The 57,671-nt window shown below is 66.3% G+C and carries 41 protein-coding genes (1 of these 41 running past the window's edge); 25 read left to right on the top strand and 16 right to left on the bottom strand.

The features are described from left to right. Positions 1-1,042: the 5' portion of an L-serine ammonia-lyase gene (locus tag RT551_RS06345; protein WP_313456604.1), read on the bottom strand. The gene continues 341 nt to the left of window position 1, outside the view; only the first 1,042 of its 1,383 coding nucleotides appear in the window; its start codon is at positions 1,040-1,042; its stop codon lies beyond the left edge, outside the window. Positions 1,043-1,139: 97 nt separating this feature from the next. On the opposite strand from RT551_RS06345, the gene RT551_RS06340 reads away from it, so the two are divergent. Beyond that, on the top strand, positions 1,140-1,361 hold the full coding sequence (locus RT551_RS06340) for a glutaredoxin family protein (protein WP_313456602.1): 222 nt from the start codon (positions 1,140-1,142) through the stop codon (positions 1,359-1,361). A gap of 42 nt (positions 1,362-1,403) precedes the next feature. Here RT551_RS06340 and RT551_RS06335 read toward each other — a convergent pair whose 3' ends face one another. Genes RT551_RS06335 through RT551_RS06325 form a run of 3 tightly spaced genes read right to left on the bottom strand, consistent with a single transcriptional unit; the run spans position 1,404 to position 3,234 of the window. After that, complete coding sequence (locus RT551_RS06335; protein ID WP_313456600.1) at positions 1,404-1,976, bottom strand: YceI family protein; 573 nt, start codon at positions 1,974-1,976, stop codon at positions 1,404-1,406. A gap of 2 nt (positions 1,977-1,978) precedes the next feature. Continuing rightward, positions 1,979-2,551, bottom strand: a complete 573-nt coding sequence (locus RT551_RS06330) for a cytochrome b (RefSeq protein WP_313456597.1) — start codon at positions 2,549-2,551, stop codon at positions 1,979-1,981. Beyond that, positions 2,548-3,234, bottom strand: coding sequence for a YceI family protein (locus RT551_RS06325; protein ID WP_313456596.1), 687 nt, complete (start codon positions 3,232-3,234; stop codon positions 2,548-2,550). The genes RT551_RS06330 and RT551_RS06325 overlap by 4 nt, the downstream gene beginning before the upstream one ends. 167 nt (positions 3,235-3,401) lie before the next feature. Between RT551_RS06325 and RT551_RS06320 the strand changes: the two genes are divergently transcribed. The 4 genes from RT551_RS06320 to RT551_RS06305 all read left to right on the top strand — a co-directional run bounded on the left by RT551_RS06320 (position 3,402) and on the right by RT551_RS06305 (position 17,424). Then, positions 3,402-6,974, top strand: coding sequence for an ATP-binding protein (locus RT551_RS06320; RefSeq protein WP_313456593.1), 3,573 nt, complete (start codon positions 3,402-3,404; stop codon positions 6,972-6,974). 183 nt (positions 6,975-7,157) lie between these two features. Next, positions 7,158-10,613 (top strand): ATP-binding protein, encoded by a 3,456-nt coding sequence (locus RT551_RS06315; protein WP_313456590.1) that lies wholly within the window; start codon positions 7,158-7,160, stop codon positions 10,611-10,613. Continuing rightward, the gene (locus RT551_RS06310; RefSeq protein WP_313456588.1) at positions 10,610-13,804 is read left to right on the top strand and encodes a two-component regulator propeller domain-containing protein; all 3,195 of its coding nucleotides are present in this window, start codon (positions 10,610-10,612) and stop codon (positions 13,802-13,804) included. Before RT551_RS06315 ends, RT551_RS06310 begins: the two co-directional genes overlap by 4 nt. Positions 13,805-13,920: 116 nt before the next feature. After that, a complete protein-coding gene (locus RT551_RS06305; RefSeq protein WP_313456671.1) occupies positions 13,921-17,424 on the top strand; it encodes an ATP-binding protein in 3,504 nt (1,167 codons plus the stop codon). A 57-nt stretch (positions 17,425-17,481) separates the two neighbouring features. Here the strand turns inward: RT551_RS06305 and mdtD are convergent, their stop codons facing one another. The 6 genes from mdtD to RT551_RS06275 are packed head-to-tail and all read right to left on the bottom strand — an operon-like array spanning position 17,482 to position 22,814. Further along, complete coding sequence (gene mdtD / locus RT551_RS06300) at positions 17,482-18,885, bottom strand: multidrug transporter subunit MdtD (protein WP_313456586.1); 1,404 nt, start codon at positions 18,883-18,885, stop codon at positions 17,482-17,484. Between the two features lie 10 nt (positions 18,886-18,895). After that, positions 18,896-19,969: a uroporphyrinogen decarboxylase gene (gene hemE, locus RT551_RS06295; protein ID WP_313456585.1), complete on the bottom strand. Its 1,074-nt coding sequence runs from the start codon at positions 19,967-19,969 to the stop codon at positions 18,896-18,898. A 33-nt stretch (positions 19,970-20,002) separates the two neighbouring features. Further along, entirely contained in the window at positions 20,003-20,248 is a 246-nt protein-coding gene (locus RT551_RS06290) for a WGR domain-containing protein (protein WP_313456583.1), read from the bottom strand. A 36-nt stretch (positions 20,249-20,284) separates the two neighbouring features. Next, positions 20,285-21,400, bottom strand: coding sequence for a 3-dehydroquinate synthase (gene aroB, locus RT551_RS06285; RefSeq protein WP_313456581.1), 1,116 nt, complete (start codon positions 21,398-21,400; stop codon positions 20,285-20,287). Beyond that, positions 21,393-21,938, bottom strand: coding sequence for a shikimate kinase (locus RT551_RS06280; protein WP_313456579.1), 546 nt, complete (start codon positions 21,936-21,938; stop codon positions 21,393-21,395). The genes aroB and RT551_RS06280 overlap by 8 nt, the downstream gene beginning before the upstream one ends. Before the next feature lie 36 nt (positions 21,939-21,974). Next, a complete protein-coding gene (locus RT551_RS06275) occupies positions 21,975-22,814 on the bottom strand; it encodes a kinase (RefSeq protein ID WP_313456577.1) in 840 nt (279 codons plus the stop codon). A gap of 41 nt (positions 22,815-22,855) precedes the next feature. Here RT551_RS06275 and pdxH point away from each other — a divergent pair, with 41 nt between their 5' ends. Then, positions 22,856-23,455 carry a pyridoxamine 5'-phosphate oxidase gene (gene pdxH, locus RT551_RS06270; RefSeq protein WP_313456574.1) on the top strand — a complete coding sequence of 200 codons (600 nt, stop codon included), beginning with the start codon at positions 22,856-22,858 and terminating at the stop codon, positions 23,453-23,455. A gap of 16 nt (positions 23,456-23,471) precedes the next feature. On the opposite strand, the gene RT551_RS06265 is transcribed toward pdxH, so the two are convergent. Both RT551_RS06265 and prpR read right to left on the bottom strand, forming a co-directional pair. Beyond that, positions 23,472-25,832: a hypothetical protein gene (locus RT551_RS06265; protein ID WP_313456572.1), complete on the bottom strand. Its 2,361-nt coding sequence runs from the start codon at positions 25,830-25,832 to the stop codon at positions 23,472-23,474. Between the two features lie 759 nt (positions 25,833-26,591). Next, positions 26,592-28,199, bottom strand: a complete 1,608-nt coding sequence (gene prpR / locus RT551_RS06260; protein ID WP_313456569.1) for a propionate catabolism operon regulatory protein PrpR — start codon at positions 28,197-28,199, stop codon at positions 26,592-26,594. 155 nt (positions 28,200-28,354) lie between these two features. Between prpR and prpB the strand changes: the two genes are divergently transcribed. The 7 genes from prpB (at position 28,355) to pbpC (ending at position 42,176) form a co-directional block, all read left to right on the top strand. After that, the gene (gene prpB, locus RT551_RS06255) at positions 28,355-29,245 is read left to right on the top strand and encodes a methylisocitrate lyase (protein ID WP_313456566.1); all 891 of its coding nucleotides are present in this window, start codon (positions 28,355-28,357) and stop codon (positions 29,243-29,245) included. A 28-nt stretch (positions 29,246-29,273) separates the two neighbouring features. Then, positions 29,274-30,431, top strand: a complete 1,158-nt coding sequence (gene prpC / locus RT551_RS06250) for a 2-methylcitrate synthase (RefSeq protein ID WP_313456564.1) — start codon at positions 29,274-29,276, stop codon at positions 30,429-30,431. A gap of 101 nt (positions 30,432-30,532) precedes the next feature. Further along, the gene (gene acnD / locus RT551_RS06245; RefSeq protein WP_313456561.1) at positions 30,533-33,154 is read left to right on the top strand and encodes a Fe/S-dependent 2-methylisocitrate dehydratase AcnD; all 2,622 of its coding nucleotides are present in this window, start codon (positions 30,533-30,535) and stop codon (positions 33,152-33,154) included. 143 nt (positions 33,155-33,297) lie between these two features. Continuing rightward, positions 33,298-33,552 carry a type II toxin-antitoxin system ParD family antitoxin gene (locus RT551_RS06240; RefSeq protein WP_313456559.1) on the top strand — a complete coding sequence of 85 codons (255 nt, stop codon included), beginning with the start codon at positions 33,298-33,300 and terminating at the stop codon, positions 33,550-33,552. A gap of 22 nt (positions 33,553-33,574) precedes the next feature. Next, positions 33,575-34,756, top strand: coding sequence for a 2-methylaconitate cis-trans isomerase PrpF (gene prpF, locus RT551_RS06235; RefSeq protein WP_313456557.1), 1,182 nt, complete (start codon positions 33,575-33,577; stop codon positions 34,754-34,756). 154 nt (positions 34,757-34,910) lie between these two features. After that, a complete protein-coding gene (locus RT551_RS06230) occupies positions 34,911-39,830 on the top strand; it encodes an alpha-2-macroglobulin (protein ID WP_313456556.1) in 4,920 nt (1,639 codons plus the stop codon). Further along, positions 39,831-42,176 (top strand): penicillin-binding protein 1C, encoded by a 2,346-nt coding sequence (gene pbpC, locus RT551_RS06225; RefSeq protein WP_313456554.1) that lies wholly within the window; start codon positions 39,831-39,833, stop codon positions 42,174-42,176. Here the strand turns inward: pbpC and RT551_RS06220 are convergent, their stop codons facing one another. Beyond that, positions 42,177-42,659 (bottom strand): peroxiredoxin, encoded by a 483-nt coding sequence (locus RT551_RS06220; protein ID WP_313456552.1) that lies wholly within the window; start codon positions 42,657-42,659, stop codon positions 42,177-42,179. A 168-nt stretch (positions 42,660-42,827) separates the two neighbouring features. Between RT551_RS06220 and RT551_RS06215 the strand changes: the two genes are divergently transcribed. Beyond that, positions 42,828-43,721 (top strand): DnaJ C-terminal domain-containing protein, encoded by an 894-nt coding sequence (locus RT551_RS06215; RefSeq protein WP_313456550.1) that lies wholly within the window; start codon positions 42,828-42,830, stop codon positions 43,719-43,721. An 18-nt stretch (positions 43,722-43,739) separates the two neighbouring features. Here the strand turns inward: RT551_RS06215 and pilH are convergent, their stop codons facing one another. Together pilH and RT551_RS06205 are read right to left on the bottom strand one after the other, a co-directional pair. Beyond that, positions 43,740-44,123, bottom strand: a complete 384-nt coding sequence (pilH, locus tag RT551_RS06210) for a twitching motility response regulator PilH (RefSeq protein ID WP_311192229.1) — start codon at positions 44,121-44,123, stop codon at positions 43,740-43,742. An 89-nt stretch (positions 44,124-44,212) separates the two neighbouring features. Continuing rightward, positions 44,213-45,208, bottom strand: a complete 996-nt coding sequence (locus RT551_RS06205) for a YhdH/YhfP family quinone oxidoreductase (RefSeq protein WP_313456547.1) — start codon at positions 45,206-45,208, stop codon at positions 44,213-44,215. 219 nt (positions 45,209-45,427) lie between these two features. Here RT551_RS06205 and hflK point away from each other — a divergent pair, with 219 nt between their 5' ends. The 6 genes from hflK (at position 45,428) to RT551_RS06175 (ending at position 53,019) form a co-directional block, all read left to right on the top strand. Then, complete coding sequence (hflK, locus tag RT551_RS06200; RefSeq protein WP_313456545.1) at positions 45,428-46,561, top strand: FtsH protease activity modulator HflK; 1,134 nt, start codon at positions 45,428-45,430, stop codon at positions 46,559-46,561. After that, positions 46,558-47,421: a protease modulator HflC gene (locus RT551_RS06195; RefSeq protein ID WP_313456542.1), complete on the top strand. Its 864-nt coding sequence runs from the start codon at positions 46,558-46,560 to the stop codon at positions 47,419-47,421. Before hflK ends, RT551_RS06195 begins: the two co-directional genes overlap by 4 nt. A 216-nt stretch (positions 47,422-47,637) precedes the next feature. Continuing rightward, the gene (locus tag RT551_RS06190; RefSeq protein WP_282298342.1) at positions 47,638-48,930 is read left to right on the top strand and encodes an adenylosuccinate synthase; all 1,293 of its coding nucleotides are present in this window, start codon (positions 47,638-47,640) and stop codon (positions 48,928-48,930) included. Between the two features lie 305 nt (positions 48,931-49,235). Further along, positions 49,236-49,496, top strand: coding sequence for a transcriptional regulator (locus RT551_RS06185; RefSeq protein WP_313456540.1), 261 nt, complete (start codon positions 49,236-49,238; stop codon positions 49,494-49,496). Continuing rightward, positions 49,493-50,749 carry a HipA domain-containing protein gene (locus RT551_RS06180; RefSeq protein WP_313456537.1) on the top strand — a complete coding sequence of 419 codons (1,257 nt, stop codon included), beginning with the start codon at positions 49,493-49,495 and terminating at the stop codon, positions 50,747-50,749. Before RT551_RS06185 ends, RT551_RS06180 begins: the two co-directional genes overlap by 4 nt. 146 nt (positions 50,750-50,895) lie before the next feature. Next, the gene (locus tag RT551_RS06175) at positions 50,896-53,019 is read left to right on the top strand and encodes a methyl-accepting chemotaxis protein (RefSeq protein WP_313456536.1); all 2,124 of its coding nucleotides are present in this window, start codon (positions 50,896-50,898) and stop codon (positions 53,017-53,019) included. A gap of 82 nt (positions 53,020-53,101) precedes the next feature. Here the strand turns inward: RT551_RS06175 and RT551_RS06170 are convergent, their stop codons facing one another. Beyond that, positions 53,102-53,623 carry a hypothetical protein gene (locus RT551_RS06170; protein WP_313456534.1) on the bottom strand — a complete coding sequence of 174 codons (522 nt, stop codon included), beginning with the start codon at positions 53,621-53,623 and terminating at the stop codon, positions 53,102-53,104. A gap of 146 nt (positions 53,624-53,769) precedes the next feature. On the opposite strand from RT551_RS06170, the gene RT551_RS06165 reads away from it, so the two are divergent. From RT551_RS06165 to RT551_RS06145, 5 genes are all read left to right on the top strand, one after another. Further along, the gene (locus RT551_RS06165; protein ID WP_313456532.1) at positions 53,770-54,492 is read left to right on the top strand and encodes an alpha/beta hydrolase; all 723 of its coding nucleotides are present in this window, start codon (positions 53,770-53,772) and stop codon (positions 54,490-54,492) included. 70 nt (positions 54,493-54,562) lie between these two features. Continuing rightward, a complete protein-coding gene (locus tag RT551_RS06160) occupies positions 54,563-55,084 on the top strand; it encodes a hypothetical protein (RefSeq protein WP_313456531.1) in 522 nt (173 codons plus the stop codon). Between the two features lie 33 nt (positions 55,085-55,117). Beyond that, positions 55,118-55,648 (top strand): hypothetical protein, encoded by a 531-nt coding sequence (locus tag RT551_RS06155; RefSeq protein WP_313456529.1) that lies wholly within the window; start codon positions 55,118-55,120, stop codon positions 55,646-55,648. A 6-nt stretch (positions 55,649-55,654) separates the two neighbouring features. Then, positions 55,655-56,275, top strand: coding sequence for a hypothetical protein (locus RT551_RS06150; RefSeq protein WP_313456526.1), 621 nt, complete (start codon positions 55,655-55,657; stop codon positions 56,273-56,275). A gap of 966 nt (positions 56,276-57,241) precedes the next feature. Continuing rightward, positions 57,242-57,514, top strand: a complete 273-nt coding sequence (locus RT551_RS06145; protein ID WP_313456523.1) for a hypothetical protein — start codon at positions 57,242-57,244, stop codon at positions 57,512-57,514. Positions 57,515-57,671 lie beyond the last annotated feature (157 nt).

Raw genomic sequence — 57,671 nt, 5'->3', positions numbered from 1 at the left:
CGCCCTGGCAGCCGACCTCGGCACCCGAGATCGAGGCGTTTTCCTTGTACAGGATGCCGATGGCCGCCGAGGTCAGCAGGAAGTCGAACACGCGCTGCTCGTTCGCACCCGGGCAGAACCGGTCGAAGTAATGCAGCACGGCCGGCAGCACACCGGCCGCGCCATTGGTGGGGGCCGTGACCACGCGTCCACCGGCGGCGTTCTCTTCATTCACCGCCAGCGCGTACAGATTGACCCAGTCCAGCGTGGTCAGCGGGTCGCGCATTGCTGCTTCCGGCTTGGACGACAGTTCCCGGTACAGAGCCGGCGCGCGCCGCGACACATGCAGCCCGCCGGGCAGGGTGCCTTCCTGGCGGATGCCCCGGGTCACGCAGGCCTGCATGGCGTTCCAGATCTCGCGCAGCTGCTCGCGGATCTCGTCTTCGCTGCGCCAGCATTTCTCGTTTTCGAACATCAGCTGGGCGATGCTCAGGCCGCTGCGGGCGGTCTGGGCCAGCAGTTCATCGCCACTCCTGAAGGGATAGGGCAGGGGGGTTTCATCGGGCACGATGCGGTCGTCGGCCGCATCGTCCTGGTTGACCACGAAGCCACCGCCGACCGAGTAATAGTCGCGCGTGGCAATGACCTGGTCCTGCGCGTCATACGCCGTGAAGCGCATGCCATTGGTGTGGTAGGGCAGCTTCTGGCGCTTGTTCAGGCCCAGGTCGCGCTTCTCATCAAAGGCGATTTCATGGGTCCCCATCAGCCGGATCCGCTTGGTGGTGCGGATGCGTTCAAGCGTGTCAGGGATGATGTCCGGGTCGATCAGGTTGGGGCGCTGGCCTTCCAGGCCCAGCAGCACGGCCTTGTCAGTGCCGTGCCCGCGCCCGGTGAGCGCCAGCGAGCCGTAGACGTCGGCGCGGATGCGCACCACGTCCTGCAGGCAACCCGGGTCCAGCAGCCAGCGGTGCACGAAGCGCTCGGCGGCCTTCATCGGTCCTACGGTGTGCGAGGAACTCGGGCCAATGCCGATCTTGAAAACGTCGAACGTGCTGACAGCCATGATTGCCAAACTGCGGGTATCGGATGGAGCGCTATTCTATGCTGTCTCCGGCAGCGACCCTGGCTGCGGCGCAACAATTTCAATCACGGGTGGGCCGGTGTTTACCTTGTTCCAGCGCGACGACTGTCATCTGTGCGACCAGGCCCTGGCGGTGCTGGCGCAGGCCCGCGTGGCGGGCCTGGACAGTGTGTTCATCGACGACGATCCCGGCCTGGAGGCCCGTTATGGCAGCCGGGTGCCGGTGCTGCGGGACGGTCAGGGGAGAGAGCTGGACTGGCCGTTCGACGTGCCCGCCGTGACGGCTTGGCTGGCTCCGTAGAGCGGGGCTCTGCCCCGCTTGCCGGCCAGCGGCCGGCACTACCTATTTCGCCTTCAGCGTCACGACGGTGCTGATCGCGGTCTCATCCGGAATGGTCTTGGTATCGGCCCAGTCGCCGCCGCCCACGCCGAAGTCCAGGCGCTTCACGGTCGCCTTGCCCTTCAGTACCGGATTGGCACCGTCCTTCCATTCGAATGTGAAGGTGACCGGTTTTTTCACCCCGCGCAGTTCAAGGGTGCCCTTGGCCACATACGTGTCATCGCCGGTTTTGGTGAATCCCGAAGCGGTATAGCGGGCGGTCGCGAACTTGGCCACGTTGAAGAAATCCGCGCCCTGCAGGGTCGAATCGCGGTCACTGTTGCCGCTGACTGCCCCGGCCAGCGGAATGGTCACGTCAAGCTTGCCTGCGGCCGGGTTGGCCGGGTCGAAGCTGACCGTGGTGGCAAAGCCGGGGAAGCTGCCGGTGAACACTTCACCATCGTATTTGGTGGCAAAGACGAGATTCGAACCGCTGCCCGGCACCTGCACGTAATCGGCGGCCAGCACCGGGGTGGCGGCCATCAGGCCGGCCAGGGCAGCGGCAACCGCCGCGGGAGAGGAGAGCTTGATGGTCATGGTCAGTCCTTCTGGGGGGAGGTGAGCCAACCCTGCGGCAGCATGCGCGCCAGGGTGACATCACGTTGGAAAAAGTGGTGGAACAGCGCCGCACCGGCATGTGCCAGTACAACGGCGATCAGCAGCCAGAAGCCCCATTCGTGGATGGCATGCGAAATGTCGCGGGCCCCCGGGTCTGGCGCGACCAGCTTGGGCACATCGACCAGCCCGAACCAGCGGAACGGCCGCAGGCCGCTGGCCGAGTCATAGATCCAGCCCGACAAGGGCAGCGCGAACATCAGCACGTACAGCAGCCAGTGCGTGACCGAGGCGATGCGCTCCTGCCAGGTGGGCGTGCCCGGTACCGGGGCCGGCGCACCTGCATACAGGCGCCAGCCCAGCCGCAACGCCACCAGGGCCAGCACGGTAATGCCCAGCGATTTGTGCGCGGTGTACACCCAGAAATACTTCGGCGTCTTCGGCAGTTCGCCCATGGTCAGTCCGACGATACCGAGCGTCAGAATGAGCAGGGCGATCAGCCAGTGCAGGCCTTGGCTGACGCCGCCCCAACGGTGGGGTGTGTTCTTCAGGGTCATGGCGTGGGCTTCGTGGTCGGTGGGGTGGGAGACGCATCAGAGTCCTGCGCTGGCGGCGGAGTTCCAGCGTCGCTGTCGGACGGTGTGTCCTGCTCATCGCCCGCGTTGCGGTCGCGCACGGCCTCTGCTTCGATCCGTAGCTCAACGGTGTCGCCGATCATCGACGGCCAGGCGTCCACGCCAAAGGCCTTGCGGCTGAGCGTGGTGGTCGCGGAGAAACCTGCGGTGCGACGGAACGGCGGCATGGGATGGCGTTTGACCGCATTGACGGTAACGGCCAGTTCCACGTCCTGGGTCACCCCGCGCACGGTCAACTGGCCGAACACCCGGGCGTGGCTGGCATCGATGGCCTCCACCCGCGTGGACACAAACCGCGCATCGGGATGGCGGTCGGTATCCAGCAGATTGCCGGCCATCACCGCCTTGTTCCACTTTGCGTCGCCCAGGTCCAGGCGTTGCAACGGTACGCTGACGGTCAGGCGGGCTCCGGTCCAGTCGTCCGGATCAAACAGAAGATGGCCTTCACTGCCGGACACCGTTCCCAGCGCCTGGGAGAATCCTGCATGCTCAACGGCGAACAGCACCCGCGTATGCACCGGGTCCAGACGCCAGGTCTGTGGTGCGGCAAGGGCGGCGATCGGGGCCGCAGCGAGCAGCAGGGCAAGTGTCAGGCGCAAGGGCACGGCGACCTCCGGGATGAACGTGGCCGATCATACGCGCAGCGCCGTGATGGCTGGCAGCACCATGGCTGCAACAGTTCGTGGTGCCACTGCGGCCGCAGCACCGCGTGCCGGTGGCCGGACTAAACCGCTGCGGCTGTGTGACAATCTTCGGGTACAGGGAGGATTCGATGGCGGGGGTCACGCGCGGATTGCGGGCTGGCATCGTAGTGCTGGCATGGGCATTGCTGCTCCTGCCGGGCGTGCTGTGGGCCGCAGGGACATCGGCAGAAACACCGCGACTGCGCCGGCTGGGTGCCGCCGAAGGCATGCCGTCGCGCATGGTGCTGGCGCTGGCGCAGGACCGTCAGGGCTATATCTGGGCCGCCACCGATGATGGCCTGGCACGCATTGACGGGGTCGGGCTGCGGGTCTGGCGCAACGAGCCGGACAACCCCGACTCGCTGGCGGGCAATGAAGTAGAAAGCCTGCTGGTGGATCCGTTCGACCGGGTCTGGGTCGGCGTCAATGGGGGCGGGCTGAGTATGCTCGATCCGGCGCGCAAGCGATTCCGGCGCTTCCATGATGTTGACGCGACATGTGAGGGGCAGTTCTGGTCGCTGGCCTATACCGGCAAGGCCCTGTGGATCGGCACCAATGCCTACGGTCTGTGCCGGCGCGACGAGAACGGGCAGCTGGTTCGCTATCGCCACGATCCGGCTGATCCGGACAGTCTGCCCGACGACACCATCTATTCGATGGTGAGCGACCCGGACGGGCGGCTGTGGGTCGGAACCGGCAGTGGCGTGGCCCGCTGGGACGGCAAGCGCTGGAACCGCATCGCGCCCGAGCTGCTGACCGGGAAAAGCGTCATCCGCCTGACCCGCGACAGCAATGGTTCGGTATGGGCAGGAACGGAAGGCGGGCTGTTCCAGATCCTGCCCGATGGCACGGCGCGCCCGGCACCGTGGGGCCTGGGCCCGGATGTGCGGTCCGCCATCGTGCTGCACGACCGTCATGGCGGTTACTGGGTGGGCACCGCCGACGGGCTGTATCGCGGCGATGCGCAGCAGGCGCGGTTGCTGGCGGGGGACGCTGGCAGTGGTTTCCTGACCCAACGCAGCGGCGTGCTTGATCTGCTGCAGGACCATGAAGGCGGCCTGTGGGTGGCGACCCTGTCACAAGGCCTGGCCTATCTGCCGCCAGACTGGAAGCGCTTCTCGACGTGGTATCAGCTCGACGGCAAGCCGATGGACAGCCTGTACCTGCTCAATGCCGCGGCTGCAGGTGACACCTATTACGTCGTAGGCGCGCATGGCATCTACGAACTGGACCCCGGCGGTCGCCTGCGCCAGATCGCCTTTGAGAAGCAACTCGGCGTGGGTGCCATCTGGTCTGTGCTGCCTCGCGCTGATGGCGCGCTCTGGCTGGGACGTGCGGGTCGACTTGGGCTGTATCAGCCGCGCACCGGCGCGCTGCAGGAGTGGAAGCTGGGCGGCGGCGCGGATGTGCGCCAGCGCATCGACAACATCCGCCAGGCACCTGATGGCGACATCTGGATGTCCATCATCAACTACGGCATCCAGCGTCGCGATGCCAATGGCAACCTGCTGCAGACCATCCGCATCGACGAGAACCGTGGCCTCACCGAGACGCCCATCGAACAGATGGGCTTCGACGCCCGCGGTCAGCTGTGGATCATGGGGGACATGGGGCTGCTGCGTTGGCAGGAGGATCGTTTCGAGCCGGTCGCCGGCGTTTCCCACGGCCAGATATTCGACATGGTCTGGGTCAATGAAGCAGAAGTCTGGATGGCACGCAGCGGGGCGCTGGAGCGCTACCAGTGGGATGGTCTGAGCATGACGCTGCGTGAACGCGTGGGGGCTGCACAAGGCATGCCGCCGGTGTCCATCGGTGGTCTGGCCCTGGGCAAGGCGGGACAGGTCTGGGCGACCACGCCGCGGGGGCTGGTGAGCTGGCTCCCGCATGAGCGCCGTCTGCGCCTGTACAACGAACGCGATGGATTGCCGGATATCGAGTTCAGCGGGCGCCCGCCGGTGCAGGGAGGCCGGGGGCGCGTGCTGGCCCTGACCGCGACCGGTCTGACCGGGTTCGATCCGGATGCAACCGATCTGGTCCTGCCCACCTCGCAGCTGGTCATCGACAACATCCAGGTACGCCGCGACGATGCCGAAGGACAGCAATCATTGCCGGTCGATGCGCCGTTGCAGCTCGGGCCCGATGATCGCGACCTGATCATCACCGCACGCCTGCTGTCCTTCGCCAGTCCACTGGGCAACCGCTACCGCTACCGCGTGGATGGCTATGACCAGAACTGGGTGATGCAGAGCGCGGGGGGCGAACGCCTGCTGTCGCGCCTGCCAGCTGGCGATTACACCATCGAAGTGCAGGCCGCCACGGCGCAGGGCGAGTGGACGTCTTCGCGCGGCATCAGCGTGCACGTGCAGCCGCCCTGGTGGCGCAGCAACACCGCGCTGCTGGGGTATCTGGTGCTGGGGTTGCTGCTGTTGCTGGGCGCGGCCGCGATTGCCCGCGCCCGTCTGCGCCGCCGCCAGCAATGGCAGCTTACGGTGCACAAGCAGCAGATTGCCGAGCAGGCGTCGCAGGCCAAGAGCCGGTTCCTGGCAACGCTGGGCCATGAAGTCAGAACGCCCATGACCGGTGTGCTGGGCATGAGCGAGCTGCTGCTGGCGACACCGCTGGATGAACTGCAGCGCAGCTATGCCGCGTCCATCCAGCATGCAGGCACCCACCTGCTGCGCCTTGTCAACGATGCCCTTGATCTGGCCAGGATTGAAGCGGGGCGGCTGGAGCTCGACATCCGCCCGTTCGACCTGATGTCGATGCTGGTGCAGGTGGAAACGTTGATGGAACCCATGGCCCACCAGCGTGGGCTGGCCTTCGAGCGCAGCTTCAACCTTCCGGGTTCGATCCAGGTCAGCGGCGACGAAATGCGGGTGCGGCAGATCCTGATGAACCTGCTGGGCAACGCCATCAAGTTCACCGAGCACGGCCATGTCGGGCTGGGGACGGAACTGGCCGAGAACGGCCTGGGCGTCGCTTTCGAAGTGTCTGATACGGGGCCGGGCATCAGCCTGGACCAGCAGCAGCGTCTGTTCCACCGCTTCGAACAGGCGGATGGCCCGCGTACCGCCTCGCGTTATGGCGGCAGCGGCCTGGGGCTTGCCATCTGCCAGGAACTGGCGGTGGCGATGGGCGGGCGCATCGACATCGACAGTCAGCCTGGCCAGGGTGCCCGGTTCACCGTCAGCTTGCCGCTGCCGTGGAGCCCGTCGGCCGCCGGTGCCGCGGGTATGCGGCCAGCCGAAGGCCCGCAGTCGGCATTGCCGCCGCTGCACATTCTGCTGGTGGAGGATGACGCCACCGTCGCCGAGGTCATTCTGGGCCTGCTGCGCACGCGGGGGCACACGGTCGTGCATGTGATGCACGGGCTCGCCGCGCTGTCGGAAATATCTTCTGACGCCTTTGACGTGGGTCTGCTCGATCTGGACCTTCCCGCGCTGGACGGCGTCGCCATTGCCAGTCAACTGCGCGCAATGGGGTACACCCTGCCATTGGTCGCGGTGACCGCGCGCTCCGACGCCTACGCCGAGCAACAGGTGCTGGCTGCGGGTTTTGACGGATTTCTGCGTAAGCCGGTCACCGGCGACATGCTGGTGGAGGCGATCGCGCAGGCGCGCGCGGCGCGTCACGCGCGGCTGTCGGAGCCGCTTGATCGATAGATGCCATCAACCAGAATGGTTGAAATCGATAGATGGCCTCACTCACAGGAAGGCGCGGATCCTGCGCAGGTGGCGGTGCGGCTGCCAGCGCACCGCTTTATCTTCCCTGCGATGAAATCAATGTCGCTGCGGTAGGTGCGGGTGCGCCCGCGGGGAGCCCGCACCGGGCTTCTGGAAAATGCGTTGTGCCTGTTGCTGCTGTGGTGGCCGGCGCTGTTGTCGGCCAGCGTGCTGCAGGTGCCTTGGCCACGCGCACTGGGTGAAGCTGATGGTCTGCCCACGCCCGAGATCCGTGCGCTGGAAGAAGACGCCACGGGTTATCTGTGGATGGCCAGCAGTGATGGCCTGCTGCGCTTCGATGGCCAGCGCTTTCGCATCCTGCATCAGGCCGAGGGTCTGCCAGACGCGGATCTGCTGGATGTCCACATCGACGCCGCCGACCGCATCTGGCTGGCGACGGCGACCCAGGGGCTCGCCGCGCTGGGTGTGGACCGCACCTCGTTTGAGCGCCCCGACGCCGCTGCACCCGCAGCGGTGCGCAGTGGCCGCATCAAACAGGTCATCAGCGACACGCAGGGTCAGGTCTGGGTGATCGGCGATGATCAGGATCTGTATGTGCAGGAAACGACATCGCAGCTCTGGCAGCGGCGGCTGTTCGGTGATGGCGGTGTGCGCCAGGTCGAGGTGGATCGCGATGGCGTGGTGTGGGCGATCACCGAAACCCGGCTCTGGCGCAGTGAAGGTGGGGAATTTAACTCGCTGCCATTGGATCCGCGTGCGCGCGTGCCGATGCAGTCGATGTGGGTCGATCCTGCGGGGGGAATCGAGATCACCGCGGGCGGGCAAACCTGGGGGCTGAACCCCGACGGTCGGGTCGTCAGCGGGCCGCACCGCGCGCGAACCTTGTTGCGCGACACCGATGGTGTGCTCTGGCAACAGGCCGGCACCGCCCTGCAGTGGCAACGGCAGGGCAAGACACATCCGGTGGGCCTGCGGCCGGATATCCGCGATGCGCGCGATCCGGTGAAGATCCGCCAGCTGCTGCGGGACCGCCAGGGAAACCTGTGGTGGGTCAGCGAGCATCGCGGTCTATGGTGGCTGCCGGCGCACTGGGAACAGTTCACCCTGCTGCCCACCCCGGGCCGCTTCACCCAGCACTACGGCGTTCATCCCGTGCTGGCGCTCGCGGCCTCCGGTCGCGATCATGTGTGGGTTGCCGGTGCGGATGGTCTGCTGCAACGGCTGGATCTGCGCAACGGCGAAGTGTCCCATGCGGTGCACTTCGCGCAGGCGCAGGACCACACCACCTCTGTCGCTGTGGTCGAGGACCCGCAGGGACGGGTGTGGCTGGCCCGGCCCGGGCAGTTGCTGCGCTACGATCCCGCCTCACAGGCCACGCAGCACTGGACACTCCAGGATCTGCCACAGGCGGTGCCTTACAGCCTGCAGGTGTGCGAACGGAACCGGGTCTGGCTGGCGGCAGGCAGCGAGGTGCGACGGTGGACGGAGAACGGGGCGGAACTTCAGCGCGCAACAGTGCAACAACTGGGACTGAGCCGCACGGTCCAAGGGCGCCAGCTGCTCTGTACCGGCGATCGCGGCCTGTGGGTGACCGATCCGCGAGGCCCGATGCGCTGGAACCCGGCAAACGATCAGTTCCAACCGTTCGGCCCGGCCGACGGCGGTGCCGCGCTCGCCTTGGCTGAAGCCGACGATGGCAGCGTCTGGGTGACGCGTGACGCCGCGCTCGAACAGTACCGCCCATCCTCGCCGATGAGCCAGCCGTTGCTGCGGATCTCGATCGATCAGGGCTACCCGCCGCTGCGGGCGTCGTCGCTGGCACTGGATGCCGCCGGTGTGGTCTGGGCGGGCGCGATCCGTGGGCTGATCCGCGTTGATCCAGGCAGCGACGATGTCAGTCTGCTGGGCGTCGCGCACGGGTTGCCGGCGCAGGAAGTGCTGCCCCGACGGCTGGTGAGGCTGGGGTCTGGTGTCCTGGTGGCGGCGGTGCGCGAAGGTGGGCTGTTGGCTTTTGATCCCGCCGTGCTGCCGTTGCGTCCGACGGTGCCTGTGCTGGTGGTGGATGCCATGACCCGGCGCCGGCACGACCGGATGATGAGCGTGCCGATCGCTGACGGACCGGTTTCCCTGAGTACCGCAGATCGCAACATCCGGGTTGCGGTGACGCTGCTTGGGCGCGGCGACCCGGACCGCATCCGGCACCGCTTCCGTTTGCTGGGACAGGATCCCGCATGGGTCGACACCGGCCCGGTAGGGCAGCGCATTTTTGCGCGGTTACCTGCGGGAGACCATGTGCTGTTGATCCAGGCCCGACACGCGGCCGGTGCCTGGTCGGCGGTACGCGAACTGCATCTGCGGGTGGCACCACGTTGGTGGCAGACCCCCGCCGGGCGATTCGCGCTGGCGCTGCTGGGTGTCGCGCTGGTGATGGTGCTGGGGCGGCTGTTCCATGCCCATCAGGCAGGACGGCAGGCGCGTCACCAGGCAAAGCGGCGTCGCGACGCCGCCGAACTGGAATCGCTGGAGCGCACTCGCTTTCTGGCGCGCCTGGGGCGACAGATCCGCATGCCGATGACACCCGTGCTGGGTTGGAGCGAACTGCTGCTTCGGTCGCCACTTTCCCCTACCCAGCGCACCCAGGTCGGCAGCCTGTACCAGGCTGGCCATCATCTGCTGCAGTTGACCGACGACGCGCTGGATGTGGCGAGCATCGAAGCCAATCAGCTGCAGCGGGTGATGTCTCCGTTCAGCCTGGACGCGTTGCTCGATGAGCTGCACGCGCTGCTGATACCGGTCGCGCAGGCCAAGTGCGTCGCGCTGCACTGGAGCAGCGGATTGCTGCCTGGGCAGGTGCTGCTGGGCGACGCGCGACGACTGCGACAGATACTGCTCAACCTCCTCGGCAACGCGTTGAAGTTCACCACGCATGGGCAGGTCGCGTTGACGGCGGGTCCGGGCATGGACGGCGCGGGCCTGGTGATCTGCATTGCCGACACCGGACCGGGCATGTCCGCACCCCAGGTGGCCCGGCTGTTCCAGCGCTTCACCCAGGTCGAGGATGCCCGAACACTTGCGCAGCATGGCGGAAGCGGATTGGGGCTGTCGATCTGTCGCGACCTTGTGCAGGCCATGGGAGGGCACATCGACGTGGACAGCGAACCCGGCCGGGGCACCCGCATGACGGTGACCCTGCCATGGCAGCCGGTGCCCGGAGGGGGCTGCCCACGGGAACAACCGGTCGCGCCGGATATGCGACGGAGTCTGCGGATCATGGTGCTGCTGCCGTCTGCCAGCGTCGCCGACGTGGTGTGCGCGCTGTTGCGTTCAAACGGTCATCAAGTGGTGGGGGTGGACGACATCGACAGTTGGTTGATTCATCTGGATGCAGGGCCGTGGGACCTGATCGCGGCCGACCCCGACATGCTGGTCGGGGGTGAGCGACTCAGCGCACGTCTGCCATGGTTGTGGCCAGGCGTGACCCGGCTTGCACTGAGCGCGCGTGCTGATGCGTGCGCCGAGCGCGAAACCCTGGCGGCCGGGTTCGATCTGTTCCTGCGCCTGCCGCTGACGGCACAACGGCTGGAGGCGGCACTGCAACGCTGTGGGAGGCGGAAATGAGGCGCGTCTCGGCATTCCGGGCATGCCTGCTGTGGGCGCTGATGCAGCTTGTCGTCATCAGCCAGGCGCACGCGGTCCCGGCCAATGCGCAGCGCTTCACCACGGCCGATGGCCTTCCCTCCAACGTCATTCATGCCATTCTGGAGGACCACCATGGGTACCTCTGGTTTGCCAGCGACGATGGGCTGGCCCGGTACGATGGGCGGCGCTTCCGCACCTGGCGCCGCGAGCAGGGGCTGCCGGACAACCGGGTGCTGGCCATGGCGCAGGATGCCGAAGGCCAGCTCTGGCTGGGTACCGGCCAGGGCCAGCTGGTGCGGTTGTCAGCGGACAGGCAGCAGATCGAGAGCTTCGACGCACGTCGCTTTCCCAACATGGGCGACGCCCCGGTGCTGGTCGTGCTGCCCGGCGACAAAGGGGAGGTCTGGTTCGGGACGCAGGGACAGGGGCTGTTCCGGTTGGGCGCTGACCGGCGGCTGCGTCAGTTTCTGCCGACCCTCCGCGGCGACGGCGTCCCCGACCGCGTGATCGAGCATCTGGTGCGCACCGCAGACGGCAGCGTGTGGGTGGGCACCCCCGGGGGACTCGCGCGATGGAACGAAGGGCGATTCTCCATGCCATCGCCTGCCCTGTTGGCCAAGGCCCCGGTTGCGGCCCTGCTGGTCGATGGTGCAGGACGCTTGTGGGTAGGCGGAGCCGCGGGTCCGTGGCGGGCCGACCGTGCAGCACGCCTGGAACCGCTGGATCTTGCGGTCGGCACGCGGGCGCTGGGTGTGGCCCGGCACGGTGAAGCCTGGCTGGCCGACGGCGCGCTGGTCTGGCGACAGGGGGACGCGGTGCCGGACATCCCGTTGGCCGCGCTGACCCGGCCGCTGCCTCCCCGGTTCCGTAGCGTGTTCGAAGATCGTCACGGTGGGTTGTGGCTGCTGGGGCGTAACCTGGGGGTCTGGAGACTGCCGCCGCACTGGCAGGACTTCCGTCCGGTGTCGGTTCCGGATGCCAGCGTGGTCGCCTTGTCCAACGTGCGGCTTGAGGGAACGCAGTCGTTTGCACTGCATTGCCCGGGCGGCACCCGCTGGACCCTGGATGCGCGGTCAGTCCAGCAGCACCGATCCGTACCTTCCACGCGGCAGCGCTGGGCGTGGGATGACGCCGAGCATGCGCGACCGTCAGGGCAGCAAGCCGTGCATTGCGACGGCAGCGATGGTCTCTGGTGGGGGAGCGCGCAAGGCGTTCGGCGCTGGGTCGCGGGCCGATTCCTGTCAACCTCCGCCAGCGCCGAGGAAGCCAACGCGCTGCATGTGACCGACGACGGTGCGTTGTGGGTCGCGGGCCCCGGCGTGTTGCGGCGTTATCGGATCAGCGAGGGCGCGCTCCAGCACAGCGTGCGTATCGATGATCGCCACGGATTGCCACCGTTGCGGTTCCGGGCCCTCGCTGCAGACGCCCATGGCGCGCTGTGGGTCACCAGTGCACGGGGGTTGCTGCAGATAAAGCCGCGCGAAGGCGGGGTGCGCCTTTATACGCGAACCGATGGCGTGCCGGCGGAGCTGCTCTCTGCGCGGTTGTTGGCGCAGGGACGGCAAATGCTGGCGCTCGACGAAAAGGGCGATGGCATCCGTTTTGATCCGTTGGGACTTGCGAGCCCGACGATACCGCCTGCACTGGTGATGGAGCGGGTGCAGGTGCACCGCGATGGTCGCCTGCAGGTGGTGCCGTTGCGTCCCACCGTACACCTGAAGTCGGGTGATCGGGACATCCAGATCACGGTACGGCGGTTGGGCCCCGGCGTCGAAACCCAGCAGTATCGTTTTCGTCTGCAAGGGGTGGATCGCGACTGGATCCGGGTCGGCCGGCGCGGCACGCGTGGCTTTCCACATCTGCCGCCGGGGCAGTTCCGCCTGGAGTTTCAGGCCCGCCAGCCAGACGGTCACTGGTCCGGCAGCGAATGGACGCAGCTGGTGGTCGAGCGCGGTGCGTGGCATCACCCCCTGTTGTCGGGCCTTCGCGTGGGGGTGGGGGTGCTGCTGGTCAGCGCGGCCGCAGGCACTGCCTGGCGGCAGCTTCAACGGGTGCGGTCGCGTCAGCGCTCGGCACAACGCCGGGCAGTTGCGGAACAGTCCGCCCAGGCCAAGGCACGGTACCTGGCGACGCTGGGGCACGAGATCCGGACGCCGCTCACCGGTGTTCTGGGGCTGAGTGAACTGTTGTTGGCGTCACCGTTGACACCGCCCCAGCGGCAACAGCTGGAGCGGGTCCGGCAAGGGGGACAGACCCTGTTGCACGTGCTCAATCGCGCCCTCGATGAGGCCCGAATTGAAGCGGGCAGCATGCCCCTTCAGGTGCAGGCCATGCATATCGACGTGTTGTGTCGGCGCTGGCAGGCGCGCACCGTTCTCGGGCTGTGCCCCCGCGGCACCGGCGTGACGGTGTGCCTGCACGTGCGCGACGGAGCGCAGGCCTGCGGTGATCCGGCCCGGATGATGCAGTTGCTGGACGACGTCGCTGACATCCTGGTCACCCGCACCGCGTGTGCCGGGCTGGTCCTGCAGGTGTGGTGGCAGGCAGGCCGCGAACGGCTGTTGCTGGAAGTGTCGACGACTGCCGCGCAGAGCAGCGGCAGCCGCCGTGGTGGAAGTCGGCAGCGCGCAATGGCCGTGCCCACGCCATCGCGACAGGCGCTGAATGATGCATTGGCTGACACCCAGGGTCTGGTTCGAGCGTTGGGCGGAAGCCTGCGCCTGCATGCGACCGGGGCGGGACGCTGGCGCGTGCTCATCAGCCTGGCATTGCCTGCAGTGGGTCGGGCGACACGCATGCGGGCACTGGTGGTGGATGCCGACCCGGTCTCTGCGCAGGCGCACGTAGCCCTGCTGCAGTCGCAGGGGCACGAGGCGATCCATGTCGGCCACGGTCTGGCAGCGCTGGCCGAGCTTCAAGCCGGTACGGTGGATCTGGTCGTGCTGGCATTGGACCTGCCCGGCGTCGGCGGGCTGGCCCTGCTGGAGATGATCCGCGCCGGGGGAGGCCGGGTTCCGATCCTGGTCGGGGTGGACCGCCGCGTCTGCGCCGCCCCCGCGTTGGCGGCCACCCAGGCGACCCGTGCGGCGGGCGTGCTGCGTCTGCCGGCCAGTGCGCACGATTTCCAGCACGCCTTGCAGCAGGTGCTGGAGGGCAGCGGTTCGTCGTAACGGAACGAACCGTTTACCATGCCAGACTGGGCTGCCTGCGACAGGGGCGGCGGCATTCCCGGTTGGCTTCAGGAGATCCATTGGTGGTGCCCTTGCGTTGGCTGCTTCTGTTGGCGATGGTGGCGTTCCTGCCGATGGGGGCGAGGGCCCAGCCTGTGCCGCCGACCCCGCGGCAGCTGACGGTGTTCGATGGGCTGCCTTCCAATACGGTCAATCGCATGGCCGAAGACGGGTACGGCTACCTGTGGCTGGCCACCAACGACGGTCTGGCCCGCTTTGACGGGCGCAATTACCGGATCTGGCGCGCCGAGGATGGCCTGCGCGACAACCACGTGTGGAGCGTGCACGTGGACGCGCGCAACCAGTTGTGGATCGGAACCGAAAACGCGGGCCTGGCCATGATGTCGCCGGATCGTCGCGAGTTGCGCTTCTATGATCGCAGCACCTACCCGATGATGGGCAGCAACACGATCTGGTCGATCACGTCCACCCCGGACGGTGCCGTGTGGTTCGGGACCTACCTGGGGGGGCTGTACCGGCTGACGGCCAGCGGCGCGATGACCCGCTACATGCCCGAACCGGGCAATGCGCGCAGTCTGCCGTCGTCGTCGGTGGTGCAGATGGCGACCACGACGGATGGCAGCCTGTGGGTCGGCACCAAGGCCGGCCTCGCGCGCTGGACCGGCAAGGACTTCGAACGGGTGGAAGAGGGCATTCTGCCGCAGGAGATCATCAATGGCCTGACCCCTGAGCTCGATGGCAGCCTGTGGATCAGCACCAACCGCGGGGTGATCGTGCGGCGTCCCGACGGGCGCTTCGAGCCGGCCCCCTGGAAGGTCAGCGAAGGCGACCAGGTGCTGGGCATGATGCTCCGCGATGAACAAGGCGGGTACTGGCTGGACACGCGGTCGGGGCTCGGCCGTGCCTATCACAACCAGTTCCAGCAGGTGCCGCTGTACAGCGCGCTCGCGCGCGGCCAGGTGCGGCCGAACTGGGCTGGCGCGTACGAGGACCGCGAAGGCGGCATCTGGCTGGCCAGTACCAATGGCGGCCTGTGGCACCTGCTGCCACGCTGGTGGCAGTTCTCGGTGTTGTCGCGGCTGGAGGATGATCCCGCGTCATTGCGCAACGGCTACGTACTGGGTCTGGCCGCTTCGGCGGATGGGGGCGTCTGGACGGTGGGCACCCATGGTGCGCTGGATAAATTCGACCCGGCCACCGGTCGCGTGGAACAGCACCGCACCTGGGTGGATGGCATCAACTGGCTCACTTCCGTGGTGGAAGACCCCAACGGGCGGGTATGGATCGGGTCCAGCGATGCGCTGGTGCGCTATGACCCGCGCGACCGCTCCCTGCGTCGCTGGGGCATCGATGACGCGGACCATCCCGTGGTCGCGGGGGTGATCGAGTCCATGGCGATCTGCGATGCCGCACACCTGTGGACGTTCGCGGCGGGCATCGTGCAGCAGCGGACCCTGGACGGGCGGGTCACCCGGCAGATGACCTCGGGTCAGGCCGGATTGGGCAGCGCGCAGACGGTGCACGGAATGTTGTGCGGGCCGCAGGACCATCTATGGCTGTCGACCAGCGAGGGGATGATGCAATGGGTGGCGGCCCGCGAGCGCTTCGAGCCGATGCCGGGTGGACCCGAGCGTGGTGTGCATGCGATGGCGCTGGCCGACGACGACTCGGTATGGGTGTCCGAGGAAGGGCGGCTCAGCCGCTACCGCTGGAGCGGTACACAACTGCAGCGGCTGGCCCTGGTCGGGGCGGCGGATGGCTATCCCGAACTTGCGGCCACCGGGTTGGCCGTGGATGCGCAGGGGGTGGTGTGGGCGGCCAGTGCGCGCGGCCTGATCCGTGTCGACACCGTCCACGCCAGCGTACGTCAGTACGGCGTGCACGATGGTCTGCCCAGCCAGGAGTTCCGTCCCAACACCCTGGTGCGCACCGCCAGTGGGCATATTGTGGGCGGCACGCCGGCCGGCGTGGTGCTGTTCGATCCCGACCAGGTCCGTCCTGCGTCGCGGCGGGCACCGCTGGTGATCGAGCGGGTGGAAGTGCGTCGTGGTGAACGCGTGCTTGACCTGACCCATCTGGCCCCGCTGGAGATTGCCGACGCCGACCGTGACCTGCGCATCGTGGCGCGCCTGTTGTCGTTCGCCGATTCGTCCTCCAACAGCTATCGCTACCGTCTGGCTGGCTATGACCCGGACTGGGTGGAAGTCGGCCCGGGCGGCGAGCGCGTGTTTTCCCGGTTGCCACCTGGTCGCTATCGGCTGGAGGTCCAGGCGCGCTCGGCGGATATGGTCTGGTCGCGCGTGCAGGCGCTGGATTTCCGCGTGCAGCCGCCCTGGTGGCGCAGCCTTTCTGGTCTATTGGTGTTGACCTCGCTGGCCCTGCTGCTGCTCAGCTTGTTTGCGTGGCTGTACCGGCGTCGCCTGCAGCGCCGGCACGCCTATCAGCTGGCCCTGCACAAACAGGAACTGGCCGAACAGGCATCGGCGGCCAAGACCCGCTTCCTGGCCAATCTGGGACACGAAGTACGCACCCCGATGACCGGGGTGCTGGGCATGAGCGAACTGCTGCTGTCCTCGCCGCTTGATCCGAAGCAGCGCAGTTACACCGAATCGATCCGGCATGCCGGGGAGCATCTGCTGCACCTGGTCAACGATGCGCTGGACCTGGCCCGCATCGAGTCCGGGCGCCTGCAACTGCAGCAGCAGCCGTTCCCGCTGCAGCCCCTGATCACCGATGTGTGCACGCTGATGGCGGCGCTGGCCGAACAGAAGCAGTTGCGGTTCATCGTCGACAATTCACTGCCGGAAGGCATCTGCACCGTCGGCGATGCCCTGCGCCTGCGCCAGATACTGCTCAACCTGCTGGGCAATGCGGTGAAGTTCACCCGCCAGGGCGAGGTACGGCTGACGGTGCGCGCGCTGGCACCCGAGCGCGGACTGCGCCTGGAAGTGTCTGATACCGGGCCGGGCATCAGCAGTGACCAGCAGGAACGGTTGTTCCGCCGCTTCGAGCAGGCCGACGGCGCACGCACTGCAGCCCAGTACGGCGGCAGTGGGCTGGGACTGGCAATCTGTCGCGAGCTCGCGCTGGCGATGCAGGGGCAGATCAGCGTGGACAGCCAGCTGGGCGTAGGCACGCGCTTCACCGTGACCGTGCCGTTGCCGTTGCAGTCCGCTACGGCGGCCGACGTAGCGGGTGCAGGCGGGGTAGTGCAGGGACAGCCGCTGCCGCCGCTGCGGATTCTGCTGGTGGAGGACGACGAAACCGTGGCCAGCGTGATCACCGGTCTGCTGGGCGCGCGCGGACATCATGTCGAACACGCGCTGCACGCACTGGCCGCACTACGCGAGGTGAGTGCAGCGCCGTTCGACGTGGCCCTGCTTGACCTGGATCTGCCGGGCCTGGGCGGCATGGAACTGGCCGGCCACCTGCGCAACCAGGGCTACCAGATACCCTTGCTGGCGGTCACTGCGCGCACCGATCCCGGCATTGAAGACCAGGTGCGTGAGGCCGGATTCAGTGGGTTCCTGCGCAAGCCGATTACCGCCGATCTGCTGGAGGCGGCGATCGCACGGGTGCTGTTGGAGGGGGCCCGGTAGCAGCGCAGATGTCAGCGGGCCAGCGGCCCGCTGCTACCGTCGCGGAGTAGCCTGCGGCTACTCCGCGACTTCTTCCACATCGCGCGGCGAGGGGCGGGTATCGGGGAGCTGCCAGAAGATCACGGTGGAGGTCAGGGTGATCGCGCCGACGCAGACAAAGGTGGCGTGCAGTGCCGCAGTGGCACCGCGCAGGGCATCGAGGTGATCGAACGCGGCCAGCAGGCTGCCAGCGGCGGCGGCTCCGAAACCGGTGGCCAGCATCATCACCATCGACAGCAGGCTGTTGCCGGAGCTGGCGAAGTCACGATCCAGGTCGCGCAGCGTGACCGTGTTCATGACCGTGAACTGCAGCGAGTTCACCGCACCAAACAGCGCCAGCTGCACGATGCGCAGCCACATCGGCTGGCCGGGCAGCATGAAGATGAAGCTGGCCATCGCCAGCCCTACCAGCACCGTGTTGACCATCAACACACGCCGGTAGCCGAAGCGCTCCACCAGCTTTACCGCGTAACGCTTGGACAGCATGCCGGCGGCGGCCACCGGAATCATCAACAGGCCCGCGTTCATCGGGCTCATGCCCAGGCCAACCTGCAGCAGCAGCGGAATCAGCAGCGGCATCGCGCTGCTGCCAATCCGCGAGAACAGATTGCCCAGAATGCCGATGCGGTAGCTGGGGACATGGAACAACGCCAGCGAGAACAACGGCGCGGTGGAGTTGGCCGCATGCAGCCAGTAACCCACCAGCGCAGCCAGGCCGGCCACGGTCATCAGCATCACCAGGGCGTGTGGGGTGCCCATCCCGGAAATACCGTCCAGCGCCAGCGACAGCACCACCATCCCGAACGCCAGCATCAGATAGCCCGCCAGGTCGAAGCGGGTGCGATGCTCGGCGTAGTGGTCCGGCATCACCTTCATCGCCCACACATAGCCGATCACGCCGATCGGCAGGTTGATCAGGAATACCCAGTGCCACGAGGCCACTTCGACCAGCCAGCCACCCAGCGTCGGGCCGATCAGCGGGCCGATCAATGCGGGAATGGCGATGAAACTCATCGCGCGCAGGAACTGCTCACGCGACACTGACCGCATTACCGCCAGGCGGCCCACCGGCAGCAGCATGGCACCGCCCAGTCCCTGCAGCACGCGCGCGGCCACCAGCTGATGGAGCGTCTGCGCCAGCGCGCAGGCCAGCGAACCGAGTGTGAACAGAATGATCGCCACCAGAAACGTGCGGCGCGTTCCGAAGCGGTCGGCGATCCACCCCGATGCCGGAATGAAGGTCGCCACCGCCAGGGCATAGCTGAACACCACCGACTGCATCTGCAGCGGGCTTTCGCCCAGGCTGCGCGCCATCGCCGGCAAGGCCGTGTTGACGATGGTCGAGTCCAGCATCTGCATGAAGATCGCCAGCGATACCAGCCACAGCAGAGGGCGGATCGAGGCATAGCTGGCGGTCGTCATTGCAGGTTCCTCAGCGCTGGCTCAAACGGTGCACGGCCTCCACCAGCACCTGCACATGATTGGGATTCATGTCCGGTGACATCCCATGGCCCAGATTGAACACGTGGCCTTCGCGCGAACCGCCATTGCCCTGTGCGTAGCTGTCCAGTACCTGGCCTGCCGCGCGTTCGATCGCTTCGGGATTGCCATACAAAGTGGCCGGGTCCAGGTTGCCCTGCAGCGCCACGCGACCGCCGGTGCGGGCGACCGCGTCGGACAGGTCCAGCGTCCAGTCCACGCCCAGCGCGTCGGCACCGGTGTCAGCCAGCGCACCCAGGTGCAGCCCGGTGCCCTTGCCGAACAGGATCAGCGGGGTGCGCGTCTCGCCCTGGCCGCGATCCAGTTCCTGCGCGATGCGGGTCAGATAACGCAGCGAGAACTCCCGGTACATCGACGGGCTGAGCACGCCGCCCCAGGTGTCGAACACCTGCAGCACCTGGGCACCGGCCGCGCGCTGTGCGGCCAGGTAGGCCACTACCGCGTCGGTCACCACCGACAGCAGCTGGTGCAGCGCGGCCGGTTCGTTCAGCGCCATCGCCTTGATGCGGGCGAAATCCTTGCTGCCGCCGCCTTCCACCATGTAGCACGCCAGGGTCCAGGGGCTGCCTGAGAAGCCGATCAACGGCACGCGACCGTCAAGTTCGCGGCGGATCACCCGTACCGCGTCCATCACGTAGCGCAGTTCGGTTTCCATGTCCGGCACCGCCAGACGGGCAATGGCCGCGGCGTCGCGCACCGGGTTCCGGAACTTGGGGCCTTCGCCTTCGACGAAGTACAGCTCCAGGCCCATCGCATCGGGCACGGTGAGAATGTCCGAGAACAGAATGGCGGCGTCCAGATCGAAGCGGCGCAGCGGCTGCAGGGTGACCTCGCAGGCGATCTCCGGGTTCTTGGCCATGGCCAGGAAACTGCCCGCCTTGGCGCGGGTGGCGCGGTACTCGGGCAGGTAGCGGCCTGCCTGGCGCATCAGCCAGACGGGGGTGCAATCCACCGGTTCGCGACGCAGGGCGCGCAGCAGTCGATCGTGGCGGGTGTGGCTGGTCACGTGGTGCTTCCTTGGGATGGGGCGCTGCGGGTTTCAGGGCAGCGAAGAGTGCGGGAGAATCTGGAACTGGCGTGTCAGCAGCGCGTCGCGCTCACGCTCGAAGGCGTTGCGCGCTTCGTCGGCCGCGTCGAACTGGGTGATCCGCAGCTGCGACCGACGCCCCGGGCTGCCGCTTTCACGCAGCAGCTCCCAGCAACCGAACAGATCCGGTTGCAGGGTCAGCCGCACGAAGCGGACCGGCTCGGAGCCGCCCAGATGTTGCTGCAGGTAGACATGCATGGGCGCAATTGTAACGTCAGGGCGTGGAGGCCGCCGTCACTGCAGCTCGGCCAGCACCAGCGCTTCGTCCACATCTGCCACCACTTCGGCGCGACCGATCCCGCGCCACAGCACCAGGCGCAGGCGTCCGGCCACGTTCTTCTTGTCCAGGCGCATGCGCGACAGCAGCGCCTGCGGATCGAGTCCGGCCGGAATGCGCACCGGCAGGCCATAGGCTTCCAGCAGGTCCTGCAGCGCCTGGGTATCGGCCGGGTCACTCATGCCCAGTCGTGCCGACAGCCGCGCCGCCAGCACCATGCCCACCGCCACGGCCTCGCCGTGGTTCAGGTTGTCGTTGCCCGGGGCCCCATAGCCTTGTTCGGTTTCGATGGCATGACCAAAGGTGTGGCCCAGGTTCAACAGGGCGCGTTCGCCGCGTTCCAGTGGATCGCGGGCGACAATGTCGGCCTTGTGTTCGCAGCTGCGGGCAATGGCCTGGGCCAACGCGGTGTCATCGCCGGCCAGCAGCGCGGCGCGTTCGGCCTGCAGCCACTGGAAGAACAGCGGATCGCGGATCGCGCCGTATTTGATCACTTCAGCCAACCCGGCACGCAGCTCGCGCGGCGGCAAGGTGCGCAGCGCGGCGGTGTCGGCGATCACCGCGCGTGGCGGGTGGAAGGCACCCACCAGGTTCTTGCCTTCCGGAATGTCGACGGCGGTCTTGCCACCGACCGAGGAGTCGACCATCGCCAGCAGCGAGGTTGGCAGCTGCACGCAGTCCACGCCGCGCATCCAGCAGGCGGCAGCAAAGCCGGCCAGGTCGCCGGGCACGCCCCCGCCCAGCGCCATCACGCAGGCATCGCGGGTCGCCCCCAGCGCCGCCAGTGCGGTAATGGCCGCCCCGAAGTTGGCCAGGGTCTTGGAGGCCTCGCCCGCCGGCAGCACCAGCTCGCCAACCAGCAGGTCCGGGCGCTGCGCCAGCAGTGCTTCACGCACGCCGGCCAGGTAACGCGGGGCCACTTCACTGTCACTCAGCAGCAGCACATGGCGGCCACGCACGTGGGCGGCGAGCAGTTCGCCCTGGCTCAGCAGGCCGGGGCCGATGTGGATCGTGTAAGGCGTGTCGCCGCTGACTGCAACGGTGCGCGGGGCGGCCGGGGAAGAACTACTCATGGGGGATGTCCAGACGTTGCCATTGCGAGGCCAGACGCAGCACCAGCTGCGCGGTGGCGTCGGCGGGGGTGTAAAGATCGGTGTCGAGGGTAAGGTCGGCCAGCGACTGGTACAGCGGATCACGCACGGCCGCCATGTCCAGCAGCACCTGTTCGCGGTCGGGGCGCTGCAGCAGCGGCCGGGTGCGGTCGCGTGCAAGCCGCTCCAGCTGCGCCGCCACGCTGACCCGCAGGTACACCACGAAGCCGCGCGTGGCGATGGCCTGGCGGTTGTCCGCATCCAGCACCGCGCCGCCGCCGGTGGAGATCAGCTGGCCGTGCCCGGCCAGCAGCCCCTGCAGCATCTGCCGCTCATGCTGGCGGAAACCGGCCTCACCGGAGAGTTCGAAAATGGTGGCGATGCTGGCTCCGGCGGCGTCCACGATCGCCTGGTCCGCGTCAACGAAGTCCAGGGTGAAGCGTTCGGCCAAGCGGCGTCCGATGCAGGTTTTGCCGGCGCCCATGGGGCCAATCAGGATCAGGTTCGGAGCAGGATTCATCACCGTGGATGCTACCACCTCCGCCCCGCGCACCTCTCAGTGGGCAGTGGTTGCCGATGCAACCACCTGGCGCTGGTCGTCCAGCACGACCACGCGGTCGGCGCGTGCCGGCAGGCTGCGCAATGCCTGCCGGCTGACCCGCTCGTAGTACTGCACAAAGCGCTCCAGTTGCGGGCGGCTCATGCTGCTGCGTTCCGGCTGCGCGGCCTGCAGGTGCTGTTCCTGCTGCCAGCGCCAGCGTGGCACCACCGAAAAATCCGGTGGTTGCAGGAACCACAGCCGATCACAGCGCTGCCACAAGGCCGGGTAGTGGTCGGCCAGCGACTGGTTGCACCACTGTCGCCAACGTCCGTCCGCATCGGCCTCGCGTTCCAGCGCGTTCAGCGGCGCAATCAGGTCGGCAGGATCCTGCGCCGGGGTGCCCAGAAACCAGCCTTCAAACACCAGCAGGTCCAGCGCTCCGTCCAGCTGCGGCCACAGCGACTGCGCCACGCGCTCGTCGGCCAGTTTGTCAAAGCGTGGCAGGGCCACCGGCCGCTGTGCCGCAATCGCGTCCAGCGTGGCGTGCGCCAGGGGCAGGTCATGGGTGCCGGGTGGCCCGCGTGTCAGCAGCAGCGGATGGACTTGCCGGGCCAGTCGCTGGCGCTGCGCACGGGTCAGGTAGAAGTCGTCGATCGACAGGGTCGCCGCGCGCAGTCCGCGGGCCTGCGCCAAGGCCACCACCTGCGCCGCCAGCGTCGATTTGCCGCTGCCCTGCAGGCCGCTGATGGCCAATACTGGTACCGGGCTGGGCACGGCCAGGGCGTCATCCAGCGCCTGTGCCACCAGCTCGGCCGGAAATCCTTTGTCGCGGGGCATGTACGGCGCGGTACGCATGCGATGACAATAAACCCACCGTGTGAAGAATCCAAACCCTCATGACTGATTTCTACACCGAAGCGCTGAACACCTTCGCCGCATTGTTTGACGAGGCCAAAGCCAGCGCAGAATTCGAACCCAATGCGATGACCGTTGCCACGGCCGATGCGCAGGGGCGGCCGTCGGCGCGTACGGTGCTGCTGAAAGCATTCGATGCGCGCGGTTTCGTGTTCTACACCCACCTGGACAGCCACAAGGGGCGGGAATTGAAGGTCAATCCGCATGCCGCGCTGCTGTTCCTGTGGCGCAGCCTGCGCGAAGCCGGCATCCAGGTCCGCATTGAAGGCCGGGTTGAAGAAGTGGACGCCGCTGAAGCCGATGCCTACTTCGCCTCGCGTCCGCGCATGAGCCAGATCGGGGCCTGGGCTTCGTTGCAGTCGCATACGCTGGGTTCACGCGAGGAGTTCGACGCGCGTGTGGCCAGCGCCGAGGCCAGCTTCGCCGGTCGCGATGTGCCGCGACCGGAGGGCTGGAGCGGGCTGCGCGTCGTACCGGAACGGATCGAGTTCTGGTACGGCGCGCAGTTCCGCCTGCACGAACGCTGGTGCTACGAGGTCGATGCCGAGGGCCAGTGGAGCAAGCGCCAGCTGTATCCCTGAGGCCGGCCTGCGCCGCTCAACGCAGTGGCGAAGGCGGCAGGGCCGCCGGGCCGATGAACGGCGAGGCGCGCTTCGCGCGCTGGGTGGCCTCGGCCAGCGCGGCGAACAGACGATGCACCTGTGCGCGTCGCATCTGCGGGTCCGGGTTGCGCTGCAGCCCGGTCAGCAGGGCCAGTGCCTCGCGCTGCGCCTTGGTCGGACCGTCGTGCCCGATGTCCCGGTTCAACCAGTAGCGCGCTTCGCTGGCGGGCACCGATCCCGGAATCGACAGCGCCCGGCCCAGGCGATCTACGTCTGGCCCGTGCCGTTCCAGCATCGTCGCCCAGGTCGCCGTTTCATCCGTGTCAGGGGTGCGCAGCGAGATGTAGCGCAGCAGCGGGCCGGTAAGCGTTCCGTCAAGCAGCCATTCCATCTGCGGCACCTGTTCCACGTGCTGGTAATGGACGCCGGGGCTGACCGACACCCCCGGCGCAACCGGCACCGGCGCGACCAGATTCAGGCCCTGGCTGCTGCCGGCGGACAGGCGCACCGTCTGCAGATGCAGGCCTTTGGCCCAGGTCGGGAAGCCGGGCTCGCGCTGGAATCGCGGCCGGAACAGGCGGACCACGCAACGCGCATTGAGGGTGCTCGGGAATGACGGCGAAAGATGGGTCAGCACGCGCTCGATCTGTTCGGTCGGCAAGCGGTCTTCGCTGCCCGGCAGGCTGCGCTGGACCTGCGCCAGCAATTCGCCCAGGGCCGGCGTCAGCTCGCCGGTCAGGGTGATGTCGATGTAGGTGCCGGCGCGCAACGGATCGGGGTCGTCGCGCTCGAGGCGCGCCACCGTCGCGCGCGCGCCAGCATCCAGGCCCGGTATGCCCAGCGAGGAGGTCAGCGCCACGGTGCCTTGCCGGCTGGCAATCCGTTGGGTCATCGGGCGGAATGCGTGCGTGGCCTGGTGCACCTGCTGCCGGTCGTGCGGAATCCGGCTTGCGTGGATGCGGTCGGCCAACTGCTGCACGCGTTCCTGCAGAGCGTCCCAGGCGGCCTGCGCGGGGTCGCCCGGTGCGGGACGCGGTGCGGCCTGCAGCCACGCCAGGGTGTCGAGCATGTGCACCATCACCGGCTCGCGGTGTTGTCCGTCGCCGCCCCAGTCACGGCTGAGCGACGTCAGCGGTGCGGCCGCCAGACAGGGGGCTTGGAGTGCATGCCGGGCCAGGGCTTCAAAGTGATCGAACTCTGCGCGCAGGTGCTCCACCGCGTCCAGGCGAAGGCCGATTACCCCCGTGTCTGCGGGCGAACTGCGGATGCACTGCACCTGATGCAGCGAGCGCGAGCGCGTCCGTGGCTTGCGGCCCAGCAGTTGGGTTAGCCGCTCGTCCAGACGCCGCTGCACCATGATGTCCTGGCGCAGGGCGCTGGCTTCGGCCGACGTGTCGGTCAGGCGCAGCGGCAGGCTGATCAGGACTTCGGTGCGTGTCGCGGCGGCGGAGACCCCTGCATCCAGCACGGCGACGCCGGCGTGTGCCCCCAGTTCGCCGCCCACCGCATGCAGGGTGGCGGCAATCGGTACCGGCGGGGCAGGGTGAAAGCGCGGCGTCCGAAGCGGGGTGCTGTGCCCCAGCAGCATGGGCAACCGGGTTTGCCACGCCAGTGCCGTGCTGATGCGCTCGGCATAGCGGTCACGGCGGGGGCCCACCACACGTTTCGCGATGCGCAGCAGGCGCGGCCCGGCCAACCGGCGTTCCACGGAGGCCCGCGCCAGCGCCAGCACACGGTCCTGCATCTTGTCGTCTACATTGCCGGTGCCCCGGGTGACGTGTGCCGACGCGTGCGCACCCGCGCCGACGTCCGCGGGCAGCCCCGCCTCGATCGCGGCACGGCCAGTCACGGTGGTGGTGTTGAAATGGGCGACGGCCAGATCATCGTAGGTGGAGGTGCTTTTTCCGCGCAGGGCGCTACCGGTGAGGTTTGCCTCGCCGATACCGGGCAGACCCACGCCCGCGCCGAGGCTGATCCCACGCGAGGCTTCGCGGTGGGCACCGGGATAGTGATTCTTCGCCTGCTGTCGCGTGTGCTTTTCGACTTTGGATTTCATCAGCCGATCGCCATCCGCCGCGCGGGCCAGATCACGCGCCGCGCGCTTGAGCAGCTTCTGGTGCGCGGAGCATTCTCGATCGGGTGCAAGCGCCTGGATCAGGTGCTTGACCTGGCGTTCCATGGACGCTTCATGGGTGTCGTCCGGATCGAACTGGAAGCCCTTGATGGCCTCGCGCGGTGATGGTGTCTGGCCTTCGGCCAGCGTGCACAGCACTGCACGGATCTGTTCGGTCAGTGCCTCCTGTGCCGGCGTCGCCTCTGCGGTATTGGCGGGCCCTGAATCGGCGAAGTAGCCCATGCGGACATGCTGTGCACGCGGTGAAGGGGGCGGAGAAACCACGGGTGCAGCGTTGTTATGCAGTTGAAGCAGTGGAAGCGTCCTGGCTTCGCTGGGCTTCCGCTTGGCGGAAAGGGGACGTGCGTTGGAAAAGGTAGCCGTCGGAGCGGTACCGATGGAAGTAAAAAGCATGAATTACCTCGTGGCAACGGGCAGGCGACAGGGCCTAACGGCGCATCGGTTCGGTGTTGGCAGCGGGTCGGTCAGGCAGCTGTACGGGGAACAGCGTGCCCAACTCTGGCATCGGCGCATTCCCGGATGGCGGCACGACGTCGTCATTGACTGCATCGGCAGGTGTGTCTGAAGGAGCAGAGGTGGCGAAAGCGATCTGGTACTGCACGGGTGATCTCACGAAGCATGGCAATGGAATGCGAGCGGGGGCGCGCACGACGGTGACGGAAGCAGCAAGGTCTGCAATCTGTCCGAGATCGAACCTACCTTCGTCAGCGACCCATGGGCATTGCACGGCAGCGGCAGAGTTCACGCGGGGTTTGGAGTGCTGAACACGTTTCCTGCCAGGGGCGCGCTGGTCGCGTCACTGCGTGTCGGGATGTGCTTCAGCGCGCTGCGTGGCAGGTGCAACGGTGCCGGTGGATGAACGGGATGCTGTGCGCATAGATGCCCTGATGCGACAGGGTTGTCCCCATGCGCACGTCGGAAAAAGCCGAAAATGCACGTGGGGTTGTTCTTGGCAGGGCGAATTGCGCCAACCGGGCGCGGTCAGCGGCTGTGCCGCAGCCAGCGCCACAGCGTGGTGCGCGACACGCCCAGGCGTGCAGCAGCAACTTCCCGATTGCCGTCACAGTCCGCCAGCACCTGGGCCACTCTGTCAGGGTCCGGCCGCTGTGACACCGTCAGCGTCGGCTTCGCGCTGGACGCTCCATCAGCTGCATCAATGCGTGCTGCGAGGTCTATTTCCGGTGCCCATTCCAGCAACTGCGCCGGTCCAAGCAATCCGGCGCTGGCGGGCCAATGCACGCGCAGCCGGTCCACCAGGTTGCGCAGTTCGCGCACATTGCCTGGCCAGGCGTAATCGCGCAGGCGTTGCAGGGCGGTGGCGTCCAGTGGACTGGCGCGTTGTCCAAGTTGCTGGAAGAAATGTTCCAGCAGTTCCGGTACGTCCTGGTCATGTTCCTGCAGGCGGGGCAGGGCGATACGCAGGGCGGCCAGCCGGTAGTAAAGATCACGCCGGAACCGACCGGCCTCCACCAGTGACTCCAGCGTTTGCAGTGTGGCGGCGACAACGCGTACGTTCACCGTCACCGGCTCGGTGGCGCCGACCCGCAGCACCTCGCGTTCCTCAAGCACGCGCAGCAGGCGGGTCTGCAACGGCAGGGGCAGTTCGCCGATCTCGTCCAGGAACAGCGTGCCGCCATCGGCGGCCTCCACCAGGCCTACCCGGCCACCGCGTCGCGCACCGGTAAAGGCACCTTCGGTGTAGCCGAACAGCTCCGCTTCCAGCAGCGACTCGCTGATCGCCCCGCAGTTGATCGCCACGAAGCGGCCGCGTCGCCCGCTGGCGGCATGCAGTTGCCGTGCGACCAGCTCTTTGCCGGTGCCGGTGGCCCCGCTGACCAGCACCGTACTGTCGTGGGGTGCATACAGTGCAATGCGTTCACGCACCTGCTGCATGGCCGGGCTGTGGCCCAGCAGAACCGGGTCACGGTCGCGGTGTCGCGCGGCCACCCGACGGCGGACCGGGGCGGCACCGGAGCGGGCCAGGGTCTGGGTCAGTTCCAGCGCATGTTCAAACGCCTGGCGCACTGAGTCGGCGGAATACAGCAGCACGCCGGGCAGACCCATCTGCTCGGCGTGGTCAATCGCCATGCCGGTGCCGACGATCACCTCGATCCCGTTGGCACGCAGATCGGCGATGCAGTCGCGCGCATCTTCGCGGGTGACGAAGCGGCGGTGTTCGATATCCAGCCCGAAGCTGTGCTGGAAGCTGCCGAAGGTCGGTACGTCGGTGGCATGCGTGACCAGTCCGATCCGTGGGGCAATCCGTCGTGCGCGTGCCAGTGCCTCCATCAGGTCGAAACCATTGGCCTGGATCGGCACCAGCGGCACCTCCAGCCGGCTGCGCAGGTAGGCCGCATTCGAGCCGCCGGCAATCACCACGTCGCAGTGCTCGCGACGCAGCCGCTGGCCGATCACATCCACGGCCTCTTCAAACCCGAGGTTGATCGGTACGATCCGCGCGCGCCGGTCGAACTCGGGGATCACATCGCCCAGCAAGCCGGTCAGGCGGGACACGCTGACCGTCCAGATCACCGGCAGATGACCAGGTTCCGGTTCGGGCAGGCGGTGGCGGGGCAGGGGCAGCGACATGGCGGTCCGGCATGTTTCAGTGGCTCCATGTTACAGGTGTTTCAATGTTTCATCATGAAACACCGTCTGAAACAGTCGTGTTCAAGAAAATCAATGATTTGCATGTTGGCATGTCCCTTGCGCCTGCCCGGTAGTTACCCACGATGGATGGCCGAATGACCTCTTCTGTTTCCTCCGCCGGCGCGCGCTTCCGCGCCGCCCTGGCCGCCGAGTCGCCGCTGCAGGTGATCGGTGCGATCAACGCCAACCACGCGCTGCTGGCACAGCGGGCCGGCTACCGTGCCATCTACCTGTCCGGCGGCGGCGTCGCGGCCGGCTCCTTGGGCCTGCCCGACCTGGGCATCAACACTCTGGAAGATGTCCTGATCGACGTGCGCCGCATTACCGATGTGTGCGACCTGCCGCTGATGGTCGACATCGATACCGGGTTCGGGCCCAGCGCGTTCAACATCGCCCGCACGGTCAAGTCGCTGATCAAGGCCGGTGCCGCGGCCTGTCACATCGAGGACCAGGTGGGGGCCAAGCGTTGCGGTCACCGCCCCGGCAAGGAAATTGTCTCGCAGGGCGAAATGGTCGACCGCGTGAAGGCGGCCGCCGATGCGAAGACCGACCCGGACTTCTTCCTGATCGCCCGTACCGACGCCATCCAGGTGGACGGGGTGGACGCCGCCATCGAGCGCGCCATTGCCTGCGTCGAGGCGGGTGCTGACGGCATCTTCGCCGAGGCCGCCTATGATCTGGACACCTACCGTCGCTTCGTCGACGCGGTGAAGGTGCCGGTGCTGGCCAATATCACCGAGTTCGGCAAAACCCCGCTGTTCAGCCGCGACGAGCTGGCCTCGGCCGGCGTGGCCATCCAGTTGTTCCCGCTGTCCGCGTTCCGCGCCGCCAACAAGGCGGCGGAGAATGTGTATGCGACCATCCGTCGCGATGGCCACCAGAAGAACGTGGTGGATACCATGCAGACGCGCGAGGAACTCTACGACCGTATCGGCTACCACGCCTTCGAGCAGCAGCTCGACGCGCTGTTCGCCGCCAAGAAGTAATTCCGTACTACCGTTTTCTGGAGGGATCATGAGCGAAGCAACCACCGCGCCCGGCTTCAAGCCGAAGAAGTCCGTCGCCCTGTCCGGCACCGCCGCCGGCAACACGGCGCTGTGCACCGTGGGTCGCAGCGGCAACGACCTGCACTACCGTGGCTACGACATCCTGGACCTGGCCAACACCAGCGAGTTCGAGGAAATCGCCCACCTGCTGGTGCACGGCAAGCTGCCGACCCGCGCCGAACTGACCGCCTACAAGGCCAAGCTGAAGTCGCTGCGCGGCATTCCGGCGGCGGTCAAGGCGGCATTGGAAGAACTGCCGCCGTCGGCACACCCCATGGACGTCATGCGCACCGGCGTGTCCGTGCTGGGCTGCGTGTCGCCGGAAAAGGACGACCACAACCATCCCGGCGCGCGTGATATCGCTGACAAGCTGATGGCCTGCCTGGGCTCGATGCTGCTCTACTGGTACCACTGGAGCCACAACGGCCGCGCCATTGACGTGGAAACCGATGACGACTCCATCGGCGGCCACTTCCTGCACCTGCTGCACGGCGAGAAGCCGCAGGACTCCTGGGTGCGCGCCATGCACACCTCGCTGATCCTGTACGCCGAACATGAGTTCAACGCCTCCACCTTCACCTGTCGCGTCATCGCCGGTACCGGCAGCGACATGTACAGCTGCATTGCCGGTGGCATCGGCGCGCTGCGTGGCCCCAAGCATGGCGGTGCCAATGAAGTGGCGTTTGAAGTGCAGAAGCGCTACGACAATCCCGACGAGGCCGAGGCTGACATCAAGGCCCGCGTGGAACGCAAGGAAGTGGTGATCGGTTTCGGCCACCCGGTGTACACCGTCAGCGACCCGCGCAACAAGGTGATCAAGGACGTCGCCCGTGAGCTGTCGGCGGAGCAGGGCAACTTGAAGATGTACGACATCGCCGAGCGCCTGGAGTCGGTAATGTGGGACATCAAGAAAATGTTCCCGAACCTGGACTGGTTCAGCGCGGTCAGCTACCACATGATGGGCGTGCCCACCGCGATGTTCACCCCGCTGTTCGTCATCGCCCGCACCTCCGGCTGGAGCGCGCACGTCATCGAACAGCGCATCGACGGCAAGATCATCCGCCCCAGCGCCAACTACACCGGCCCGGAAGACCAGGTCTTCGTGCCGCTGTCCGAGCGCGCATGATGCCGCCGCCGGCTCCCCGGAGCCGGCGCTTCCGGTAGTGCCGGCCCCTGGCCGGCAACCCCCTCGGCCCGCCAAACTGCTACACGCCAGCCATGACCGCAATGAACACGCAACACCGCAAAACTCTCCCCGGCACCTCGCTGGACTATTTCGATGCCCGTGCCGCGGTCGATGCGATTGCGCCGGGAGCCTATGCCACGCTGCCGTATGTCTCGCGTGTGCTGGCCGAAAACCTGGTGCGCCGCTGCGATCCGGCCACCCTCACTGCGTCGCTGACCCAGCTGATCGAGCGTCGCCAGGATCTGGACTTCCCCTGGTTCCCGGCGCGCGTGGTCTGCCACGATATCCTGGGCCAGACCGCGCTGGTCGACCTCGCCGGCCTGCGCGACGCCATTGCCGACGGCGGTGGCGATCCCGCCAAGGTCAATCCGGTCGTGCCGGTGCAGCTGATCGTCGACCACTCGCTGGCGGTGGAGTGCGGCGGCTATGACCCGCAGGCATTCGAGAAGAACCGCGCCATCGAGGACCGCCGCAACGAAGACCGCTTCCACTTCATCGACTGGACCAAGCTGGCGTTCCAGAACGTGGATGTGATTCCGCCCGGCAACGGCATCATGCACCAGATCAATCTGGAGAAGATGTCGCCGGTGATCTACGTGCAGGACGGCGTGGCCTTCCCCGATACCTGCGTCGGCACCGACAGCCACACCCCGCACGTGGATGCACTGGGCGTGATCGCCATCGGTGTCGGCGGGCTGGAGGCAGAGAACGTGATGCTGGGGCGCGCCTCGTGGATGCGCCTTCCCGACATCGTCGGCGTGGAACTCAGCGGCAGACCGCAGCCGGGCATCACCGCCACCGACGTGGTGCTGGCGCTGACCGAATTCCTGCGCGCCGAACGCGTGGTCGGTGCGTGGCTGGAGTTCTTCGGCGAAGGTGCCGCCGCGCTGACCATCGGTGACCGCGCCACCATTTCCAACATGTGCCCGGAGTATGGTGCGACCGCGGCGATGTTCTACATCGACAGCCAGACCACCGACTACCTGCGCCTGACCGGGCGCGAGGAAGCCCAAGTCGCGCTGGTCGAGATCTACGCCCGCACCACCGGGCTGTGGGCCGATGACCTGGTGACCGCACAGTATCCGCGCGTGCTGCGTTTCGACCTGTCCAGCGTGGTCCGCAACATGGCCGGCCCGAGCAATCCGCACCGTCGCCTGCCGGTGTCGGCACTGGTCGAACGCGGCATCGCCGATGCCGCCAAGCTCGAAGCGGGCAAGGCCGAACAGGCCCAGGGCCTGATGCCCGATGGTGCAGTGATCATCGCCGCCATCACCAGTTGCACCAATACCTCCAATCCGCGCAACGTGATCGCTGCCGGACTGCTGGCACGCAAGGCCAATGAACGTGGCCTGCTGCGCAAGCCGTGGGTGAAATCCTCGCTGGCCCCGGGCTCGAAGGCGGTGCAGCTGTACCTGGAAGAAGCCGGCCTGCTGCCGGACCTGGAAAAGCTGGGCTTTGGCATCGTCGCGTTCGCCTGCACCACCTGCAACGGCATGAGTGGCGCGCTCGACCCGGCAATCCAGCAGGAAATCATCGACCGCGACCTGTATGCCACCGCCGTGCTGTCGGGCAATCGGAATTTCGACGGTCGCATCCATCCGTATGCCAAGCAGGCGTTCTTGGCGTCGCCGCCGCTGGTGATCGCCTACGCCATCGCCGGTACTGTGCGCTTCGATATCGAGAAAGATGTGCTGGGCCTCGATGCGCAGGGCAATGAAGTGCGTCTGAAAGACATCTGGCCGAGTGATGCCGAAATTGACGCGGTGGTGAAGGCCGCGGTGAAGCCGGAGCAGTTCCGCAGCGTCTACAACCCGATGTTCAATATTCGCGTTGAACACGCCGGGCCGACCGTCAGCCCGTTGTACGACTGGCGCCCGCAGAGCACCTACATCCGCCGTCCGCCTTACTGGGAAGGCGCGCTGGCCGGGGAGCGCACGCTGGCCGGCATGCGTGCGCTGGCGGTACTGCCCGACAACATCACCACCGACCACCTGTCGCCGTCCAATGCGATCCTGGCCTCCAGTGCGGCGGGTGAGTATCTGGCGAAGATGGGCCTGCCCGAAGAGGACTTCAATTCCTACGCCACCCACCGTGGCGACCACCTCACTGCGCAGCGCGCCACCTTCGCCAATCCCAAGCTGTTCAACGAGATGGTGCGCAACGAGGATGGCAGCGTGAAGCAGGGTTCGCTGGCTCGGGTCGAGCCGGAAGGCAAGGTCATGCGCATGTGGGAGGCGATTGAAACCTACATGGAGCGCAAGCAGCCGCTGATCATCATTGCCGGTGCGGACTACGGCCAAGGCAGTTCGCGTGACTGGGCGGCCAAGGGGGTTCGTCTTGCCGGCGTGGAGGCGATCGTGGCCGAGGGCTTCGAGCGCATCCACCGTACCAATCTGATCGGCATGGGCGTACTCCCTCTCGAGTTCAAGCCGGGCACCACCCGTCTGACCCTGGGCATTGACGGCTCCGAGACCTTCGACGTGGTCGGCGCACGCACCCCGCGTGCCGACCTCAGCCTGATCATCCACCGCCGTGACGGCCAGGACGTGGTGGTCCCGGTCACCTGCCGCCTGGACAGCGACGAGGAAGTGGCCATTTACGAAGCCGGCGGCGTCCTCCAGCGCTTCGCCCAGGACTTCCTGGAATCCACCCAGGCCGCCTGACCCAACCCCCGTAGAGCCACGCCCTGCGTGGCTTGCCCGGACAACGCCATCGCTCGCCCCCAATCATGAACCCCAAAACCTTGCACCCAGCCACTTGACGGCGCACCACCGCTGGCAGCTACTGCAGCTCCGAGGCCTTACCGATGGACGCCATGAAAATATCACTCAGCGATCCGCTCAAGCAGTTCGTAGATGAAGAAGTCGCCGAAGGTGGTTATTCCAGCGCTTCCGATTATGTCTGCGACCTGATCCGCCAGCGCCGGCGACGCAAAGCAGAGAACCTGCTACGACAACTGATCGCCCAAGGCTTGGCCTCCGGGCCGGCCAAGCCGCTGGAACCGGATCACTTTGACCGCATGCGTCGGAAATCTGCCGATCGGATGAACGGCGCATCCTGAAATATTTGACTTGGACAGCACGATGACCTTTGTTCCCCAACTCCGCATTCCCGCCACCTACATGCGCGGCGGCACCAGCAAAGGTGTGTTCTTCCGCCTGCAGGACCTTCCCGTTCCCGCGCAGGCACCTGGCCCCGCGCGTGACGCGCTGCTGATGCGCGTGATCGGTTCGCCTGATCCGTACGGCAAGCACACCGACGGCATGGGCGGGGCGACGTCCAGCACCAGCAAGTGCGTGATCATTTCGGATGCTTCGGTGCCCGATCACGATGTGGACTATCTGTATGGACAGGTCTCCATCGACACCGCGTTCGTTGACTGGAGCGGCAACTGCGGCAACCTCAGCACCGCGGTCGGTCCGTTCGCGATCAGTAACGGCTTCATCGACCCGGCGCGCATTCCGCACAATGGCACCTGCACGGTGCGCATCTGGCAGGCAAACATCGGCAAGACCATCCTGGCGCATGTGCCGATCATTGATGGCCAGGTGCAGGAGGACGGCGACTTCGAGCTGGACGGGGTGACCTTCCCGGCAGCCGAGATCGCGCTGGAGTTCATCGATCCGTCCGACGATGCCGACGGCGGCACCATGTTCCCGACCGGCAACCTTGTTGACACGCTGGACGTGCCCGGCGTCGGCAGCTTCACCGTGACCATGATCACCGCCGGTATTCCGACCATCTTCCTCAACGCCGCTGACCTGGGCTACAGCGGTACCGAACTGCAGCCGGCGATCAACGAAGACAAGGCCGCGCTGGCCCGCTTCGAGGCGATCCGCGCGCACGGCGCGGTGCGCATGGGCCTGATAGACCACATCGACCAGGCCGCCACCCGCCAGCACACCCCCAAGGTCGCCTTCGTCGCCCCGGCACAGGACTATGTGTCGTCCAGTGGCAAGCAGATCCCAGCCAAGGACATCGACCTGCACGCCCGTGCGCTGTCGATGGGCAAGCTGCACCACGCCATGATGGGTACCGCCGCGGTGGCCATCGGCACGGCAGCCGCCATCCCCGGCACCCTGGTCAACCTGGCCGCCGGCGGCGGCACGCGTGATGCGGTGACCTTCGGGCATCCCTCCGGCACGCTGCGGGTGGGGGCCCAGGCGGCCCAGGTGGAGGGCGAGTGGGTGGTCACCAAGGCACTGATGAGCCGCAGCGCCCGGGTGCTGATGGAAGGCGCGGTGCGGGTGCCAAACCGCCCGTAGAGCCACGCCCTGCGTGGCTTCGCGGCAACCGGCGGTTTCCCAGCCACGCAGGGCGTGGCTCTACGCGTGTCATTCGCTTCAATTCGGAATTTCCCGACCCATGCGTGTCCGGACGACCACCGTATACTGACGGCATCGTTCAAGGAGTGACGTCATGGCTACGCTGGGTCGGGTCGGGCAGGGCAAGTGGAAGGGAATCATCGCGCTGGCGCTCGCCGCCACGCTGGCAGTTGGCATCACCGGCTGCAAACGAAACGACAGCGGCCAGCTGCCGGAAGCTTCCGGCAAGCCCATCGCGGCCAAGGCCGAGGCGGTCACCGAGTTCACCCTGCTGCGCGCCTACCCGGATGAAAAGGGCGATGGCCTGTCGCTGGCGCTGGAGTTCTCGCGCCCGCTGGTCGGCACCCAGGATTTCGACAAACTGGTCCGCTTCGAAGAGAAGGTCGGCACCGAGGACAGCAGCTGGACGCTGTCCGATGACGGCACCACCCTGCGCTACCCGTTCGTGGAGGCGGCCAAGGACTATACCCTGCTTGTTTCGGCCGACCTGCTGGCCGCCGATGGCAGCCGCATCGGCAAGGAACTGAAGCAGAAGGTCTTCACCGGCGAGCTCAAGCCGGTGGCCGGGTTCGCCTCGCAGGGCAGCGTGCTGCCCGCGCGTGACAGTCGCGGCCTGCCGGTGGTCTCGGTCAATGTGCCCGAAGTGGACGTGGAGTTCCTGCGCGTGCGCGAGAAGCAGCTGCCGCAGTTCTTCAGCCAGTACCAGCGCGGCGGTCGCCGCGGCAGCTGGGAGCTGGACAGCGAGTACGGCGACAAGACCCCGATGTCGCAGCTGGCCGAGCCGGTCTACGTGAACCGCTTCGTGCTGGGTGGTAAGCAGAACGAACGGGTGCTCACCTACCTGCCCACGCAGGACATCAAGGAACTGCAGGAGCCCGGCCTCTACTTCGCGGTGATGAAGCGCACCGGTTCGTTCGACAGCGAGTTCGACACCGCCTTCTTCACCGTCAGCGACATCGGCCTGCATACCCGCGCGTACAAGGACACCCTGTTCGTCCATACCGCCTCACTGCAGAGCGGTGGGTCGCTGAAGAAGATCGACCTGCGCATTCTCGATGCCAAGGGCGAAGTGGTGCTCAAAGGCAGTACCGACGGCAACGGCAACGCACTGCTCAAGTACACCCTGGATGCCGGCCATGTGCTGATTGCCAGCAGCGGCGCGGACACCACCTTCCTGCCGTTCAACCAGCCGGCGCTGGACCTGAGCGAGTTCGCGGTGGCCGGCCGTGACAATGCGTGGTTTGACGTGTTCGCCTGGTCCGGGCGTGACCTGTACCGCCCCGGTGAAACCGTGCGCGTGTCCGCGTTGCTGCGCGACAACGACGGCAAGCCGGTCAAGCCGCAGCCGGTGTACCTGCGCTTGAAACAGCCCGACGGCAAGACCTTCCGCGAAACCCGCCTGCAGCCGGGCGAGCAGGGCTATCTGAGCTTCGAGCAGACCATTCCGGCCGATGCCCCCACCGGCCGCTGGCAGGTGGAGTTCCGCAGCAATCCGGCCAGCAAGGAAGCCATCCAGGGCATGACCCTGCGCATCGAGGAGTTTCTGCCCGAGCGCATGAAGTTGGATCTGGACAGCCCGCAGAAGACCCTCAAGCCCGGCGAACCGCTCAAGCTCCAGGCCGACGCTGCCTATCTATACGGCGCGCCGGCCGACGGCAACCGCTTCACCGCACGTCTGGCGGTGACGGCTGAGACATCGCCGGTCGAGTCGCTGCCGGGTTACTTCTTCGGCGACGTCACCATGGAACTGCCGCGCGAAGCGCGTGATGTCATCGACACCGAGTTCCCGGCAGACGGCAAGCTGCGTCAGGACGTGGAGCTGCCCAGCGAGGTCAAGGCGACCGCGCCGGTGGCGGTGGTGCTGTCTGGCAGCGTGTATGAAACGGGTGGCCGCACTGTCAGTCGCACCCTGAAGCGGGTGATGTGGCCGGCCCCGGTGCTGGTCGGTGTACGCCCCCTGTTCGATCACAATGATGGGGCCGATGCCAACAGCAACGCGCGCTTTGAGGTCGTGCGTGTGGACGCCGCCGGCAAGGCGCACCCGGGCAAGGGCCTGAAGGTCACCCTGGTGCGCGAACTGCGCGACTACCACTGGACCTTCAACGAGAACCGCTGGGACTACGATTTCACCCGCCGCTTTGAAAACAAGGAAACCCGGGCCCTCGATGCAGGCGCGGCACCGGTGGGCATCGACTTCCCGGTGGAGTGGGGCGAGTACCGCCTGGAGGTATTCGATCCGGGCACCGGCCTGACCAGCCGCTACCCGTTCCACGCCGGCTGGAGCTGGAACGACGACAATCGCGGGCTCGATGCCCGCCCCGACAAGGTCAAGCTGAGTCTGGACAAGACCGGCTACAAGGCCGGCGACACCGTGCGCGTGACCGTCACCCCGCCGCACGCCGGCAAGGGCGTGATCATGGTCGAGAGCGACAAGATGCTCTATGTGAAGGAGATTGACGCCAAGCCGGGCAGCACCTTCGACCTGCCGGTCACGGCCGATTGGGAGCGCCACGACGTCTATATCACCGCGCTGGTGTTCCGCGGCGGCAGTGCGCCCAGCAAGATCACCCCGGCACGCGCCGTGGGCGTGGTACACGTGCCGATGGACCGCAAGGCGCGCAGCGTGGCGGTGGGCCTGTCCGCACCCAAGCAGATGCGTCCGGAGCAGACCCTGCCGGTGACGGTCAGCGCACCGCAGCTGGCCGGCAAGGTCGCGCATGTGACCGTGTCGGCGGTGGACGTGGGCATTCTCAACATCACCCGCTTCCCGGTACCGGATGCCGCCGCGCACTTCTTCGCCCAGCGTCGCCTGGGCGTGGACGCGTACGACATCTACAGCCGCGTGATCGAGAGCTTCGACGGCAGCAGCGGCAAACTCAAGTTCGGCGGCGACATGGCCCTGGAGGCCTTGCCGCAGGCCAAGCGCCCCACCGCCCGCGTGCAGACGGTGGACCTGTTCGCTGGCCCGGTGAAGCTGGATGCCAAGGGCAATGCGCGGGTCAGCCTGAAGGTGCCCGACTTCAACGGCACCCTGCGCATTTCCGCGGTGGTGTATTCCGATGACCAGTACGGCAAGCGCGACATGGAAACGGTGGTGCGCGCGCCGATCCTGGCCGAAGCCAGCATGCCGCGCGTGCTCGCTCCGGGCGACCGCAGCACGGTCACCCTGGACGTGCAGAACTTCACCGGCAAGCCGGGCGAGTTCAAGGTGCAGGTTGACGGCGTCGGCCCCATCACCCTGGGCGAGGGCGGCCGCACGCTGAAGTTGAACGCCGACGCCAAGCAGACTCTGAACTTCCCGCTGGGCGCGCGCGAGGGCTACACCGTGGCCCAGGTGCGCGTGCGCGTGGACGGCAATGGGTTCAAGGTGGACCGCCGCTACGATCTGCCGGTGCGGGCGGCGTGGCCGCAGGTGCTGCGCGCGCAGACCCGCACCCTGGACCCGCTTGCAGCCGTCAGCATGGATGCCGGGCTGGCCGATGGCCTGATGCAGGACTCGGTGAGCGCGCGCATGCTGGTCAGCGCGTTGCCGCCGATTCCGTTCGCCAGTGCGCTGGAAGGCGCGCTGCGCTATCCGTACGGCTGCGCCGAGCAGACCACCAGCAAGGGCTATGCCGCACTGATGCTGGATGAAGCCACCGCCACGATGCTGGGGGCCGGTGGGTTGGATGCCAAGCAGCGCCGTGAACGCATGGAGGGTGCGTTCGGCCGGCTGGCCTCGATGCAGGTGGCCAATGGCAACTTCTCGATGTGGGGCGACGATGGCTACGTCAATCCGGCACTCACCCCATACATCGCCGAGTTCCTGCTGGACGCCAAGGATGCCGGCTTCACGGTGCCCGACGCGGTGCTGCAGAAGGCGCTCAACCGCCTCAGCGAAGACCTGCTGTCCGGTGGCAACCAGTTCTACGGCGAAGACCGCCGCGAGAACCTCAAGTTCGCCAACCAGGCGTATTCGGGCTACGTGCTGGCGCGGGTCAACCGCGCCCCGCTGGGTACCCTGCGCGCGCTGTACGACAACGAACGCAGCAAGGCGCTGACCGGTCTGTCGCTGGTGCACCTCGGTATCGCCTTGTCGCTGCAGGGCGACCACAAGCGCGGCGATGCGGCCATTGCGGCCGGCTTTGCCAAGCCCAGCAGCGAGCGTCCGCAGTACTTTGGTGACTACGGCAGCGCGGTGCGCGATGACGCGTTGATGATCGCCCTGCTGCACGAACGCAAGCTGGCCAAGCCGGCCTACGACGCCCGTGCGGTCGATCTGGGCCGCGCGCTGGATGCGCGCCGCAACAACGGCTGGATGTGGCTGAGCACCCAGGAGCAGGTGGCGCTGGCGCGGTTGGGCAAGGCGTTGGCTGCCAACCAGAAGAAGCAGGTCTCCGGTGAGCTGGCCATTGGCGACGAAGTGGAAGCGATTGCCGCGCGCCGTCTGTTTGGTCGCGGTTTTGACTATGCCGCCCTGGCCAAGGGTGTGCGTTTCACGCCGCAGGGCGAGCCGCCGATGTTCGCCAGCCTGGAAGTGGCGGGTATTCCACGCACCGCGCCGGAACCGGACAACCGCCATCTGGGCGTGGAACGCAGCTGGTACACCACGGACGGCAAGCCGTGGACGCCGCGCGCACTGAAGGAGGGCGAAACCCTGATCGTGCGGGTCAACATCACTCCCAACCTGGATATGCCCGACGCGCTGCTTACCGACCTGCTGCCGGCCGGCCTGGAGATCGAAAACCTCAACCTCGGCGATGCCAAGCAGTGGGCCGACGTGGTGGTGGACGGGCTGCGCATCAACGAGCGCGGTGAAGCGGCCACGCTGCGTCACGAGGAATTCCGCGACGACCGCTATGTGGCCGCGCTGAAGCTGTCGCGGGGCAGCACCGCCAAGGTGTTCTATCTGGTGCGTGCAGTCACCCCGGGCACCTACACCGTGCCGCCGCCGTTGGTGGAGGACATGTACCGTCCCGACCTGCGCGGGGTGGGCCGCAGCACTCCGACCACGATCACCGTGGTGGAGCCCTGATTGAGCCGGAACCGCTGGCTGTGGCGGGGCCTGCGCTGGGGCACCGCCACCCTGCTGGCGGTGCTGCTGGTGCTGGACCTGGCGTTTCCGCCGCCGTTGCCGAAACAGCGCGACACCAGCACCCTGGTGGTCGCGCGTGATGGCACGCCGCTGCGTGCGTTTGCCGATGCTGATGGGGTGTGGCGGTACCCGGCGTCGATCGAGAGCGTGTCGCCGCTGTACCTGCAGGCACTTCTGAACTACGAAGACCGCTGGTTCTGGCGGCACCCGGGGGTCAATCCGTGGGCGCTGCTGCGCGCCGGCAAACAGTGGCTGGGCAGCGGCCGCATCGTGTCCGGCGGGTCCACGCTGACCATGCAGGTCGCGCGCATTCTAGACCCGCATACGCGCACGCCGTGGGGCAAGGCCAAACAGCTGCTGCGTGCGGTGCAACTGGAGCTGCACCTGAGCAAGGCGCAGATCCTGGCGCTGTATCTGGAACGTGCGCCCTACGGCGGCACCATCGAGGGCGTGGAGGCGGCCAGCTGGGCCTACCTCGGCAAACCCGCGGCGCAGCTTTCGCATGCCGAGGCCGCCTTGCTGGCCGTGCTGCCGCAGTCGCCCAGCCGCCTGCGCCCCGACCGTCATCCTGAAGCGGCACAGGCGGCGCGCGACAAGGTGCTTGAGCGAATGGTCGCGCTGGGCGTGTGGTCGCGCGAAGAGGTCGACGACGCCCGCATGGAGGCGGTGGTCACCCGCGCGCTGCAGCCGCCGCTGCACGCCGCCCTGCTGGCGCAGCGGCTGCGTGCGGCCGAACCGCGCGCGGCGCGCATTGAAAGCACCCTGGATATCGGCCTGCAGCGCACGCTGGAAGAACGCGTGAGTTCGTATTTCTCGCAGCTGCCCGAGCGCACCTCGGCTGCGCTGCTGGTCGTCGACAACCGCACCCTGGAGGCGCGCGCCTATGTGGGTTCGGTGGCGTTCGGTGACAAGCAGCGGCTCGGCCACGTCGACATGGTGCAGGCGTGGCGCTCACCGGGTTCCACACTCAAGCCGTTCCTGTACGGCATGGCCCTGGACGATGGCCTGATCCATTCCGAAAGCCTGATGGTGGACGCGCCGCAGAGCTTCGGCGGTTATCGCCCCGGCAATTTCGATGCCGCGTTCAATGGTCCGGTCAGTGCCGCCACCGCGCTGCGGTTGTCGCTCAACGTGCCAGCGGTGGACCTGCTGGACCGGGTGGGCCCGGCGCGCTTTGCCGCACGCCTGTCGCATGCCGGTATCAACCTGCGCTTTCCGCGTGGCAGTGCGCCGAATCTGTCGCTGATCCTGGGCGGCACCGGGGCCCGTCTCGAAGACCTGGTCGGCAGTTTCGCTGCCTTCAACCGCAACGGCATTGCAGGGCGTGTGCGTTACCGCGCCGACGATGCGGTGATCGAACGACGCCTGATGTCGCCCGGCGCAGCGTGGATCACCCGTGAGGTACTCGAATCCAATCCGCGGCCCGGTTACGGCAGCGGTACCTTCGATGTCACCGGTCGCCCGCGCGTGGCCTGGAAGACCGGCACCAGCTATGGCTACCGGGATGCCTGGGCGATTGGCAGCACCCGGCATTACACCGTGGGTGTGTGGGTGGGGCGGCCGGACGGCACGCCCTTGCCGGGCCAGTACGGCGCGGTGACTGCGCTGCCGTTGATGTTTGAAGTGGTGGACAGCCTGCCGCGCCAGCCCGGTGATGCCAGCGCCGCGCCGATGCCGGCCAGCGTCAGCAGCCACACCATCTGCTGGCCAACCGGCGAGCGTGAGCAGGATGTGCCGCCCACGTTGTGCCAGCGTCGACTGGAGGCCTATGTGCTGGACGGCGCGGTGCCGCCCACCTTTGCCGAACGCGATGCCCGCTTGTGGCAGGCCGGCCGCCAGCATTTCCAGGTGGATGCGCGCAGCGGTCTGCGCCTGTCGCCGGACTGCAGGCTGCCGCATGAGGCGCAGAGCCGCGAGATCGCGCGCTGGCCGGCGCGGGTGTCGCCCTGGTTGCCATTGGCGCTGCGTCGAGCTTCGCAGCTGCCGGCGCTGTCGCCGGATTGTCGCGATGAGGGGGCAGGGAGTGCCGGTACGCTGCACATCGAAGGGCTCAACGACCGCGCCACGTTGGCGCGCGCGCCGAATGCCGAGCACGGCGTTCGCCTGCAACTGCGGGCGTTGGGTACCGAGCAGAGTGTGGATTGGTTGCTGGACGACCGCTGGATTGCGCGCACGGAAGGTGCGCGATTGCTGCAGCGGGATTTCGATGAGGCCGGAGAGCACACGCTCACTGCGTTGGCTGCAGACGGCGCGTGGACCCAGGTGCGGTTCCGGATCCTGCGTTGATCAACCCGGCAAATGCGCCAATACATGCTCTGCCGACGACACCTCGAACTTGCCCGGCTCCTCGATCCACGCCTCCCGCACCACGCCGTTTTCGACGTACAGGGCAAAACGCCGCGAGCGCACGCCCATGCCGGAACTGCTGGCATCCATCTCCAGCCCCAACGCACGGGTGAAATCGCCATTGCCATCGGACAGCAGTTGCAGCCCGTCGGGCACCTGCTGGCTTTCGCCCCATGCCTTCATCACGAACGGGTCGTTGACCGCCATGCAGAACACATCGATGCCGCGCGAGCGGAACTGCTCGAAGTGCTCGACAAAGCCGGGCAGGTGGCGGGCCGAACAGGTGGGGGTGAAGGCGCCGGGAACCCCGAACAACACCGCCTTGCGCCCATCGAACAGCGCATGGGTGTCCAAAGTTTCCATGCCCTCGCGGATGCGCTTGAGGGTCACTTCGGGAATCGCGTCGCCGGGTTGAATGGTCATGGGGAATCCAGAAACAGGGCAGGGGATGCGGTCAGCCTAGCCCAAGCGTGCCAGTGCCGCATTGCGCGGGATCATGTTTCGATCACGGCACCGAGCCCGGCAGCCGCTAGAATTGCCTGAACAGCCCCCGCCGGCGCGGGTGGCCGACCCTATTCGAGGTGTTTTGCAATGGAATTCAAGGATTACTACGCCACGCTCGGGGTGGAACCGAGCGCAGGCGATGCCGAAATCAAGACCGCCTACCGCCGGCTGGCACGCAAGTACCACCCCGACGTCAGCAAGGAAGCCGGTGCGGAAGAGAAGTTCAAGGCGGTCAACGAGGCCTACGAGGCGCTGCGCGATCCGCAGAAGCGCGCCGCCTACGACCAGCTCAAGGCGCAGGGCTATCGCCCCGGCGAAGAGTTCCACACCCCGCCCGGTTACGGTGGTGGCCAGGGCTTCGATTTCGAGGAAGTGTTCGGCGGCGGTGCCGGTGGCGGCGGCTTCAGCGACTTCTTTGAAAGCCTGTTCGCGCGCCAGCGAGGCGGTGCCGGTCGCGCCAGCGGCTTTGGCGGTGCCGGCGCTGGCCCGCAGCCGACCCGCGACACCCGCGCCAAGCTGTCGGTACCGTTGGAGGCGGCCTACAACGGCGACAGCCTGCGCATCACCGTCAACGGCAAGCAGCTGGATGTGCGCGTGCCCAAGGGCATCCGTCCCGGCCAGGTGATCCGCTTGAGCGGGCAGGGCACCAACGGCGGCAACCTGCTGCTGGAAGTGGAATATGCCGCGCACCCGCAGTTCGAGGTCGACGGCCGCAACATTCTGTACACCCTGGACGTCACCCCGTGGCAGGCCGCGCTGGGCACCAGCATCAGCGTGCCGACCCTGGGCGGTGCGGTGGAACTGAAGGTGCCGGCCGGCTCCGATGCCGGGCGCAAGCTGCGCCTGCGCGGCCGCGGCCTGCCCGGTAATCCGGATGGTGATCAGATCGTGGAGATCGAAATCGTCGCCCCGGTGCCCACCGATGACGCGCAGAAGAAGGCGTACCGGAACCTGGCCAAGGCGTTTGGCGAAACTGTTTGATCCGGCGGGATCGCCGGATCAACCCGCCGGCGGTTCCTTGCTGTTGAACACACGCTCCAGCACCTCGGAAAGCTCGCTTTCCGAGAACGGCTTGGTCAGATACGCCTTCGCGCCCTGGCGCATACCCCACATGCGGTCGGTGTCCTGGTCCTTGGTGGTCACCAGAATCACCGGAATGTGCTTGGTGGTCGCCTCGCGTGCCAGCGTACGGGTGGCCTGGAAGCCATTGAGGTTGGGCATCACCACGTCCATCAGCACCAGGTCGGGCAGCTCGGCCTTGGCGACTTCCACGCCCTTGGCACCATCTTCGGCGATCAGGGTTTCGTGCCCCAGCTTCTCGACCATGCGCTGGATTCCTATCTGCTGAACCTGCGAATCGTCGACGATCAGAATGCGTGCCATGTTATTCCCCAGATAATGCCAAGCAGTGTAGGCCCGGCCTGTGTCAGCGTGAAGGACCGGATGCGCCGTCTGTCGCCCAACTGCAACGCTCAGTCGATTCGCACCACGGTGCGGCCCAGTGATTGGCCGGCCAGCATGGTGTCGAACACCTCCGGCAGCCCGTCGAGGGTGACTTCGCGGGTGCAGATCGCGGCCAGATGACGCGGCTTCCACTCGGTGCCGAGACGGTGCCAGACCTGCTCGCGCAGATCACGCGGTGCCGAAGAGGACGACACCCCCAACAGGGAGACGCCGCGGATGATGAAGGGCATCACCGTCATGTCCAGCGCCGGGCTGGCCGCCAGCCCCGCACTGACCACGCTGCCGTAGGGCACGGTCTGCGCCAGCAGGCTGGCCAGCATCGCCCCTCCGGCATTGTCCAGGCCGCCGCCGAAGCGTGCCGACTCCATCGGCCGGGTGGTGGCAAGCACCTCGCGCGGCAGCACTTCAGTCGCACCCAGCCCGCGCAGGAAGTCGGCCTGGTCGGCCTTGCCGCTCACCGCATGCACCTCGAAGCCGGCCTGGCTGAAGATATCCACGGCCAGCGCACCGACCCCGCCGGTCGCCCCGGTCACCGCCAGCGGCCCATGGGCGGGGGTCTGCCGGTTGTCGCACATCCGCAGCAGGGCCAGCGCGGCGGTGAAACCGGCGGTGCCGATGATCATCGCCTCGCGGGCGCTCAGCCCGGCCGGCAGGCCGATCACCGCGCTCGATTCCAACCGCACATACTGGCTGTAGCCGCCGTCACGGGTCTCGCTGAGCCCGCAGCCGGTTGCCAGCACCGCGTCGCCCTCGCGCCAGGCCGGGTCGGTGGAGGCGACCACGGTGCCGGCCACGTCGATCCCGCCGACCAGCGGGAAGCGGCGCAGGATGCGGCCCTTGCCAGTGCCGGCCAGGGCGTCCTTGTAGTTCACCGACGACCACTGCGCGCGGATCACCACCTCGCCCGGATTGAGCTGGTCCAGGCCGATGGCCTCGAGCCCGCTGCGGTGGCCGTTGTCGTCCTGGTGGATGCGGAAGGCGTTGAACGTGGCTGGAAGCGTCATCAAGTGGCCAGATTGGGGGGTAAGGGGCCTTCACCTTACCCCGTCTGGTCCGGCCGGGGCACGACCCCGGTCCCAGTCCGACCGGCCGATGAATCGACCTTTCAGCAAGCGCCCCCCTTCCAATCCTGCCGGTTCGCCCCATCTAGTAGAATCGAGACGAAATGACCGGTTGACGGTGCGGGAGTGGCCCGCAGGCAACCTATTACTGATGGAGCGTGCATGGCCTGGAATACACCCGGCGGCAACAAGGGCGGACAAGGCCCCGACGAGAATCGACGCGGACCGTTCGGCCCGCGCGGCGGCGGTGGCGGTGGTGGCGGGTGGGGCGGTTTTCCCGGTCCGCTCAAGGACCTGTTCGATGGGGGCATCCTGCGTTGGGTGGCCGTGGCCGTGGTGCTGCTGGTGCTGTTCTCCAGCTTCCAACTGATTGGCGAACAGCAGCGCGGCGTCGTACTGCGGTTCGGCCAGTTCTCGCGCATCCTGCAGCCCGGCCCGAACTTCAAGCTGCCGTGGCCGATCGAATCGGTCACCAAGGTCAACGCGACCCAGATCAAGACCTTCAGCAGCGACGTGCCGGTGCTGACCCGCGATGAAAACATCGTGCGGGTGTCGCTGAACGTGCAGTACCGCGTGGACGACCCGCAGCTGTACCTGTTCGGCACCCTTGACGCCGACCAGATGCTGGAGCAGTCCGCGCAGAGCGCCGTGCGTGAACAGGTGGGCCGTGCCGACCTCAACACCGTGCTCAACAATCGCGGCCCGCTGGCCGCAGCGGCAGAAGAGCGCCTGCAGGCCTCGCTGAAGAGCTACCGCACCGGCCTGAGCGTCACCGGCCTCACCCTGCCCGACGCGCGTCCGCCGGAAGAGGTGAAGCCCGCCTTCGACGACGTCAATGCCGCCCAGCAGGTCAAGGAACGTCTGATCAACGAAGCCCAGGCCTACGCCGCCAAGATCGTGCCGGAAGCGCGCGGTCAGGCCTCCCGTGCCCGCACCACCGCCGAGGGCTACAAGCAGGCCGCCGTGGCCAAGGCCACCGGTGACGCCGAGCGCTTCAGCCAGCTGCAGGTCCAGTACAAGGACGCGCCGGAAGTCACCCGCAAGCGTCTGTGGCTGGAAACCGTGCAGCAGGTGCTGTCGGAGAATCGCAAGGTCATCGGCGGCGATGGCCGCCAGCTGATCTACGTGCCGATGCCCGACAACCGCAGCGGTCCCGCACCGGCCAGTCCCACCCTGCCGGGCATCACCTCCGAGGTGATGATGCCGTCGCTGCCGGCCAGCACGCCGGTGGACGGCGTGCGCAACGCCGAACGCCCGACCACGCGACCGGCCGGTCGTGAAGGAGCCAACCGATGAAGAGTCCCCTGTGGATTGGCCTGGCCGTGGCCGCCCTGCTGGCCCTGTTGGGGTCGGTGTACGTGGTCCGTGAGGACCAGACCGCCATGGTCCTGAACCTGGGCAAGGTGGTGCGCGCCGACGTGAAGCCCGGCCTGCACTTCAAGCTGCCGCTGTTTGAAACCGTGCGCGTGTTCGACCGCCGCTTCCAGGTGCTCGACACCGCCCCGGCGCGTTACTTCACCGCCGAGCAGAAGGACGTCAGCGTCGACTTCTTCGCCATCGGTTACATCAAGGACACCCGCGCCTACTACCGTGCCACCGGTGGCGACGCCAAGCTGGCCAACCAGCGTCTGGCTCCGATCATCACCGACTCGCTGCGCAACCAGATCAACTCGCGCACCCTGCAGCAGCTGGTGTCCGGCGACCGCAGCGAGCTGATCGCCAACCAGCTGACCGGCATCAACGAAGCCGTGAAGGGCCTGGGCATGGAGATCGTCGACCTGCGCATCAAGCAGATCGACCTGCCCACTGACAGCCAGGTGATCAGCGACGTGTACGAGCGCATGCGCGCCCAGCGCAAGCAGGAAGCCGCCAAGCTGCGCGCCGAGGGTGAGGAGCAGTCGCTGACCATCCGCGCCCAGGCCGACCGCGAAGCGACCGTGATCGTGGCCGAAGCTGAACGCGATGCCCAGCAGCTGCGTGGTGCCGGCGATGCTGAAGCCGCCCGCATCTACGGCAAGGCCGGCAATGCCGACCCGTCGTTCTACGCCTTCTACCGCAGCCTGGAGGCCTATCGCGGCTCCATGACCGACGGCAATGGCGTGATCGTGCTGGACAAGAACGACCCGTTCCTGCAGTACCTCAAGAGCGACCGCTGACCGGTGGATGAAGCCGCTGCCCTCCGGGGTGGCGGTGGACCCTGGAAACCCGGATAATGCACAAAAGCCGGACGGGCCCTCCCGTTCGGCTTTTTCTGTGTCTGGGCCTTCCATCGCTGGCTGCTCCCCGTTGGAGTCGCCTTCACGCGCTGGCTGGCAGGGTCACGGTCTACTCTCTCGCGGCCCCGATGGCCGCAACAATTCGAGGAGCCCGTCATGGGTCAGTCTGTCGTAGTGTTGGGTGCCCAGTGGGGCGATGAAGGCAAGGGCAAGATCGTCGATCTGCTCACCGAGGAAATCGGTGCAGTAGTGCGTTTCCAGGGCGGCCACAATGCCGGTCACACCCTGGTGATCAATGGCAAGAAGACCGTTCTGCACCTGATTCCGTCGGGCATCCTGCGTGACGACGCGCTGTGCCTGATCGGCAACGGCGTGGTGATTTCCCCGGCGGCCCTGCAGAAGGAAATCGCCGAGCTGGAAGCCTCCGGCGTGGAAGTGCGTTCGCGCCTGAAGATCTCCCCGGCCGCCCCGCTGATCATGCCGTACCACATTGCCCTGGACCAGGCGCGCGAACGCGCTGCCGGCGGCAAGGCGATCGGCACCACCGGCCGTGGCATCGGCCCGGCCTACGAAGACAAGGTCGCCCGTCGCGGCATCCGCATCGCCGACCTGCATTACCCCAAGCAGCTGGAAGAACTGCTGCGCACCGCGCTGGATTACCACAACTTCGTGCTGACCAAGTACCTGGGCACCGAAGCCGTGGATTTCCAGAAGACCTACGACGAAGCGCTGGCCTTCGGCGAATATGTGCAGCCGATGAAGTCCGACGTGGCCGGCATCCTTCACGACCTGCGCAAGCAGGGTAAGCGCGTGCTGTTCGAAGGCGCGCAGGGCGCGCTGCTGGACATCGACCACGGCACCTACCCGTACGTCACCAGCTCCAACACCACCGTCGGCGGCGCACTGGCCGGTACCGGCGTTGGCGCGGATTCCATCGACTACGTGCTGGGTATCGCCAAGGCCTACGCCACCCGCGTCGGCGGCGGTCCGTTCCCGACCGAGCTGGACGATGAAATCGGCCAGGGCATCCGCGACCGCGGTGCCGAGTACGGTGCCTCCACTGGCCGTCCGCGTCGTTGCGGCTGGATGGACATCGTCGCGCTGAAGCGCGCTGTGGCCATCAACGGCATCAGCGGCCTGTGCATCACCAAGCTGGACGTGCTGGACGGCATGGAAAAGCTGAAGGTCTGCATTGCCTATGAGTACAACGGCAAGCGCACCGAATACGCCCCGCTGGACGCACAGGGCTGGGAAGACTGCACCCCGGTGTACCTGGAGTTCCCGGGCTGGAGCGAAAACACCCACGGCATCACCAACTGGGACGAACTGCCGGCCGCCGCCCGCGCCTACCTGCGTTCGCTGGAAGAGCTGGCCGGCTGCCCGATCAGCATCGTCTCCACCGGCCCGGACCGTGACCACACCATGGTCCTGCAGGACCCGTTCGCCTGATCCGGTTTGGGGGCCCGTACACACGGGGCTCCCGAACCGGACCCTCGGGTTCCCGCCCCGGACGTTCGGGTTCCCGCCCCGGACGTTCGGGTTCCCGCCCCGTAGTGCCGGGCTTGCCCGGCAAAGAAGCCCCGCGAAAGCGGGGCTTCTACTTTTGGCGAGCACCCAAATTTCGAAGCTGCGGTTTAGATATTTTCTTTCTGGCAGCTGATTTCGAAAAAATATAAACAACTATTTAGAAAACATTGCATCTCACCCGCCAAGACTTCACTATAGAAACAACTGCTTAGATTCGGTGGCCCACCGTGATCGACATCAAGGTCAAAACCCCGGAAGACATCGGGGAAATCATCCGCAAGGTCCGCAAGAACCAGGGCATCCGCCAGGACGACCTGGCCGGCTACATCGATTCCAGCCACGTCTTCATGCGTGACGCCGAGCGGGGCAAGCCGTCGGTGCAACTGGGCCGGGTAATGCGTGCGCTGGACGAACTGGGCATCAAGGTCACGCTGCAGGTTCCGGATGCTTTCATGCAGCGCAAGCCCAAGCGGACACCCTCAAAATGATCGCTCCAGCAGAAAGGCGTCTCTACGTATGGCTGGATGATGCGCTTGTAGGCCAGTTGTCCGAGCAGGGCAACCTCTGGCGATTTGACTACAGCGCTGCGTGGGAAGGGGCGGATATCTCACCCGCGCTGCCGCGCCAGTTGGGCACGATCGTGGATGGCGCGTCGCTCAGGCCGGTGCAGTGGTTCTTTGACAACCTGCTGCCTGAAGAGGATGCAAGAGCGCTGCTGGCGCGTGATGCGCACATTGAAGTTGCCGATAGCTTCGGGTTGCTCCAGTACTACGGACGGGAATCCGCAGGCGCGCTTACCTTGCTGTCCGAAGGCGAGATCCTGCCACAGCGGGGACTGGTTCCGCTGTCCGATACCGCGCTGTCGGAGCGGATACGCGGGCTGCCGCAGATGCCCATGACACATGGTGCTGCAAAGCGCATGTCTCTGGCCGGGGCGCAGCACAAGCTGGCCATTACCGTGCGGGAAGACGGGTTGTATGAGCCTGTCGGCGCTGAACCATCCACACACATACTCAAGCCCGATCATCCACAGTCAGAGCGTTACTGGCACACCACCATCAACGAATGGTTCGTGATGCGTCTGGCGTCAGCGGTAGGCATGGACGTAGCAGAAGTTTCGATCAGGCGTGTTCCGGAACCTGTCTATCTGGTACGGCGATTCGACCGCACGTTCCGGGTTCCACCCGAGAGGCTGCAGGCGTTGGACGCCTGCCAGATGCTCTCGCTGGATGCGCTGTACAAATACAGTCAAGCCACTTCAGCGTCGTTGAACAGGCTGATTGACCTGTGTGTATCCAAGGCTGAAACGCGCGCGAGGCTTTACCGTTGGTGGTTGTTCAATCTCATCGCCGGCAATTCGGACGCCCACCTGAAGAATCTCAGCTTCCTGGCAAGTCCGGATGGCTGGGTGCTTGCTCCCCACTACGACCTCATCTGCACCAGCATCTACGCTGCGGATAACACGTGGGGCCGGGACGTCCCCGTGACCCCGCCGGGAGGTAAGCCCTACGCCGGGATTGCTCGCGCTGATGTCATCGCACTTGGCGAATCCCTCGGGCTCAGCCCTCGAACCGCCGAGCGTGAGCTGGACCATCTGCAGCAACGCCTGCAAGCGCAAGCGGAGGCGCTCTACGGTGAATATGAGGAAGGGGCGGCTCATGGCGTCGAGCCCGGTGAGGCACGCCTCCTGCGCGGAATCATTCATGGGCCAATCAAGGACATGTTGCTGCAGCTGGCGTAGAGCCACGCCCTGCGTGGCTTCGACCCACTATCCAACACCGCGAACAGCCACGCAGGGCGTGGCTCTACGTCGCCTGAACCGCAATGTAAAGAAATCGTGAAGACCGGCCGATAACCGGTTTCTCCCCCTACATTCGTGGATCACTCATGGATCTGTTACGCAACGTCAGCGTTGTCTGGCGTCTTGGCCTGGGCTTTGGCCTTTTACTCATACTGGTCGTGGCCGTCGTCGCCACCGGCGCAGTAGGTGCCACGGTACAGAAACAAGCCATGCAGACCGTCGTCGACGAAGGCGTGGCCAAGGTCCACCTGCTCTCCGACCTGCTCGACGCCAACAACCAGATGCTGGTGGTCCGCCGCGAAATGCTGATCCGCCAGGGCCAGGAGCGCGAAGCCGACGAAAAGCGCATCGCTGACCTGGTCACCCGCTACGAAGCCAGCTGGGCCGCCTACCAGGCACTGCCGCACAACGCCGAAGGCCAGCAGGTGATCGACAACATCACCGCCAAGCGCGCCATCGCCCGTCCGCTGAACAAGCAGTCCGGGCAGATGATGGCCGACGGCGACTTCGCCGGAGCCGTGGCCTTCACCCTGAGCGAAGTGCAGCAGGCCGCCAACGGCTGGAACAAGGCGCTGGCCGATGGTGTTGCCTATGAAGAGGCCGAAAGCCGCAAGGCCGCCGCCGAAGCCATCCGCGTCGGCGAGCGCACCCAGCTGCAGTTGCTGGTGCTGGGCGGTATCGCACTGCTGGTCGGCATTGCCGCCTCGGTGCTGATCGGCCGCAGCTTCACCGGCCCGCTCGGCCGTGCCGTCACCCCGGCCGATCGCATGGCCAAGGGCGAACTCGACCAGAACTTCAACCTCGGCGGTCGTGACGAACTGACCCGCCTCGGCGAAGCCATGGGCAGCGTGCGCCGCAACGTGCAGGCCGCGATTACCGCGCAGCTGGACATGGCGCGCGAGCACGAGGCCGGTGCGATCAGCTACCGCATGGACGCCGACGCACTGCCGGGCGACTACGGCCGCATGCTGCACGCCACCAATGAACTGGTCGGCTCGCACGTGGCCGTGCAGAACCACATGGTCGACGTCATGCAGGATTACGCCATCGGCGACCTGCGCCGCGACCTGGACAGCTACCCCGGCGAAAAGGCCGTGCTCACCCGCACCATGGCCACGGTCAAGGCCAACCTGACTGCCATCAACCACAGCATCGACACCCTGGCCGCCGCCGCCCGCGCCGGCGATTTCAGCGTGCGTGGTGACGAAGCGGCCTTCCAGTTCCAGTTCCAGGCGATGGTCGCCAACCTCAATGGCATGATGGCCGCGTCGCAGTCCAGCATTGCCGATCTGTCCACCGTGCTGCGCGCCATCTCCACCGGTGACCTCACCGAGCGCATGAGCGGGCAGTACCAGGGCGTGTTCGCGCAGATGCGCGACGACGCCAACGTCACCGCCGCGCAGCTGACCGGCATCGTGCAGCAGATCCAGGGCGCGGCTGGCAGTATCAACAATGCTGCGCAGGAACTGGCGGCGGGGCACAGTGACTTGTCGCGCCGCACCGAACAGCAGGCCGCGAACCTGGAAGAGGCCGCTGCTTCTATGGAAGAGCTGACCTCCACCGTCCGCCAGAACGCCGAGCTGGCGAACCAGGCCGACCAGGAGGCGCATGCCGCCGGTGCGGCCGTGCGAGCCACCGAACAAGCCATCGCGCAGATGGCGGCGGTGATGGGCGAGATCGATCAATCCTCCGCGCGTATTTCCGAGATCTCCTCGGTCATTGACGGCATTGCGTTCCAGACCAACATCCTCGCGCTCAATGCCGCCGTGGAAGCGGCGCGTGCCGGTGAAAACGGTCGTGGTTTCGCCGTGGTGGCCAGCGAAGTACGTACGCTGGCGCAGCGTGCCGGCACCGCTGCCAAGGAGATCAAAGACCTCATCGACGTGGCCAGCGACAAGGTCAAGACCGGCCTCAGCGTCACCGTCGAATCGGAAGCCGCCATCGCCCGCCTGACCCAGGCCAGCTCGCGCACCAACCAGCTGATGAGCGACATCGCCGCCGCCACCAAGGAGCAGGCGGCCGGCATCGAGCAGGTCAATCAGGTGGTCGTGCAGATGGACCAGGTGACCCAGCAGAACGCCGCGCTGGTGGAAGAAGCCACCGCTGCAAGCCGCGCGCTGGAAGAGCAGGCGCATTCGCTGAATGAAGCGGTGGCAGTGTTCAAGCTGGAGCAGCAGGGCACGGTGCGCAGCACGCTGCGTGCTGCCTGAGGTATGCGTGGATCACGACCAACGGTCGTGATCTACCCTTTGTCAAAACACCCGGTAGGTCACGACCGTTGGTCGTGACCGCTCACCGCAATTCGAACGTCGCTTCCAACGGCAACGTCACACCGCGGTTCTTGTCATGCACCGTCATGCCCACGGTCCACGTGCCCTTGGCATCGCCTTCCTCGGCCGTGAACTTCAGCCCCACCGACGACAGGTAAACCCGCTTCGGATCGCTTTCCAGCCGGGTCACGAAGCAGGGCAGGTCATGATCGTTGCTGCTCAGCGTGCCGTCCGGGTGCGCCACTTTCAGGTCGCAGCGCACATTGGCCATACCGGCCTCGTCCAGCTGCGGATTGCTGAGAAAGGCCAGCACATACAGATCGCCGCCCACGGCAACCGAATCCGCCAGCCGGAAGTTCGGCACCTCGCCTTTGGGCGCCTCCCATTCCTGCTGCCAGTTCGGATCGGCGGTAATCAGCAGCGAGGCTGAAAATTCACCCTCTGCCTTCGTCGCTGAACCTTCCGGCATGATTCCACTCTGTGCACCCGCACTCAACGGCAGCAGCAGCGCCAGCGTGGCCAGCGCCCGTACGATCGTTTTCATCTGTCATCCCCTTGTGAAACGCATCCTGCTGTAAAGCGCGAGTATCGCCCACGCCCGGCCACCGCCGTCAAGGCGGGGCAGGGCGTTGAACCCTTCACCGCCCGCATGCCACCATGCCGGTGACCCCCACTATTGTGGCTGCCTGCATGGACGCTCAACCCTCCCTGGTGGTGCTGCCCGGTCTGGACGGCACCGGCCTGCTGACCACCCCGTTGCTGGATGCACTGGCCGCACGTGGCGTGCCCGCGCAGGTGCTGCGCTATCCACAGGATGGCCCGCAGGACTACGCCACGCTGGCCGCGCGTGTACGCCTGCAGCTGCCGGAAACGCCGTTCGTACTGCTCGGTGAATCCTTCGCTGGTCCCTTGGCCGTGTTGCTGGCTGCACAGACCCCGCCCGCGCTGCGCGGCGTGGTGCTGTCCACGACCTTCGCACATCGCCCCGTACCGGTTCCCGCTGCCTTCGCCAATCTGCTCGCACCGGCCTGGCCGCTGCCACCCCTGGCGGTACTGGTGCCGCTGCTGCTGGGCCGCTGGTGCACCGGCGAAACCCGCCACGCACTGGAAAAGGCCTTGAACGAGGTGCCGGCCAACGTGCTGCGCCAGCGTGCCGCCGCAACCTTGCGCGTGGATGCACGCAAGCCGCTACGCAGCCTGCAGGTGCCGCTGCTCGGCTTGCTGGCACGCCACGATCGCCTGCTGTGGCCGATCAGCGTGCAGGCACTGCAGCGGCTGGCACCGCAGGCACGCTGGGTCACGCTGGATGGACCGCATCTGCTGCTGCAAGCCCGCGCCGATGCCGCCGCAGGCGTCATTGCAGATTGGCTGCGCGGCCATGTCACCCACAAAGCCATCGCACAGCACCCGTAGAGCCACGCCCTGCGTGGCTGCTGTAGGTGGGTCTACCGGAAACATCGGAGCCTGAATTGCAGGAGGGAGAATGGTGAAGGCACTGCCGACAAGCGAGGAAGACCTCAGCAAGATCCTGAAAAGGATCGAAGCGCTGCTAGCGACTTCCGACGGTCCAGCCGCCCTGACGCTATGCCAAGCGCTGATCGATCAGGAGCTGACCCGAAGGGCAGGACTCCGTGCCCGTGCAGATGTCTACGCATCCCTCCGGCAGAGAGACCTCCAGATAGTCGATCTGGAGCACCTCGTCGCGCTGGGCGACTGGGAGCCAGCCGACAGATTCCACCTGGGCATTGCGCAGTGGCGGGATGGCCGCATCGAGGATGCGGCGCTGTCGTTCTCGCGAGCGGTGGAGATTGGCGAGGCAGCAGGGTTTGGGTACTACACCGACGCATCTCGGATGCATCTGGCTGGGGTGTTGATCCAGCTCGGGAAGAAGGACGAGGCCCTGGCGCATTGCCGAGTGGTCGCAGAGGGGTACGAATGCTATCTGCCAGGTGGAGTTCGCACCAAGGAGCAACTCATGGTTGAGATCGTTGGACGGACGGCGTAGTGGTATGACTTCGCTGCCACATGCCTGGAGGGCATGACGATGCGCGACCGTTGGATATCCTGGCCTTCGGGGTCTGCGAAAAGACGTTCTGCAGTAATCGTCTCCTGCCTGCTGCTCTGCTCATGCGCAGAGCTTCCCGGCGAGTCACAGACCCGCCATTACCCAACCCGCGCCGACGCCGAGCGCGATGGTTCCTTCGACCGTGGTTGGTTGCCCGCAGATCTCCCCGCAGACGCCACCGACATCGTGGAATCACACAACCTCGACTCCAATCAGATGTGGGTCCGGTTCAATCTGAGTGCAACGATACCGGAAAGGCTGCTTCAGCGCTGTGTGGTCGACCCGGAGGTCCCGCTGCCGCCCGCGCGTCAGACACGGCGTACCGCCAGGTGGTGGCCGGAGGCGCTCACCGCAGGCGAGGGGGCGGTGCCGCTGGCATCCGGCAAGGCCTATCGTTGTGGCGACCTCGACAATGAGCCTTCAGTTCGCCAGTTTGGGTTGCTTGTACACGAGAGGCACCAGCAGGTCTGGTACTGGTCCATTCCGGTCGGATCAAGGGAGTGAAGAGCGTTGCAATCTGATTCGATGGTCTATAAGCGGTCTCTAACGGTGGCAGTGCTCTGTGCATTGTTCGTGCCTTCAACAGCCGTGGCGGCCGGGAAGACATCGATCTATGTCGCCGATGCGGTAGCAATATTGCCGCAGTGCCTTGAGGTCACCACGCGAGAGCTTCAGTTCGCTTGCCACCGCATTGCCCCGGGTGAAGGAGTGGTAGTGGCTGAGCACCACTACCATCGGTCGTGGAACGTCGATAGCGCTACCTATCGAAAGCTGACCATCCGGCTTCCGCCGACCGTCGTTGCTGGCGACGTTTTCCAGATTAGAGAGGGACAGGCGAGCGTCTTCTTCAGCGAGGGAAGTGCGGCCTTCGCGGGAAAGCGTGGCTGCTATGGCCGCGCGGAATACGGTTCAGTGAAGATCGTGTCCCTGAGTGAGGGCAGGATATCCGTGGAAGTGAACGCCAGCGTGCCGCAGAAATCGCCATTGGACTGGCAGGGTGATTGCAGCCAGCCGGCCGTCATTTCGCAGACCATCAAGGCGAAACACCGGTTGATTGGTGAGCTCAGTGCCTGGGAGGGACGCCCATCCGCTGTAGATTCCCCGTTCAGCGAGGCAAACCGCGAACACTGATGGGTGAGCGCCAAAATTCTGGCCGTTAATGCCGGAAAGTGTCGTTTACGTGCAAAATTTTGTTCGTCTCCGGCGGCTTGGCTAAGGTGCGCCCCAAAGGAGGCACCAGTGGATTTCAGTCTAGGTACGCCAAAGGAGATCGGTGCCGAGTTCGCCATGCGAGTTCGGCTGGCGCGTCTCAGTAAAAACTTGACGCAGGCAGAGCTGGCTGGACGTGTCGGCGTTTCGGTTGGCACCATCCGCAACCTGGAGCGATCAGGCGACTGCGCATTCAGTACAGTCATCCTTGTCGCGTTAGCGCTGAAGGTCGAACGGAGCTTGGATGGGCTCTTCAAGGTTGGATTCCACTCGATTGATGAAATGATCGCTGTGGACCGTGCAAAGACCCAGATGCTTCGGCGAAGATGCAGAGCGAGGTCCGGATGAAGTTGTTCAATGTTGGTGATCGTAAGAGCGCAATCTGTCACAGGGACGGTCGCGTTACGGTCACTTTTGCGGATCGCGATCTACCGTTCCGGGATGGTGCTGTCGTTGTCAGCAATGTTCTTGTGGGCGTTTGTGAGAAATGTGGCGATGCCATTCTAATTCCGGCTCAATCGACTGCCGTTGTGGCGGACGCGCGTCGGCGATGCGAGCAGCCTGAAGAAGGAAGATGAGAATTCGCCCATGCAGTGCATGTGCGTCGAGTTGACGTGGGTCGCGTCAAACGCCGAAGAGTAGCCGTGGGCAACCCGTATTCTTGCAACAATTTGTAGATCATTCGGCATGCGCCATCGCGCATGGTGTGCATCGGAGACTGAAATCTCCTAACAGACCTAAATGAAGATGGACGTCCTGTATCGGGAGGGTGGCGCAATACAACACCCCCGGGGAAAGCGTCACTCCGTGTTTGGTCTGTTTACGGATTTCAGCCTCCCGATTTCCCCGCCATTCCGGCGGGGAACATGCAAACCATGAGGACGTTCGATGAAAGACGATTCTGGTTCAGATGGGCGCGGCGACAGCAAGAGCCGTCCGAAGGTGCTGCATTGGCATGTGCCCAAGCGGCTCAAGGTGCAGGCGGTCAATTACCCCGGATCGAAGGACCGCTATGGGGAAGAGCAGGTGCCGTGCATCAAGCTGCGGGGGATGTGGTTGACCCGGCTGCGCATTGATGTGGGCACCGAGTTGAGGTTGATCCCGGTTGAGGACGGTTTGAGGTTGGTGGTGGATAAGGCCACCAAGCTCAAGGAATGTTAGCCGGTTACCCACGGGGTGCCGGGATTGTCGGCACCCTGTGGTCTGGTTTCGTTTTTTTGGCCATGCGTTAATGAGCGTTGCGATGTTATCGGCGGTCGTCTTTCGACCGACCCTTATCTCTTCGGAATCTGGCACCGTGGGTGTCGAGAGCCGGCGT

Origin of the sequence: Stenotrophomonas sp., from assembly GCF_032103445.1 — a bacterium.
Lineage (GTDB): Bacteria > Pseudomonadota > Gammaproteobacteria > Xanthomonadales > Xanthomonadaceae > Stenotrophomonas.
The sequence above is the reverse complement of the archived record's forward strand: the minus strand, read 5'-3'. Positions and strand labels throughout refer to the sequence as shown.

Excerpts from the sequence above, each read along its gene's own strand:
- mdtD (WP_313456586.1), bottom strand. The coding sequence starts at position 18,885 with ATGACGACCGCCAGCTATGCCTCGATCCGCCCTCTGCTGTGGCTGGTA.
- RT551_RS06160 (WP_313456531.1), top strand. The coding sequence starts at position 54,563 with ATGGTGAAGGCACTGCCGACAAGCGAGGAAGACCTCAGCAAGATCCTG.
- RT551_RS06305 (WP_313456671.1), top strand. The coding sequence starts at position 13,921 with ATGGTGGCGTTCCTGCCGATGGGGGCGAGGGCCCAGCCTGTGCCGCCG.
- pilH (WP_311192229.1), bottom strand. The coding sequence starts at position 44,123 with ATGGCACGCATTCTGATCGTCGACGATTCGCAGGTTCAGCAGATAGGA.
- RT551_RS06265 (WP_313456572.1), bottom strand. The coding sequence starts at position 25,832 with ATGGGCTACTTCGCCGATTCAGGGCCCGCCAATACCGCAGAGGCGACG.
- RT551_RS06320 (WP_313456593.1), top strand. The coding sequence starts at position 3,402 with ATGGCGGGGGTCACGCGCGGATTGCGGGCTGGCATCGTAGTGCTGGCA.
- RT551_RS06275 (WP_313456577.1), bottom strand. The coding sequence starts at position 22,814 with ATGCGTACCGCGCCGTACATGCCCCGCGACAAAGGATTTCCGGCCGAG.
- RT551_RS06215 (WP_313456550.1), top strand. The coding sequence starts at position 42,828 with ATGGAATTCAAGGATTACTACGCCACGCTCGGGGTGGAACCGAGCGCA.
- RT551_RS06170 (WP_313456534.1), bottom strand. The coding sequence starts at position 53,623 with ATGAAAACGATCGTACGGGCGCTGGCCACGCTGGCGCTGCTGCTGCCG.
- hflK (WP_313456545.1), top strand. The coding sequence starts at position 45,428 with ATGGCCTGGAATACACCCGGCGGCAACAAGGGCGGACAAGGCCCCGAC.
- pdxH (WP_313456574.1), top strand. The coding sequence starts at position 22,856 with ATGACTGATTTCTACACCGAAGCGCTGAACACCTTCGCCGCATTGTTT.
- RT551_RS06240 (WP_313456559.1), top strand. The coding sequence starts at position 33,298 with ATGGACGCCATGAAAATATCACTCAGCGATCCGCTCAAGCAGTTCGTA.
- RT551_RS06180 (WP_313456537.1), top strand. The coding sequence starts at position 49,493 with ATGATCGCTCCAGCAGAAAGGCGTCTCTACGTATGGCTGGATGATGCG.
- RT551_RS06155 (WP_313456529.1), top strand. The coding sequence starts at position 55,118 with ATGACGATGCGCGACCGTTGGATATCCTGGCCTTCGGGGTCTGCGAAA.
- prpC (WP_313456564.1), top strand. The coding sequence starts at position 29,274 with ATGAGCGAAGCAACCACCGCGCCCGGCTTCAAGCCGAAGAAGTCCGTC.
- acnD (WP_313456561.1), top strand. The coding sequence starts at position 30,533 with ATGAACACGCAACACCGCAAAACTCTCCCCGGCACCTCGCTGGACTAT.
- RT551_RS06335 (WP_313456600.1), bottom strand. The coding sequence starts at position 1,976 with ATGACCATCAAGCTCTCCTCTCCCGCGGCGGTTGCCGCTGCCCTGGCC.
- prpB (WP_313456566.1), top strand. The coding sequence starts at position 28,355 with ATGACCTCTTCTGTTTCCTCCGCCGGCGCGCGCTTCCGCGCCGCCCTG.
- RT551_RS06165 (WP_313456532.1), top strand. The coding sequence starts at position 53,770 with ATGGACGCTCAACCCTCCCTGGTGGTGCTGCCCGGTCTGGACGGCACC.
- RT551_RS06205 (WP_313456547.1), bottom strand. The coding sequence starts at position 45,208 with ATGACGCTTCCAGCCACGTTCAACGCCTTCCGCATCCACCAGGACGAC.
- RT551_RS06220 (WP_313456552.1), bottom strand. The coding sequence starts at position 42,659 with ATGACCATTCAACCCGGCGACGCGATTCCCGAAGTGACCCTCAAGCGC.
- RT551_RS06280 (WP_313456579.1), bottom strand. The coding sequence starts at position 21,938 with ATGAATCCTGCTCCGAACCTGATCCTGATTGGCCCCATGGGCGCCGGC.
- RT551_RS06290 (WP_313456583.1), bottom strand. The coding sequence starts at position 20,248 with ATGCATGTCTACCTGCAGCAACATCTGGGCGGCTCCGAGCCGGTCCGC.
- RT551_RS06190 (WP_282298342.1), top strand. The coding sequence starts at position 47,638 with ATGGGTCAGTCTGTCGTAGTGTTGGGTGCCCAGTGGGGCGATGAAGGC.
- RT551_RS06175 (WP_313456536.1), top strand. The coding sequence starts at position 50,896 with ATGGATCTGTTACGCAACGTCAGCGTTGTCTGGCGTCTTGGCCTGGGC.
- RT551_RS06330 (WP_313456597.1), bottom strand. The coding sequence starts at position 2,551 with ATGACCCTGAAGAACACACCCCACCGTTGGGGCGGCGTCAGCCAAGGC.
- RT551_RS06310 (WP_313456588.1), top strand. The coding sequence starts at position 10,610 with ATGAGGCGCGTCTCGGCATTCCGGGCATGCCTGCTGTGGGCGCTGATG.
- RT551_RS06230 (WP_313456556.1), top strand. The coding sequence starts at position 34,911 with ATGGCTACGCTGGGTCGGGTCGGGCAGGGCAAGTGGAAGGGAATCATC.
- prpF (WP_313456557.1), top strand. The coding sequence starts at position 33,575 with ATGACCTTTGTTCCCCAACTCCGCATTCCCGCCACCTACATGCGCGGC.
- prpR (WP_313456569.1), bottom strand. The coding sequence starts at position 28,199 with ATGTCGCTGCCCCTGCCCCGCCACCGCCTGCCCGAACCGGAACCTGGT.
- RT551_RS06145 (WP_313456523.1), top strand. The coding sequence starts at position 57,242 with ATGAAAGACGATTCTGGTTCAGATGGGCGCGGCGACAGCAAGAGCCGT.
- aroB (WP_313456581.1), bottom strand. The coding sequence starts at position 21,400 with ATGAGTAGTTCTTCCCCGGCCGCCCCGCGCACCGTTGCAGTCAGCGGC.
- RT551_RS06195 (WP_313456542.1), top strand. The coding sequence starts at position 46,558 with ATGAAGAGTCCCCTGTGGATTGGCCTGGCCGTGGCCGCCCTGCTGGCC.